Raw genomic sequence first — 55,840 nt, forward strand, 5'->3', positions numbered from 1 at the left:
GTCATGAAGCGGGCGGAACTTCGACTTTGCCATTTTTTCTTCCTCGATGAGAACGGTGAGAACAGTTCCTCCGTCCGGCGACGCCGGACACATGGTTAGCACTCACCAATGGCGAGTGCTAACGTGGCGCTGAAATAGGCCGCCGGCCTGCCAGAGTCAAGGCGCGACACGCTGTCGAAACACGCGAAATTCGCATGAGGCGGTGGCTAGAGAAAGAGCCGCAACTGAGTATGGATGATCGACCGGTAATCCTCGATGGTTTGTCGACTTTCCGCTTCGCCCTCGGCAAGCGCCAGGCGCACCACACCACCGGCTAGCTGGAAGATCAGCAGAACGATGCGTTCGAACTGCACCCGCTTCTCGGGTTCGAGCAGGCCGATCACGTGGTCGCAGAACATCTTGGCTTGATGCCGGGTTTCGGCGATGTCGAGATTCTTGAGCGCCTTGTCGGCCTGGATGGCGTTCTGCAGATCCTGGATGGCCGGATCGCCTGCGACACGGCTGTGATAGTCGTCAAGCAGCCGGTCGGCGGCCACGATCACGTCCTTGGCTTCGCGGATGTCGCCGATGATCGCTGTCAGCCGCGTGCGGCTGACCTCGGAAAACCGCTCGTAGAGCATCGCCAGGATCGCCGACTTGTTGGGGAAGTAATGATAGACGGTGGCGATCGGTCCGCCCGCCAGCATGCCGACTTCCTTCATGGTGACGGCGTCGATGCCCTTTTCGCCGATCAGCCGCATGGTCGTCGACAGGATCGCGTCGATGCGCTCGCGGCTGCGCTCCTGCTTGGGTTTGCGCCTGGGTTCGGTGGCTGTTCGCGTCGCTTCCATCACGCACTGGTCTTTCGCACGAGTTTCCAAATTCTTATTGACAAAAAATATGATCAAGTATCAGTTTCTGAAATGCTGACAGATTGTCAGTTTTTTGGCCGCACGGCAAGGACGTTGGGAGGCGCCTTTGACTTCGACAGATACCGGGCACACCGGAAGCGGCGACTGGCTGGTCGGCAATCCGACCGGCAGGCAGCTTGCCTCGGCCTTGTGGATCGGTTCGGTCGGCCTGCTCATCCTCGGACTGCAACCGGTGCTGCTCGGCGCCCTTTTCACCGAGGGCCATGTCAGCGGCGATGAGCTGGCGCTGGTCGCCACCGCCGAGATGATCGCCATTGCCATCGGCTCGGCAATCGTGGCGATGCTGCTTTCGGCCCACAACATGCGCTGGAAAAGTGCGGCCCTTCTGCTCCTGCTGGCGATGGCGAATGTTTGGACGGCCTATGCCGCCGGCGCCAACATGCTGATTGCGGCTCGCGCCCTGGCAGGCCTGGCCGAGGGCGGCCTGGTGGCGGTCGCCACCGAACTCATTGCCCGCTCGCGGCGGGCCGAGCGCATCGGCGGTTATTTCGTCACCATGCAGACGCTGGCGCAATGTGCGCTTGCCCTGCTGCTGGCGCTCTATGTCATCCCGGCGGCCGGGTCGGCGGGCGGCTTCATCGTTCTCGCCGTCGTCTGCGTTGCCTCGGTGGCGATCGCCTTCACCGTTCCCAGTGACTATGCCGATCTGCCCAAGGAAGAGAATCTGGCCAATGTGCTGACGGTCCCTTCGATGACTGCGCTGCTGTCGGTCTTCTGCTACTTCATGTTCTTCGGCGCGGTGTGGGCCTTTCTGGAGCCGCTTGGCGCACAATACGGCATCGATGGCCGCACCGTCGGCCTGATCGTCTCGGCCAGCCTCGCGGTTCAGGTCCTGGGTGCGATGACAGCGACCGTGTTCGAGGCACGCATCGATTACCGCCTTGCCATCGCCGCGATCGGCGCCGTCGCGTCTGTCAGTTCCCTGGTCCTCGCCAGCGGACCTGACCTCATCACATTCTGGGTTGCCGCCTTGGTCATGGGTTTCATCCTCTTGTTCATCGTGCCCTACCAGATACGGCTGGCGATCACCGCCGATGAGACGCGCACCGCCGTGCTGCTGGTGCCGGCGGCGCAGCTTTTTGGCCTGGCGATCGGGCCGGTCGCGGCGTCGCTGCTCATCGACGGCAAGGATTTTCGCCCCGTGCCGGAATTCGCCGCCACCAGCGCCATTGCCAGCGCGGCGCTGCTTGGCCTGTTCATCCTTGTGTCCCGGCGTCGCCGCGCCGTTGCCTAAGGAGGCAACATGTCGAACACCTGGAGCAACTGGTCCGGCCACGTCAGCGCTGAACCGCAGCTGATTGCCACCCCAACTGACGCCGGCGAACTTGGTGATCTCGTTCTCACCGCACCCGGTCCGGTCCGCGTCGTCGGAGCCGGCCATTCCTTTACGCCGCTGGTGAAATCCGAGGGCACGATCCTGTCCTTGGAGAGACTGGAAGGGCTGGTCTCGCACGACGTCGAAAAACATCAGGCAAGCGTGCGGGCAGGGACCCGGCTCGGCCCGCTCATGCACATCCTGCAAGGCATCGGCCAGGGCCTGCCAAATATGGGCGACATCGACCGCCAGGCGATCGGTGGCGCGCTCGGCACCGCCACGCATGGCTCTGGACCGACGCTCGGTGCCTACCACACGCAGCTTGAAACGGTGCAGATCGTCGACGGGCTTGGCAAACTCCGCGACTTCAAGCGGGCAGGGGATCAGGAGATGATCCATGCCGTCGGCGTCGCACTTGGTGCCTTCGGCGTGATGACCGAGGTGACGCTGAACAACATTGCGACCTACCGGCTGCGCCGCCGCAAATGGGTGCTGCCGATCGCCGACATGCTGCGCGATTTCGAAACGATGATGGCCGCGCATCGTTCGGCCGAATTCTACTACATTCCGTTTTCCGGCTACGCGCAGTTCATCGCAAGCGATTTTAGCACTGCGGCGACCACCACGCGCCCGACCGAGGATGACGAGGGCGGGTTGAGGACGCTGCGCCGGCTGCGCGCCGGGCTCGCCTGGCTGCCGTCGCTCCGCCGCCGGCTGATCCGCGGCGCCGTCGCGAAAGTGCCCGCCGAGGATTATGTGCAGGACTGGCTCAACGTCTATGCCAGCGACCGGCAGACCAAGTTCAACGAGATGGAATATCATCTGCCGTTCGAGGAGGGGCCGAAGGCGCTGGCCGAGATCATCGAACTGACGGAACAGCGTTTTCCCGAGGTCTATTTCCCGATGGAGGCGCGCTCGGTCGCACCGGATCAGTTCTGGCTTTCGCCATTCCACAACAGGCTGACCTGCTCGATCGCCATCCACCATGACGCGGCAAGCGATCCACTGCCGTTCATGCGGGCGGCCGAGCCGATCTTCCGCAAATATGGCGGCAGGCCGCATTGGGGCAAGATGCACAGCCTGAAGGCGGCGGACCTGAAGAGGCTGTATCCGCGCTGGGACGATGCGATGGCGGTGCGCCGCGACATCGACCCGCAAAACCGATTTATATCGCCCTACATGGCCGGCCTGTTCGGCATCGACCAATGAGCGCCTATTTCGTCGCTCTTTCGGATGCGTTGAAGGAAGCCGGTATCTTCCAGCCCTGCCTGCTGCTCGATCGCGATCGGCTGGACCGCGACATTGACCTGGTGAAAGAGAGGCTTGACGCCGGCCTTGCCGTGCGGCTGGTCGACAAGTCGCTCGCTTGCCTGCCGCTGCTGTCGCACATCGGCAAGGCTCTAGGCACCAATCGATTCATGACTTTCCATCCGCCGATCAGCGGAGCGGTGTTGAAGGCATTTCCAGATGCCGATCTGCTTTATGGCAAGCCGATGCCGGTCGAAGCGGCAAGGGCGGCACTGGTGAAAGGGGACGCCGACTGGTCGCGTGTCTGCTGGCTGATCGATACCCAGGAGAGGCTGGCCGAGTATGGCGCACTCGCGGACGAACTCGGCGTCGAGCTGCGCGTCGCCTTCGAGATCGATGTCGGGCTGCATCGCGGCGGCTTTGCCAGCCCGGAGGCCTTGTCGAAAGCATTAGGCGCGCTGCCGGCTCATCAACGGCTGCATTGCGAAGGCGTCATGGCTTACGAGGCGCATGCGCCGCTCATCCCCGGCCTGTTCGGCGGGCCGGCCAAGGCGCTGGCTCAAGCCTCGGAACGGGCCGCCGCCTTCGCTGCGTGTCTGGGCGCAGGCCAGCGCCTTATCCTGAACATCGGCGGCAGCAAGACCGCGCTGCTACACCATCGCAGCGCCGCCAACGAGGTATCGATGGGCTCGGCCTTTGTGCTGCCGAGCGATTTCGATACGCCCGGCCTCGAAGGCTTCCAGCCGGCGGCCTTTATCGCGACGCCGATCCTGAAAGTGGTAGAGCCGAGGCTGCCCGGCCCGCCGGCCGTCACCCGCCTGCTGCAGGCGCTCGGCCGCTTTCCGCGCAAGGGCTGCTATCTCTATGGCGGCAAGTGGATGGCCGAGCCGGTCTTTCCCGAAGGCATGAAGACGAACGGCCTGCTCGGCCTCTCCTCGAACCAGCAATTCATGGGTCTGCCGGCTGACGCGACCGCAAGGCCCGGTGACTACGCATTCCTGCGCCCGACGCAGAGCGAAGCCGTGCTGCAGCAGTTCGGATCGATCGCGGTGTTTTCCGGCGGCAGGATCGCCGAGCGATGGCCCGCTCTGCCGATGGGATGAACGACTACGCCTTGACCGGTATCCAGATCTCCAGCCCGCCATTGCCGCTGCGCGGATCGAATTCGGGGCCGTAGCGCTCGAATTCGGGAGCATCCGCGATCTCGTGGCCAGAGGCCGGCAGCCATTTGTTCCAGATCGTGTTGACGGTCCGGCGGATGGTCGAGATGTGCTCGCGATGGGCAAAGACGGCATATTTCTGCGCTGGCACGCGCACCCGGCTGAGCTCCTTCGGCAGGTCGGAAAAATCCGACACTTCGACGCCGGCGATGTAGTCGAAATTGCCGGCATCGTCGCCGTTGACGCAGACGCCATAGGCGACGTTGCCGGTCTCGCCCGGAATGTTGCCGATATAGGGAACGAAGCGCTGCCACTGCATGGGAATGGCGGCGCTCGATTCGCAGCTGTAGCGTTCGCCGAGGCCGGCGATCAAGAACGGCCGGCTGGTTTCGAAGCGCGGCGGTTCGAGGTTGGCAAGGAAGGACTGGTCCATCAGGATCGGCTCCACGAGATCGAGGTTGTCGAGCGTGCCTTGCGCGCGCACCAGTTCCGGCGTGGTGCCGAACTGGTCACGGAAGGCGCGGGTGAACGCCTCATGCGAGTTGTAGCCGGCGTCGAGCGCGAGCGAGAGGATGTCGGGCGCCCCGCCGGCCAGCTTGCGCGCCGCTTCGGTCAGCCGGCGTGCGCGCATGTAGCCCATCACCGAGCGGCCGGTGGCGGCCCCGAAAGCCCGCGTCACATGAAAGCGCGACACGCCACTGCTTTGGGCGATATCGTCGAGCGAGACCGCTTCGGGCAGATGGCTCTCGACGAACCACAGCGCTTTTTCCGTCGGATTCATCGAGTTCCTTCCCGCGTTGGCCAGATCATCTTGCTGTCTCTCCAAGCGGCCAGTTTGATTGAAATTGCGCACTGGGCAATAATGCACCAAATCCCGTGCCGCGTGATGTGGGTTCGACGCGGCATGATGTGCAGTGTCCGGGGAGGGGTCCCAATGACGACGGCGACTGCCGGTCAGCTTTTCCGGTTCGGCGGATACACTCTCGACCTCGACAAGGGAACGTTGCGTGGCGTCAACGAGCCGCTGTTCCTGCGCCCGAAGGCCTACGCGCTGCTTTCGCACCTTGCCCGCAACATGGGCCGCGTCGTTCCGAAATCGGAACTGATGGATGTCGTATGGCCGGGTGTCTACGTCACCGAGATTCGCTGACCCAGTCGATCCGCGAAATCCGCAAGGTGCTCGGCGATGACATGGTGCGCACAGTATCCAAGCGCGGCTATGCTCGCCGCCGAAGCCGAGACTGCGCCGGAGATCGGGGCGCAGCCGGTTGTGGCCGTGATACGCTTTCGAAACGACAGCGGTGATCCGGCCGACGAGGCGGTGGTCGACGGCTTTGCCGAGGATATCATCAACGGCCTGGCGCGCTTTGGGACGGTCACGGTGCTCGCCCGCAATTCGAGTTTTTCGTTCGCCTCCTTCGGGCGCGACGAGTGGCCTCAAATCCGCGCCCGCATCGGCGCCGACTATCTTGTCGAAGGATCGCTGCGACGCCAAGGCGAACAAGTCATAACAGCCGTGAACCTGATCGACATCGCGACTGCGAGCCAACTCTGGGGCGACCGCTACCAGTCGCAGGGCACAGGCCTGTTTGCGATCGAGCATGAGGTTGTCGAGCAGATCGTCGGCAGGCTGGTTACGCGGGTCACCAATGCAGGGCTGCAACAGGCATCGCGCAAGCCGGTCACCAGCCTGGCGGCTTATGAACTGGCGTTGCGTGGCTTTGCGCTGTTGCGCGATCCAGCCCAGACCGACCAGAAAGGTGCGGAGGCAATGTTCGAGGCGGCAATCGCAAAGGATCCGAACTATGGACTGGCCTACACTTATCTCGCTCTGACTCGGGCGCTGGATGGAGAATTCGGGCGCGCCAGCGACGCAGTGCTGGAAAATGCGCGCGATCTCGCCGACAAGGGCCTGGCATTGTCGCCGGACCAGCCGACCGGCCACCGTGTGCAGTCATTGATCAGGCTGTATATGCGCGACCATGAAGCGGCCGAGCATCATATGCGTATCGCGCTGCAGCTCAATCCCTACGATGCCGACTGCATCGAGCAGATGGGCATGCTGCTCACCATGCGCGGGCGCCCCTTGATGCACTCACATGGCTGGCGCGAGGCATACGCATCGACCCCTTGCACCCGCACTGGTACCAGTTCGATCGCGCCTTGGCGCTCTACATGATGGGCGACTACCGGCAGGCGGCGGAGGCGCTGGAGCTAGCCACGCGTCCGGCACCCTGGATACGCACCAGGCTGGCAGCCTGCTATGCCCAGATAGGCGACATGGAACGGGCGCGGCGGCAGATCGCCCTCATCGAGCAGGGCGATCCGTTTTCGCCGATCGACTATGCTCTCGTTCGAGAACAAGGTCGACGCCGAGCATCTCGCCGAAGGCGTCAGACTCGCCCTCGGCGAGACCACGTCCGAGGCCGGTCAATCGACGACCACCACGCTGATAGGCACGGTAGTAGGTGCCGCCGCAACGCCAGACGTCGGTAGTGGGTCAGTTTGAAATTAATACGGATAGGCCCCGTAAGTTCATTCCAGCTTCTGGATGCGCCCCTTTTCGAGTTGGAACACCCCGCTGATTCCGCCTTGGCTCTCGAAATCAGTCTGGATTTCATCCCATGTGCCAAGATACTTGCCGCAATCGGCGCAGGTGATCGGCGTGTAAGTTTGGGCGTCTTTTGGAATCTGCAGTCGGATCGTGCCGCAATAGGGGCACTCCAAGAGATGGTCCAAATACTTGCCGGCCATGATCACTTTCACGCACCCCTGACCGGGGACTATTGGGCGAGCAGGCTGCAAACGCAAGCGGATTATATGGCTCTCGCTACGTGCTTTTTGTAGGTGCCGCGCACCATTGGCTTCTCGGCTTCCTTCGCCTCAATCAGCGCAACGATGTCACCGATCTCCCAAAGCTTGTCAGTCACGCCAGCGGCATCGCCGGGGTCACGCGCAACGTCGCATGGATGCACACGAAATTGTAGTACATGAAATGCAGCGCCACCGCGTTGGCGTGGGCCTCTACCTTTTTGGAGAAGCCATTGGTCAGGCGAGTGAAGCGGCGCATGTGCATCCGCATGGTGAGGTTCTGGCGTTGGGCAAAAGACGTGCTGACATGCTTAATGTCGGGGTTTCCTTCGATCCGCTCTTTCCGTGCGCCAGTGCATTCGGCTGGGCTGTAGGGCCCTTGGCGCTGTCAGGCGAAGCGCCATAGAGCTTGATCAGCATGGCGTAGTTTCAAACTGACCCACTACCCAGACGTCGAAGCCGTTGACCTTGGTGCGGACGCAGCCTGCCGGCAGTGTGGCGACCCAAGCCGTGGTGTGTCTCAGCACGCGCCATGCTGTGGTCCGCCGCGCAACGCCTGCGGCACTGCGGGGCGTCCAGGGCTGACCGATACGCGCTTCGGCCTGGCTGACGAATGACAGCGCCGGCAGGGTGCTGCCGATGATCTCTACTGCGAGGCCAATTGCGGCCGCCGTGGCGATCAGGCTGATTTTATTCACGGATTCGATAGGCATTTTCTCTCTCCTGATTTTGGTCATGATGAAACGTCTTTTCAGTACGCGCGAATGCGCACGCCGTTGCGTTGGCGCATTCAAGCCAGGCTGTGCATGGTGCCCGAGATGCGATAGGGCGCGCGCTCGGCGATCCGAGGCCTGATGGCGAGGCCTGCGATGTACCGCTGGAAGGAGGCTGCTTCCTGGACGGGTGAGGCCAGCGCGACATGGCCGTCCGGCCTCACCAGATAGGCGCCGTCGCGTTGCAGGCCAGCGGCCTTGGCCATGTCCGACCAAGCGAAGGCATGGATTGGGATGCCCGCGGGCGCAAGCATCGCCCGGAACTCGGCATTGAGTTCTCCATAAACATGCACCTGCCAATCCAGCGATCGCAGCGGCTCGAAATTGTCGTCCCTCGTGCCGGCGATATAGGGTAGGCGGTCGCCACCCTCGATCTTACCGGCCTTGCCGCTGCTGATCGGACTTTCGCGGTAGCGGATGCGGGTCTGCGAAATCAGCCCGAAAAACGCGCGCGATCCCACCGTCGTCCCGAGCGCTATGCGCAGGATCTTCGGCATCAGGTAGCGGCGGAACAGCCCGACCAGCCGCGAGCGGCTGGTGGCGACCCGAAACGCCTGGTCAGTGCTGTCGATCAGCTTGCGGGCGAAGGCGATGCGCTCCGGCTCGTAGCTGTCGAGCAGGCGCTGGTCGGCGCGCCCCTGAACCACGGCGGCCAGTTTCCAGGCGAGGTTAACCGCATCGCCCATGCCGGTATTCATGCCCTGGCCGCCGGCCGGGCTGTGGATGTGGCCGGCATCGCCGGCGAGGAACACCCGGCCGATGCGGAAATTCCCGGCGACTCGATGATGCACGCGGTAGGTCGAGAACCAGTTGAACTGATGAACCTTGACGCCGGTGTCACGCTCGACATCGGCGCGGATCGTCTCGAAGGTGATCGACTCGTCGGCCTCATGCGCTTTCGGCACGATGCCGATCAGGCGCAGGGAGCCCGATTGCCGGACCGGCATGACGATGGCGAAGCCATAGGCGCTGATGACAGTGTCCATGCCATTGCGTGTGACGTCGCCGCGACCGTCGACGTCGGCGACGTAGAAGGACTGTTCGTAGGTGCCGCCGGGAAAGCCGATGTTCAGCCCGTGGCGCACGGCGCTGCGGGCGCCATCGCAACCGGCCAGGTAGGCGGCACTGACCGTTTCAGTGCGGCCGCCCCTATTCAAGGTAACGACGATAGCATCGCCCTTGTCCTCCAAGGCGACCAGCTCCGTGTCGCGCTCGACCTCGACGCCGGCACGTTCCAGGTGCGTGATCAGCACGCGCTCATGGATGTCCTGCGGCAACGCGAAAGCGAACGGGTAGGGGCTGATGCCGCGGCCGAAGTCGGCGAGCGGCAACCTGGCTGCTATGCCGGCCGGCGTGTGCACGGTGAGTTGTTCGATCCGCACGCCGGCGGCGAGCACGTCTTCGACGATGCCGATCTGCCGATGGAACTCCAGCGTACGTGCCTGGACGGCCAGCGCACGCGAGGTTTCGCCCGGGCCGGACGCCTTGTCGAAGATGCGGACCGGCACGCCGAGCCGCGTCAACCAGAGCGCAAGCGTCAGCCCGGTCGGCCCGGCGCCGGCAATGAGGACCTTGGTCTTTGACATGCTCATTTTTCTTCTCCTTGAACGGTGCGGACTTTTTCGCCAGCCGCATGGTCTTGCGATTTCGGGGCCGAAAAATCCCGATTCGTTTCTGAAAATTTTCCGATGTTTGGTTGAGTTGGTCGTCTGCTTGTGCAGGCATCGCCACCGCCTCGAGCTATCGGCGCGGCAAGGATCGCGGCACGGCGGGCCGGGAATGTTGCCTTGAGTGGACAAGCCTCGGCAGAGCGTCGCTTGACAGCGCCAAGGGATACCCCGGTCAGTTTCATCGAATGCGCATCGAGCAAAATCGAAACGAAGGTGATCGGCCGATCCTGCAAGACGCCCATCTTTTGGGGGCGACGAGAATTGGGCCGGAAAAGGCTATCGAAGCGATTGCGCAAACGTTTCGATGGTCCTATGGTTTCCCAAAATCCGCCAAGACCAATGAGAGCGGACTGGAACGCATCATCAGGGAGGAGCGCTTGCCAGCACTCCGTTTGAGTCACCATGCCGACAATGGCTGAGGTCGCGCGCCGCGCCGGCGTGTCGGTTTCGACCGTTTCGCATGTTATCAACCGCACCCGCTTTGTCTCGCCGCAGAAGGCGCAGCTCATCAATGATGCGATCGCCGCCATGGGTTATCAGCCCAACGAGCTGGCGCGATCGTTGAAAGTAGCCTCGACCAACAGCGTGGGCCTGGCGATCTCGGCGATTTCCAACCCCTATTTCACCGACATCATCTGCGCGGTGGAGGCCGAATGCGCACGCCTTGGCCTCATGGTCTTCCTCTCTGATACGCAGGAGGATCCCGACCGCGAGCTTTCGGTGGTGCGCGCCTTCCACCAGCGGCGGGTCGACGGCGTCATCCTGGCGCCGTCGGGCGCGCCGCAGCGGGCGATCGACTATCTGGCGGAGAAGAAGCTGCCCTGCGTGCTCATCGACCGCTTCGCCGACGACCGCTTCGACCAGATCGGCGTCGAGAACCAGTCGTCGATGCGCGCGCTCATCGATCATGTCGCCTCCTTTGGCCACAAACGCATCGGCTACATCGCCGGCCAGCCGGATCTCGCGACGACTCGCGAACGCATCGACGCTTTTCGCGTGTCGCTGGCCGCCAATGGACTCGAGTGCCTGCCGCACTATGTCTCGCAGGAGAACGTCGACACGGCGAGCGCAACGGCATCGACCCACGCCATCCTGTCATTGCCTTCGCCGCCCACGGCATTGGTCACCGGCAACAACATGACGACGATCGGAGCGGTGCGGGCGATCCGCGAACGAGGCCTCTCGATACCGGCGGACCTTTCGCTTGCCGGCTTCGACGATTTCGAATGGGCAGACTGCTTCGAGCCGCGCCTGACGCTTGTCGCGCAGCCCTGTACCGAGATCGGACGCCAGGCGGCTGCCTTGCTCTGCGCCCGCATCGCATCCACCGGTTTGGAGCCGCAGGCGGTGCGGCTGCAGGCCGCGCTGCAGGTCCGTCAATCCTGCGCGAGGCCGGCATGAGTGCGCCGCTGCTGTCGGTCACCGGCGCGGTCAAGCGCTTTGGCGGTGTCCAGGCGCTGCGTGGCGTCAATTTCGATCTCAAACCCGGCGAGATCCACGCGCTGCTCGGCGAAAACGGCGCCGGCAAGTCGACCCTCATGAACCTGTTGTCGGGTGTCTATGCGCCGGACGAGGGCGCCATCCAGATCGACGGCAAGCCAGTGCGCTTCAACAACCCGCGTGAAGCGCAGGCGGCCGGCATCGCCACCATTTTCCAGGAGCTCGACCTGGTGCCAACGCTCGACGTGGCGGCCAACCTCTTCCTCGGCCGCGAACTGATGCGGCCGGGCGGCTTCCTCGACGTGCCAGCGATGCGCAGCGAGGCCCGCAAGCGGCTCGAAGCCATAGAGCTTGCCATCGATCCCGCCAGCATGGTGGCGAACCTGTCGATCGGCCAGCGCCAGGTGGTGGCAATCGTCAAGGCACTGTCCTACGCCTCGCGCGTGCTGATCATGGACGAGCCGACGGCAGCACTGACGGTGGGCGAGGTCGAAAGGCTGTTCGACATCATGCGCAAGCTCGCCGCCAGCGGCGTCGGCATCGTCTATATCTCGCATCGCCTGGAAGAGGTGCCGCAGATCGCCGACCGGGTTACGGTGATGCGCGACGGTCGCGTCGCCGGCGTCACCGAGCCGCATGCGCCGCAGGCCGAGCTGGTGCGCCTTCTGGTCGGGCGACCGCTGGATGAGCTTTATCCCGAACGCGCAAGGGAGGCTGGCAAGACGCTGCTCAGCCTGCGCAATGCGAGCTTCAGGCTCGCCCATGAAAGCGCTGGATGGCAGCCGCCGACAGGCATCTCGCTCGACGTCAAGGCGGGTGAGATCGTCGGGCTCGCCGGCATCATGGGGGCAGGGCGTACCGAGCTCCTGAGCGCGCTCTACGGCACCGGCCTTGCCGGCCGCTGGGAGGGTGATGTCGCGGTCGACGGCCGCCCGGTGAAGCTCGATTCCATCAAGGCCGCACGCGACGCCGGCATCGCCTTCGTCACCGACGATCGGCGCGGCAGCGGTCTGATGCTGAGGATGGCGGTGGGCCTCAACCTGGTCATGTCGGTGATCCGGCGCATCTCACCCTTCGGGCTGATGTCGGCGCGCCGGCAGGCGGACGCGGTGAAGCAGTCCTTCGGCCAGTTCGATATCAGGCCGAAGAATCCTGACATCGCCGTCGGCGCGCTGTCGGGCGGCAATCAGCAGAAGGTGGTGCTCGCCAAGGAGATCCTCGGCAATCCCCGGCTGCTGCTGCTCGACGAACCGACGCGCGGCGTCGATGTCGGCGCCAAGGGTGAGATCTACACGCGGCTGCGGCAACTGGCAGCACAGGGCCTCGGTATTCTGGTCGCTTCCAGCGAGATGCCGGAGCTGATCGGCCTGTGCGACCGCATCGTGGTGTTGCGCCAAGGGCGCAACGTGGCGGAATTCATCGGCGGCGTCGATGAGCACACAGTGCTTGACGCGGCAAATGGCAGGGAGGCCTGATGTCTGAGCAGAAGATTTCGACGGCAAGCGGCCCGGTGGCCGCAGCACCGGTGCATCGCGATCCGCTAGCCTTGGTGGTGCGCTTCCAGAGCCTGATCGGCCTCGTCGTTGTGGCGATCGGCGGCGTCATCTTCTCGCCGCGCCGTCATGGCGAAGTCCTGTTCCTCAACCCCGACAACATCGCCAACATCGTTCGCGCCGTGTCTGAGACCGGCATCATCGCCATTGGCATGACCTTCGTCATCATCACCGCCGGCATCGACCTTTCTGTCGGCGCGGTGCTCGGGCTCTCCAGCGTCGTCACCGCATCGATGATGATCTCGGGCGGCTTCGGGCTCATCCCCACCATCCTCGCGGTGCTCGTCATGGGCATCGCCTTCGGCGTCATCCAGGGCACCATCTCCAGCCGCTTCCGGCTCGAGCCGTTCATCGTGACACTCGCCGGCCTGCAGGCGGCGCGCGGACTGGCGCTGGTCGTGTCGGGCAATCAGTACATCAACATTTCCTATGGCGACGGGCCTGGGCTGGCGCCACCGGTGTTCGCGGTGCTGGGTGAACGGCTGTTCGACAACACCGTGCCTGTGGCGACGATCGTGTTCATCGTCTTTGCCGCGATCGCCACGATCGTGCTCAACACCACACGTTTCGGCCGCTATGTCTTTGCCGTTGGCGGCAACGAGCGCGCGGCGCGTATTTCCGGCGTGCCGGTGTCGATGGTCAAGATATCGGTCTACGCCATCACCGGCTTTGCCGCCGCACTTGCCGGCATCGTGCATGCTGGCCAGTTCAATTTTGGCAGTGCCAATGACGGCATGGGCTACGAGCTTACCGCGATTGCCGCCGTGGTCATCGGCGGCACCAGCCTGTTCGGCGGCGCCGGCTCGATGGTCGGCACCGTCGCCGGCACCATTATGCTCGGCGCGCTCGCCAACATCCTTCAGCTCAACAACATCACCCCCGCCATGCAGCTGCTCGCGACCGCCGCGATCATCGTGCTGGCGGCAGTGCTTCAATCCCTCGTTCGCCGCCGCGAGGGTTTGGGTCGTTAGGAGGTTGGTGGCAGCAAGTCGAAGTCAACCAAGGTCTGGCCCCGGCCCGACGAGGAGGAGAGTGAGTATGAAAACCACAAGACAAAGGCGTGCCCTCAAGACCGTGCTTCTGGCAGGCGCTGGCCTGTGCATCGCGGGAGCCGCCCAGGCTGCCGATCCCATGGTCAAGGCCTGCGCCAAGGACGGCCAGTTCATCATCGGCTTTTCGCAAGCCAACAATGCCGAACCCTATCGTCAGCACGTCAATGACGAGCTGACCGCGGCGGCCAAGGAAGTGCCGGGCTTCACGCTGCAGATCGCCGACGGCGCCGGCAACGTCAACACGCAGACCTCGCAGGTCGACAATTTCATCACCCAGAAGGTCGATCTTCTGCTGATCTCGCCCTTCGAGGCGGCACCGCTGACGCCGGCGGTCAAACGCGCCATGGATGCCGGCATCCCGGTCATCGAACTCGATCGCAAGACGGTCGGCGATCCCGGCAAGGACTACACCGCCTTCATCGGCGGCGACAATTACAAGATCGCGCTCGAGGCGGGCAAGTATACTGCCAAGACCTTGCTGCCCGATGGTGGCGAAGCAGCCGTGCTCGAAGGACTGCCAAGCTCTACGCCCGCGGTCGAACGGCTGAACGGTTTCAAGGATGGCGTCAAGGAGAATGCCAAGATCCAGGTCGTCGCCGAGCAAGCGGCCGACTGGGTGCCGGACAAAGCCCAGACCGCCTTCTCGGCCATGCTGCAGGCGCACCCCGACATCAAGGTGCTTTATGCCTCGAATGACATGATGGCGGCCGGCGCGCTGCTCGCCGCCAAGGGCGCCGGCAAGGACGTCAAGATCATCGGCACCGATGGCTTGCCGGGACCTGCCGGCGGCATCGAGGCGGTGGCGAAAGGCGACTGGGCCGCGACCTTCACCTATCCGACCGGTGCCAAGGAAGCGATCGAGATGTCGAAGAAGATCCTGCTCGATTGTGCCTCATCGGTGGATTCGACCGTCACCGTCGACACCACCGCGATCACGCCCGAGAACGCCAAGCAGCTCGCCGGCAAGTAAGCTCTTGTAGACTGTCCAGGGCGGGGTCCAGACCCCGCCCTGCGCGCGTTCGCAACCCACACCGGCAAGTCGACCGGCTCTGATCGCGGTGGGTAAGAGTTCGCTGGATCACACGGGGCGCGTGACGTCACGGACGAAGATAGCGATATCGCTACGACGACTATCCGGAGGAAGGGTGTGTCACCCCTTCTGCCTCGTCAGCTGCTCCAGCGCATCCACGATCAAATCGCAGAATTTTTGATGGTCGAGCTTCATCGCAACGGTGTGGCGGAAGTCGACCTGCTCGCTCGCCGTGCCGCCGAAATGGTGCATGCCACCCATCCTCTCGAAATTGCAGACCGTCATGCCCTTGGTCCATCGGCCGGCAAGCTCGACGCGGATGTCGGCCTTCTCGGTGGTGAAGACGGTCGGGTCGATCATCGCCGCGACGCAGCATGCGTCATGGATGGCAGGATACTCGATCTGCAGGAGGCCCCCATGCGTGGTCGCTATGAACTCCCAGATATCGAGGATGAACTTGGCCATTGGGCCGCCGAGGGCGCGCACCCTGTCCTGAAGTCCCTTGGTGGCCAGGACAGGGTGCGTGAGATCGAGCCCCACCATGGTGACGTCCCAGTTGGCCCGGAACACCACGTCGGCGGCTTCCGGGTCGGCATAGACGTTGAACTCCGCCGCGGGCGTGATGTTGCCTCTGGTATAACTTCCCCCCATCGCGATGACCCCTTTCACCCGCTCGACGATGCGGGGGTCCTTGCGCACGGCAAGTGCAATATTGGTGTAGGGACCGACCGGCACCAGCGTGACCGTCTTCGGCTCATGCGCCATGACCGTGTCGATGATGAAGTCGACGGCATGCCGCTTGTCGAGCTCGAACGAGGCGGGCGGCAGAACAGGGCCATCGAGCCCGGTTTCGCCGTGGATCTCGATGGCCAGCACCTGATCGATGAGGAGCGGGCCGGGAGAGCCCTTCGCCACCGGCACCTTGATGCCATAGGCGGTGCATACCGAAAGGGCATTGCGCGTGGTGTTTTCGACATTGTGGTTGCCCGACACCGTGGTGATACCGAGGAGATCGATCCGTGGATTGCCTGCCGCCAGCAGGATGGCGATAGCGTCATCATGCCCAGGGTCGCAGTCCAGTATGATCTTTTCCATGTGGCACCTCTTTTGCCGGCCGAGCCTGTCGGGACAAGAGACTGCCGCATCTACGCCGTCAAGCATCTGGCGCTCAGCCGACCCAGCGTAGAGTTTCCAAACAGGCGCTCACACCGTCCAGAAATAGCGCACGATGTGAAAGAAGACCGGGGCAGCGAAGACCAGGCTGTCGGTGCGGTCCATCATGCCGCCATGACCTTCGATCAGATGGCCCCAGTCCTTGACGCCCTGATCGCGCTTGATGGCAGAGGCGACCAGTCCACCCAGAAAACCCATCGAGCAGGCGACGAAGGCCACGGCTGCCGCCTGCAGCTGCGAGAACGGCGTCACGAACGACAACAGCGCGCCGAGCAGGCTCGCCGACACCAGCCCGCCAATCAGGCCCTCCCAGGTTTTCGAAGGCGAGACGTTCGGTGAGAAGCGGTGTTTCCCGAACAGCTTGCCGAAGATGTATTGCAGCACGTCGCTGCCTTGCACGACGATGATCAGGAAGGCGATCAGCAACAGGTTGCGGCCCTCGAAGCCTGGCACATTGAGGGTCAGCAGCGCCGGAACGTGGCTGACGCAATAGACCGAGATCATCACCGCCCATTGCTGGGCGGCGATCCGCTCGAGAAAGCGTTCGGTGTCGCCATGCAGCGCGGTGATGGCCGGCATCAGCAGGAAGCAGTAGACCGGAATGAAGATGACGAAGAGCCCGTACCAGGCGGTCCACACCAGCCAGTATTGAAACGGTATGATGATGCCGAACATGCCGAGCAGCACCCAATGGTCGCTGCGGCTTGTATGCGTCAACGTCACGAATTCGCGCAGTGCCGCAAACGAAATCAGCGCGAACAGGATGGTCATGCCGTCGCGGCCGAAGAAGAAGGCGACCGTTATCAGCACCACCATCACCCACCAGGCGTTGATGCGCTGGGTGAGGTTGACCAGGGTTGAACTGAGCGGCTTCGGCGCCCGCGCCGAAAGTATGGCGGCGACGATGCTGGCGGTGGTCAGCACCGCCAGCAGGCCGACGATCAGAATGGAGATTTCGTGGCGCATCAATCGTCTCGCTCGGGGCGCGGGTTGAGCGCCAGAAGCGTGGCGTGGGCGCGCTCGAGAAAGGCGCGGCGTTCTTCGCCCGGAGCCACCGCCACCGGCGCGCCGAAGACGACGCGGCACAGCAGCGGCACCGGCAGGAACTGGCCCTTGGGCAGCACGCGCGACATGTTCTCGATCCAACAGGGGATCAGCTCGACCTCAGGCCGTGCCATCGACAGATTGTAGAGCCCGGAGCGGAAGGCCAGCAGCGGCTCTTCGGTCATGTTGCGCGTGCCCTCGGGAAACAGGATCAGCGAATGGCCCTGGTCGAGAACGGACAACATGATTTCGATCGGGTTTTCTTCAGGTCTCGTCCATTGCCGGTTGATGAGCACCGACGACAGCATGTCCTCGGCGATGAAGCGTCGCAGCCGCGACTTTCCCCAGTACTCTCCGGCGGCAACCGCATGGGTGACCGCGCGCTCCTTCTCGCTCAGGCAGGCCGACAGCAGGATGAAGTCGCCGTGGCTGGTGTGATTGGCGAAATAGATGCGCTGCCGGTCGGACGGCAGGCTGCCGTTCCAGATCGGACGCACCCCGGTCACCACCCAGGCCAGCGCCGACAGGCCGACGGAGGTTACCGTCTGCAGCAAGGTGAAGGTCGTGAGCGAAAGCTTGTTCATCGCGGCGCCCAAAACCCCGCCGCCAGAAGCGCTGCGGCAAACAGGGCGAGCGCGGCGCGCTGTTTGAACAGCAAGCGGCGGGTGCCGGCCATGCGGTCATCGAGCGGGCGTGTCGTGGATGGGGAGGGTTTCAGGCGCATGCGCGCCAGTATGTCATCCACCGCGGCGCCACCGGAAGCCTCGTCGTGGCTGGCCATCAGCCGGAACAACAGCGCGTCGAACACCAGAAGCGCCGACAGCGCCAGCACGGCAACCGCGCTCACGGCTGTGACCGACAGCGCAATGGCCGCAGGCAAGGTCTCGAAGGCGCCTCGCGCCGAAGCAGCCAAAGGCGCGAGGATATTTGCGGCCACCACAATCGCAGCCGGCCATGCGGCTTGCCGCATCAGCATACGGGCGAAGCGACCGGCGCGTTCCTGATCGGCATTGCCCGTCATGCCGCCCGTTCCTCGGCCTCGGCAAGATGAACCGGCCGGCCGGTCGCCATCAGCATCTCGCGGGCAAGCTTCGGCGTCCTGGCCCTGCCGGTTGTCAACAGCCATTGGGCGACAACGCCGGCGCTGCGCTGGAAGCCGAGCGCGCAGCAGACCAGCACGGTGCCGTCGCGGCGCGCGCTCTCCAGCGCGCTGGCTGCCTGCTCAAGCATCGTCACGGGTGGCGGCAACAGGTCGATCATCGGAAAGCTGATCCAGTGGCAATCCGTTCCCGCTGGTCTTTCAAGTTCGGCGGCGAGATCGATCACTGTGCCGAAGCCGCTGGCCTCGCTTGCCGTCGGAAAGCGGCCGAGAAAGACACCGTCACTGACGGCCACGAACGGCGGGAGATTACGCGTCCAAATCGCGGCATTCACCCCAGCGCCCAGCCGGTAGGGCCAAAGCAGGACGCGGCTTGCCAGGGACACATGACTTTCCGCAGTTTTCTGGAATACCTTTGCGCCGGCCCCGGCATAGCCGAAGGCGACGATGGCCAGTGCAAGTGCCGGCCAAAGCAGGATGAGTGCGGTGGCGAAAAAGAAGGCGCTAAGCGCGGCTCCGGCCAGCGCAAGGACGGCGCCCAGCGCATAGAACAGCGCCAACCGGCGCGCCTTGGCATCACTGGTCAGCCGGGCGCCTGAAAACGGCAACTCGCCGGCGCGCGGAAACAGCCACAGGGCGAAGAACCCCAGCAGCGCGCCGGTCGGGATGTCGATGAAATGATGTTGCCAGGTCGTCAGCACCGAAGCACCGATCAGGAAGCACCAGCCATGCCAGAGCGGCAGGAGGAGGCCGCCGAGCCGGTGGCGCCAGTGATCCCAGATGATCACCAGCAGGGCGATGTGCAGCGAGGGCGCCTGGTTGAACGGTTTGTCGAAACCGCCAAGCACGGCAAACAGGAAGCCCGGCAGGCCGCTCGTTGCAGGCCGCACGAACGTCAGCGTTAGCGGGAACAGGATGAAACAGGCAACGGCGACGATCTGCGCGGTGAGATAGCGCCCGGCCAGGCGGTCGACCCCTTGCCTGCTGTCGTTGAGCAGCAGCGACAGGCCGTAGAACAGGTTGATCGACCAGTAGGGCACGATGGTCCAGGCGAGGAAGGGAATGCTGTGTTCCCAGGCGAACATGATGCTGCCGACGTCGTCGCGCCGCGACGCCAGCCAATTGGCGAAGCCGTAGCTGAGGTAGAAGAACGGCGCCAGGAAGGCCAGCCAAAGGGCTGCCCTGACGACCACCCGGCCATAAGGTTCTGCGCGCACCGTGGATGCAAGCGATGACGCCATCCTGTTCAGCGGCGCCGTGCGACCGAGACGGTGAAGATTCCCCATTGGTCGATGCGCTGCTCGAGCTTGTCGAAACCGGCGGCTTCGACGAGCTGGTCCATCTCGCCTTGCGTGCGCCGGCGCATCACCCAGGCCTGGCCGCCGCGATGCGAGGTCAGGCTGCGGGCGATCATCTCAAGCTGCGGATGCCAGGGCTGGTTGGTGTAGAGCAACAGGCTCCCCGGCTGCATGGCGCTGGCCAATCCACCGAGCGAGCGGGCGATCATCGCGTTGTCCGAGAACAGTTCGTAGAGGCCGGAAACGATGGCAAGGTCGGGCGCCGGATCGATCGAGGCGAGCATGTCGGCATCGAAAGCGTCCGCGCGCTGGAACGAGACGCTCGCCGGCAATTGCCGCTCGGCAATCAACTTGCGGCCAAGCTGGACATTGAGGTCGGAGTAATCCTGCAGGCGCACGCTCGCCGGCTGTTCGGGGCTCTTCACGATGGCGTCGAGAACATAGCGGCCATGGCCGGCGGCGATGTCGAGAATGTGGGCTGGCCGTCCAACGGCCTTGAGCGCCGCCAGGCAAGAGCCGATCAGCTCTTCGAGATGCAGCTTGCGCTGGCGGATGCCGCGCCAGCCGATGGCTTCCAGGAAGATGCGGTCGACGAAGCGGCCAAGCGGTGTGAGACCCCGCGCGTCGTTCTCGTAGACATAATCCAGCGTCGAGCCGGAATCGAAGCCGGTGGTGACGCCCGCCTTCATGCCCGACGAGACCCACGCGCCCATGCGGATGGAGGCGCGGCTGAATGCCCAATAAAGGCCCTTGGGCGACAAAAGATCGAGCGGCGACGCAAGCCTGTCGGCCTCGTCGCGCGTGTAGCCGGCGATATCAGCCTGCTTCAGGTCGACAGGCGCATCCGGCGAGGCGAACTGCTTTTCCAGGAACGGCCGGATCAGATCGAGCGCCTGCGCCCGGTCGCGCTCGCCCAGTGTATCGTGGAAGAAACCCGGCAACACATGGCGTTCCTTTGTGCGGCTGCCGAGATTGACGAAAAACTCGTGCTGCGGGCCGTGGCGCACCACCCAGTCGCTGCCGGAAAGCAGAAGCTGCGTCGGCACGGTTATGGCGCGGGCGTCCACAACGATGCGCGCCGCGTGCTGGTAGAGTTCAACCAGGATGTTGGAGGCGATCGGCCGCGTGATCAGCGGATCGCTCTCGAAGGAGGCGATGCGCACGGGATCGTGGGTCAGGAACTTCGCCTTGACGTAGGAATTGACGAAGAAGCGGCCCTTGATGTTCTGCCAGAACGCGATGCCTTCCTTGGCGAAGGGCACGTAGAGCTTGACCGAAAAGGCTGGTGAAGCCAGCACCATGGCACGCAGTTTCGGTGCATAGTCGTGCACCCAGGCCGCAGTGAGCACGGCGCCGAAGGATTGCGCTATCAGCGCAATATCCTGCGTGGCGAAGCCATCCCGGGCGGCGATCTCGCGCATGAAACAGTCGATGTCGCGCACCAGGGCCGAGAAGGAAGGGGCATAGCCGCGCTCGCCGGACGAGCGGCCATTGCCGCGGGCATCCCAGGCATAGAAGGCGTGGTCCGGCATCTGCAATTCGTCGACGAGATGGGCCATGCGACCGCCATGCTCGTGGCCGCGGTGGAAGAGCACCACCGCGCCCTTGGCATTGGTGGAAGTTGCCGGCCAGAAGCGGTAGAAGATCTCCGTCCCGTCATGGCTGCGGAAGACACGCTCTTGCGCTTGCCGCTCAAGGCTTTCCGCGGCGATCGGTTCGTGCATCATGGTCTCTCCCTCGGGCGGCATGGCGAAGCCTCGATGCTTAGCTGGCGCTGCCAATAAGGCCAGCGCGTATCCGGTTTATGGCGGTCAACAGTGAAAGCGTTGCCATGGCCGGAAACACAAGCGGCGCGATGGAAGCCGGCCAGAGCCCGGCGGCGCACAACACTGCGACCACGCCCAGCGCCAGCGCCCTGTCGCTCTTGCCGAACGGCCCGGCATAATTTCGCCCGATCCCGGCGGCGATGCCGAGCACGCCGGCGAATTCGGTTAGCACAGCGGTGAGGGCGAAGGCGGCGACGCCCCATGGGCTGAATTGTGGGAAGGCGGCGAAAGGCAGGATCAATGCGAGGTCCGAAACGATGTCGCAAAACTCGTTCAGATACATGCCGAGCGTCGAGGCCTGCCCGTGTTCCCGCGCCAGCATACCATCGACGGCGTTCAGCGCCATTCGCACGAACATCACGACGGGAACGAGCAGCAGCAGCGAGCGCCATTCATGCCAGATCGCGATGGACGTCCCGGCCGCGATCGACATCAGGGCCGCCAGGATGGTTATGCTGTTTGCTGTGACTCCGATCGCCGCCAGCCGATTGACCAGCGGCCGCAGCCTTCCCTGGAAAGCTGGCTTGAGAGCGTAGAGCGTCGGCATTTCGTTGATCCCCCGATCCTGACAGCGGCTGTACATCAATCTGTCACACTCGACCAGCGGCACGAAGCGGCGCCTTTCTAGCGCGCACATCCTGATGTGGTGGATGCGGTCATGCCGACTGCCATGGCCACCGAGCAGACGTTCACCACCCGCTAACCATGATTGCGAAGCACGGCCGTCATGCACATTTGCCGGTTTCTGGTGCAACCCGGCATCTTGAATAATAAGCACGCTTATTATATATGCCGCTCATGGTTTCTGATGGCATAGACAGATTGGGCTTCTTGATCCACGACGTGCAGCGCCTGATGCGCAAGCGCTTCGAGGCGAGGGCCAGTGGCTTGGGGCTTTCTTCGGCGCAATGGCGGCTTCTGGTCCGCGTTGCCAAGGAAGATGGTGTCGCGCAGGCGCGGCTGGCCGAACTTCTTGAAATCGAGCCGATCAGCGTTTCGCGCCTGGTCGACCGCATGGAGGAGGGTGGCTGGATCGAGCGTCGTTCCGACGCAGCCGATCGCCGCGTCCGCATGATCTTCCTGACGCCCAAGGCGAGCGACGCCTACGCCGTGATCAAGAGCATTGCGGGAGAAGTCTATGAAGAATCGCTGGTCGGCGTGAAACCGGAAGCCCGTCGCGTCCTGATCGAGGGACTTGAGGCGATGGTCCGCAACCTGACTGACGACGAGACGCCGTCCGTTGAAAAAGTGAAGAGTACAGAAGGCGCAGCAGCATGAACGCGGTAGCCAAGATAGACGAGAAGGTGACCGAGCTGGAAGTGGACGCGCCGGCGCAGCCGGCCGCGGCCCCGGTGGCGGTTGCTCCTCCGATGCAGCCGGCCCCGGCGCCGGTGAAGAAGAAGCGCCGGCTGGGCCGCTCCCTGCTGATGGTTGCGCTGCCTGCGGTGCTGGCTATCGGCGGCGGTTACGTCTGGGTCACCGGCGGCCGCTACCAGGAGACGGAAAACGCCAATCTGCAGCAGGCCAAGGTGTCGATCGCTTCCGACACGGCCGGTCGCATCGTTCAGGTCGACATCGCCGATAACCAGCTGGTCAAGCAGGGCGATGTGCTGTTTGCCATTGACCCGGAGCCCTACCGGATCGCGCTGGCCCAGGCCGACGCGGCGGTGGCGGGCGCGCGTCTCAATGTCGAGCAGCTGCGCGCGGCCTATGGCCAGTCGATGGCACAGCAAAGGTCCGATGCCAGTGAGGTCGACTTCGCCCAGTCCCAGTTCGACCGTGCCGCCGACCTTGCCCAGAAGGGCATCAACGCCAAGTCGTCGCTCGACCAAGCCAAGAACGATCTCGACAAGGCAAAGCAGCAGCTTGCCGTTGCCGAGCAAGGTATCATCAGCGCCAAGGCGGCCCTTGGTGGCAATCCCGACATCGAGACCGACAAGCATCCGACCGTGATGGCCGCGCTCGCCGCGCGCGACAAGGCGGCCTACGATCTGGCGCAGACCACAGTCAAGGCGCCGGCCGACGGCGTCGTCAGCCAGGCCTCGTCGTTCAAGGTCGGTCAGTATGTCGGCTCCGGCACACCGCTGTTTTCGCTGGTCGAGACCGGCGACACCTGGATCGAAGCCAATTTCAAGGAAACCCAGTTGACCCACATGAAGCCCGGCCAGAAGGCCGAGATCATGGTCGACACCTATCCGGGCAAAACCTTCGAGGCGACGGTCAAGGCGATCGGCGCCGGCACGGGAGCCGAATTCTCCCTGCTGCCGGCCCAGAATGCCACAGGCAACTGGGTCAAGGTCACGCAGCGCATTCCGGTGCGCCTGGAACTGACCGATGCCGACGCCAAGATGGCGTTGCGCACCGGCATGAGCGCGACCGTTACCGTCGACACCGGCGTTGCCCGTGGGTTTCCCGCCATATTCAGCCACGCTACGGCGGGCTAGGCGGCGGAGTAAAATCGGCGCAAGCCCGTGGGGAACCAAGCGGGTGCAAGCCAGGTGCAGGATTGGTCTGATGGGAGGAGTGGGAAGAATCAGCGTTTGGTTGGAGCCGCGTCGCGGATCGACCAGAATCTGAAATCTTCGACACGGACCCCTCGGTCCTCATGTTTCCGGGCGGCAGGCATCCGCTCATCAGAGACTTTCGGTCGATGTAACCCCCACATCGACCATCGCGTCCCACCACGAATGAGGTCTCTCAACGGAAGGCCTTGCCGCCCGGAAACCTGTTCTACACGATTTTGTTACCTGCCGGAAGTTCCGCATCATGAGCACGCCTGAACCCTTCAAAGAAGTGCCGCATCGTGGCCTGATCACGGTCGCGCTCATGCTGGCGACGATCATGCAGGCGCTTGACACGACGATCGCCAACGTCGCGCTGCCGACCATGACCGGCGATCTCGGCGCCTCGCCGGACAACATCAACTGGGTGCTGACGTCCTACATCGTTGCAGCAGCCATCATGACGCCGGTCACCGGCTGGCTGGCCGACCGCTTCGGCCGCAAGGAACTGTTCCTGACGGCGGTGGTCGGCTTCACGGTGTTCTCGATGCTGTGCGGCATCGCCTGGAGCCTGGAGAGCATAGTGTTCTTCCGGCTGATGCAAGGCGTGTTCGGCGCCGCGATCGTGCCGTTGTCGCAGACCTTCCTGCTCGACATCAACCCGAGGGAACGCCACGGCCAGGCGATGGCCATCTGGGGCGCCGGCATCATGCTCGGGCCAATTCTGGGCCCGACGCTCGGTGGCTGGCTGACCGAGAATTTCAACTGGCGCTGGGTGTTCTTCATCAACCTGCCGGTCGGCATTGTCGCCTTCCTCGGCATGGCCGCCTATTTGCCGGCTGTTGCCCGGCGGGTACGCGGTTTCGATTTCTTCGGCTTCGCCATGATATCGCTTGGGGTCGGCGCGCTGCAGCTGCTGCTCGATCGGGGCGGCGAGGTCGACTGGTTTTCCTCGAATGAGATCTGGATCGAGCTTGGTCTTTCGCTGACCGGCTTCTGGGTGTTCATCATCCACACGGTGACGGCCGAACATCCCTTCATCGATCCCAAGATTTTCCTCGACCGTAATTTCGTGACCGGCCTGGCGTTCATCTTCGTCATTGGTGTGCTCATCCTGGCGAGCATGTCGCTGCTGCCGCCAATGCTGTCGACCATCTTCGGCTATCCGACCATCACCATTGGCGTTGTCCTTGGGCCACGTGGTATCGGCACCATGATTTCGATGCTCGTCGTCGGGCGGCTCATGAGCAAGATCGACGCCAGGATCCTCGTCGTCATCGGCTTTCTGCTGACCGCGCAATCACTCTACACCATGTCCAGCTTCACGCCGCAGATGGACAACTGGCTGATCATCAGCTCCGGCGTCATCCAGGGCCTGGGAATGGGAATGGTGTTCGTGCCGCTGTCGACCGTGGCCTTCGCCACGCTTGACGTGCGCTTCCGCACCGATGCCACGGCCTTGTTCAGCCTGGTGCGCAATCTTGGCTCGTCCATCGGCGTTTCTGTCGTGACTGTTCTGATGGTGCGCAACACGCAGGTCAATCACACCGAGCTTTCGGCGTTCATCAATCCGTTCAACCCCAATCTGTGGGCGGTATCGCCGGCGGCCGCAAGCGGCGATCCAATGGCGCTTTCGGAGGTGGATCGCATGGTCAATCTGCAGGCGATGATGATCTCCTACGTCAATGACTTCAAAATACTCATGGTGATGACGCTGATTTCCATTCCGTTTGTTTTCCTACTGCGCAAGCCAAAACAGGCGCCGTCCGGTGGCGCACCAACCGCACACATGGACTAGATGTCGTCGCCCTCGAAATTCAAGGCGACGACCAGCTAGAGGAATCCCCTTACCTTCCCAGCACAAGGCTCCAGTAGCGCAGCGCGCCATCGCGGCCGTCGCGCACATAGGCGAGGCCAAAGCGGGTGAAGCGTGGGTCGAGCATGTTGCGCCGGTGGCCGGGCGAATGCGCCCATATGTCGAACAGCTTCTGCAGGTCGAAACGGCCCTCGGCAATATTCTCTGCGGCGGCGCCGGCAATGCGATTGTCCTTGACGCGCGAGGCGAAATCCTTGCCCCAGCCAGTGGTGTGGCTCATGCGGCCACGCCGCGCCATGTAGCCGGCTTGCTGCAGGGCGGCTTGCTCGAGCTGTGAGTCGGCGACCAGCGGCGGAAGCCCGGTCGAGGCGCGGATGCTGGCCAGCGTGCCGGTGGCGGACGAGGAGACGCCGGCGCCTTCGCCGGTCGGCAGCGAAACGGTGCTGCAGGCGGCAAGCCCGGCCAGGGCGGCAAGGCCCACTGCCTTGAGCCATTTGCGCCTGTTCAAGTTCGCGATCTGGTCGTGTTCGATTCCCGAAGTGGTCATGCCTGCCTGAGATAGTCGCGATCATGGCTTTTGCCGGGCAGGGCGGTGGAAATCTGGAATCGGGACGGCAGTTGCCCGCTCATTTCACCAGGGTGATGAGGCGGCTTGCATACATCTCGCGATTTCCAAACACGGCTGTGCAGTCGGTCTTGATGGATGAGTTGCCGGTCATCAGTACGGTCAGGCCAACAAGCCTCAGGCAGTCGCCCTGACCGCTCATATCTGAGTTGCCGGCAAAGGAAATGGGCGCGTCAGGCGCATAGACGAACCCGCTGATCACGGAATTGGCGCCGCCATTCAGCGTCAAGGCCGAAGTGTTGCCATGGCTCTCGAAAATGGTAATGCCAGCGTATGGACCGCTGGTGGGAGGGGAAAGGTTCACCACTTCATTTGCATTTATGTAGATCTGCGCGTCCTCCATGAGGAATATGGTCACGCCTTGGCCGTTCAGGCTGCCGTTGCCGCCCGGCTTTATGGTGGTGCCGCGCAGGATGTAGACGCCTGGATTGAGCGTGATGTTTCCTGACAAGGTCTTGTCGCAATATGTGCCTGGCGACAGCGTGTAAGTTTTGCCGTTCGGCACGGGCAGGCACAATGTGTAGGTGGGTGGGACGACGTCTGCCAGTGGATCGAAAGATGCATATTGATGTTCGAGCGGCGCACCGCAGGTAAGATTGGCGTTGGGCGGCGAAAGCCCGGAAGTGCCACCGGCGGTCGAGACGCAGCCCGCCGACACCTGCGCCGAACCGCCTCTGCTGACAGCATCGGACGCATCCGAGTTTGCCGCGATCACGCAACTGCTCATAGAGACATCGGTCGAGCCCTGCAGGCTCACGGCGGCCGACGCATGTGAATCGAGCGCCAGCACACAGGCCTGCGCGCCGGGGTCCATCTTGACCGTGGCCGAGCGGTGGGCTGGCCAGGGGGCCGCGCCATTGATGAAGCTCGGACGGCTGATGCTGGACGAAACCGAGATGTAATAGGCACTCGGGTCGCCGCTGGCGCTTGCCGAAAAGGCGGAGACGCTGCCCGCATACTCCTGCTGGTCGGCGACGCTCATATTGGCCGTAAAGAATGCCAGCCCAAGCTCCTGCACATCACTCGCGGTCATGCTGGGTAGGTACTTTGTGCCGACGGCAAGCCCAGCCGCGTCCAGCGAATTCTGCAATTGCGCGGCGTCGTCGCTCGTGCCTGTCAGATCGATGGTACCGGCCACGACAAGCATTATCGGCAGCATTGCTATGGCGGTCGCCATTGCAAAGTTGCCGCGCTCCGAAGACCAGAAGCCCTTCAATGCGAACATCGCCCCTCGCCAAAACCTGTAAAGCCCAAGTCATACTCCAGGGGCCTCTACGCGCTATTTCAGTAATTACTAAAATTTGTAATGCTTAAATGCAGCAAGATGGCCGACCAAAACGAAAGCCTGCCAACGCACGGCCATATGAGAGGTGACAGCGAGAGATGAGCACGAGGAGCAGCTTCAACCTATTGACGCGGCGACAACCCCTGGCAAATCGGCTATGGTGCTACATCTACTAGTGGCAGCTGCGGGCGGCCATCCGGGCGGTGACCGTCCCCGACACACGGGAGGAAGGTTATGGCCGGCTTTCATGTCATGGCGGACGCACACGGGGCGCACGTACAGCCCACGGTGCGCAGCATCACCACGGCGGATCTCAGGGATGCGCTGCGCCTCGGCGCCGAGGATTTCTGGGCAAAACCATCGCACTACGTGTTCCTGTGCCTGATCTACCCCGTTGTCGGCCTGATCCTGACGCGATGGACGTCCGGCGCCAATGCCATCCAGCTCATCTATCCCCTGATGTCGGGTTTCGCGCTGGTCGGCCCGTTTGCCGCCATCGGTCTTTACGAGATCAGCCGCCGCCGCGAACTCGGCATGAACACCTCCTGGCGGCATGCCCTCGATGTGCGCCACTCGTCGGCGATTCCGTCGATCGCGGCGATCGGTATCATGCTGGTGGCGCTGTTCCTGCTGTGGCTCTACACCGCGCAGTCGATCTACACCGGTCTGTTCGGCGACCAGCCGCCGGCATCGATCGGCGACTTTGTCCGCGAGGTGCTGACGACCGGCAAGGGCTGGACCCTGATCCTCGCCGGCAATGCCGCCGGTTTTGTCTTCGCCGTTGTCGTGCTCGCCACCACTGTGGTTGCCTTCCCGCTGTTGCTCGACCGAGATGTCGGCGCTGTTTCGGCCATCGAGACCTCGGCGCGAGCGGTGATGGCAAACCCGCTGCAGATGGCGCGGTGGGGGTTGATGGTCGCCGTGCTGCTGGTGATCGGCTCGATCCCGCTGTTTGCCGGGCTCGCAGTGGTCATGCCGGTGCTCGGCCACGCCACCTGGCATCTCTACCGCAAGGTGGTCGAGCCGGAACGGGCGCAGCAGATCCGGCGGCCGATGTGACGACGCCAGAACGCCGAACAAAGAGCACCTGACAAAGCCTGATGTGCTTGGCTTGTGGGCGCCCCCTGTGGCCAGGTGACGGAGACTGACCCATGGCGTGGAAACTGTCGGGAGTGCTCAAGAAGATCGTCTGGCTGATGTGCTTTGGCATTGCTGGCAATGTCAATATTGCGCTGGCAAGCGCCGACCAGCCGGTGCAACTCGAAAGCGCGGCTGTCACGCCGACGCCGTTTCAGCAACGAATTGCGCGAGAAAGCGGCAAAGTCCTGAAAGATGTTCCCGGCACGCCACTGAACGGGTATCTGACGCGACCGCCGGGTGAGGGGCCGTTCCCGGCTATCGTCGTTCTCCACGGATGCACGGGTCTGTTTCCAAGTGTTAGGAAAGCCTGGTCCGAGCGGCTGTCTTCCTGGGGTTACGTCGTCCTCTTTGTCGACAGCTTCAGCACGAGGGGCATAAAGGAGACCTGTGACGGCCTCCACTCTGTCGATCGCGTCTATGACGCCTACGGCGCTTTGGAATTCCTGTCGAAATACAGTTTTGTCGACCCGCAGCGCATTGCGTTGATGGGGTTCTCCGCTGGCGGGATCGCAACGCTCGAGGCCGTGCAATCTGGTGGCGCGGAGCGGCTTATGGCGCACAAATTCAAGGCAGCGATCGCCTACTATCCGGATTGTTCGGCGACGAATGGCGACATGGCAGCCCCAACCTTGGTCCTCATCGGTGACCTTGACGATTGGACCCCCGCCAAGAAATGCCAGGAGATGATGGCGCAGCGCAGCGGCAAGGGAAGCGCCGTGCAGCTTGACGTCTTCAAGGGCGCTCGTCACGCATTTGCCGCCCCAGGATACAAGACCGGCACCGAGGCCTATGGTCACCGGATGGAGTATGATGCGGCTGCCGCCGATCAATCCATCCGCGATTCTCAGGCTTTTCTGAAGGAAGTCTTCGGCGGCTGACGGCGGCGATCGCCGCATTGCACTCTCAATCTCAGCGCTGTGCGTCGGTCGCCATCTTCAGCGCGAGTGCCATCAGCACGGTGCCCATCATCCAGCGCTGGATGACCAGCCATAGCGGCCGGCCGGCGAGGAAGGTGGCTATCGAGCCCGCTGTCACCGCGATGATGGCATTGACGCTGAGGCTGATCGATATCTGTGTCGCACCTAGCACCAGCAGCTGCGACAGGACATGGCCTTTGTCCAGGCTGATGAACTGCGGCAGCAGCGACAGATAGAGCACGGCCACCTTCGGATTGAGCAGGTTGGTCATCAGGCCCATGGCGAACAGCTTGCGCGGCCGGTCCCGCGGCAGCTCGCGCACCTGGAACGGCGAGCGTCCCCCCGGCTTCACCGCTTGCCAGGCCAGCCACAGGAGATAGAGCACGCCGGCAAAGCGCAGCGCGTCATAGGCATAGGGCACGGCAAGCAGCAGCGCGGTGATGCCGAATGCCGCCGCCAGCACATAGAAGACAAAGCCGAGCGCGACGCCGCCAAGTGAGATCAGCCCCGCCTTTGGCCCTTGCGACAGGGAACGAGAGATCAGGTAGATCATGTTGGGGCCCGGCGTCAGCACCATGCCGAGGCAGACCAGCGCGAAGGCGAGATGGTTGGCGGTTTCGGGCATCTATTCGTTCCCCTGCGCACCCCGGTGCGGAAGCGAGCGGCCAATATCTGCCCGCACCGGCAGGCGTCCGCAAGGGCATGGCGCCGCCAGCCGCTGCGCCAGATGGCTGCCAGTGCCTCCGGATCAGCTGACGACGCGCAGGTTCGACAATTCGTTGCCGATTTCCTTGAAATCGTTCGACAAGGTGGCGCCGGTGGCATTCCAGAACAGCTTGGCCGGCTTGCTCGGATCCGTCGGGTCCTTGCGGAAGCGCGAGTTCGATGAGCAAGATTTCAGCGCCGCGATCGCCGCCTGGTCGCTGGTTTTGGTCGTGGACAGGTCGAGCGCCACCGTCATCACCATGATGTTAGCTGCCTTGGCGTTGTTGCAAAGCGTCGCCATCTGCTCGTTGAGCGCGCTCGTGTAATTGCCGTTCGAATAGTCGAACTGGCCAATGGCGCTCGATGTGCCCAGAAACATGCGGCCGACCGAAGTGCCGTTGTAGCCGGGGTTGAGATAGCCGTAGGACGCGTAGGTCGACTTCGAATCGGCGGGATCGGAATAGCCGAGCGACGCAGGCGTGTAGTAGGTGTTGGCGCCGTCGGTCAGCACGATCACGACCTTGTCGTTGCCTCTTTCTGTTTCCGGGCGTCCTTGCGTGAACGGCTCGCCGCTTGAGACCACCCGCCAGCCCCAGGCCATGCCCTCGGGAACGCTGGTGCCGCCATTCGGCTGCATCAGGTCGATCGCGGCCTTGATCGAGGTGAGTCCGTCGGTGACGCTGACATCGGTCAGCGGTGTGATCGGGTTGGTGGTGCAGCTGTAGTTCGGGCCGTTTCCGGCCGGCAGCGCCGGCGCATCGATCGGCCGCGGCTGGAAATATTTGGCCATGTTGCGCAGCCGGGATTGGCCGGTGCTGCTCGTCGGGTCGTCATTCCACCAGCTGTTCACGGCGCCATAGGTCGTCGGCATGGCCTCATCGGGATCCTGGGTGAGCTTCCAATGATTGCCGGGTTCGTCCGGGGCGAACATCGGCACGAACATCGTCGCCGGATCGCCGACCCCTATGCCGGTGTTCGACGAGCCGCCGGACGGCGGCGCGTCGTTGACATTGTAGGGGTAGGGCCGGGCTTCGACGCAGCCTTGCCAACTGGCGAACGGGCCATAGGAATCGATGTAGTCATACTCGTCGTGGCTTCGTTTGCAGGTGTTGTTCGAGTTGTACTCGTCGCACACCACGCGTTTGCTGTTGGTGACGCGCTCGTGGTTGGTGACGACCTTCATGTCGCGGTAGAGCGAAAACCGGGTCAGCATCTGGCCTTCGTCGGCACCCCATCCGGAGCCGCGCTTGTACCAGATGCCGTTGGTCTGCTGGGCGTATTTGTTGGCCGTGTTCAGCGTCGACCAGTCGAAGTTCTCGTTCGATACCGGCGACAGGCCTTCGGTGTCCATCCACGATGCGTTGCCGTTGCTGGCACCGACATTGACCGAGGCAGCAAAGGGCACGAGGCCGAATTGCACCGGCCTGTCCACCTGCTTGATCATTGCCGCTTGCAGGGCCAGCGTGTCGACCAGCTGCTTGGCCGCAGTTTTGAGAAGATCGATGCGCCTTTGCCCCGAGCCGGTTCCTGTCGTGGTCATCGATCCGGAATTGTCGAGCGCTAGGGCAACTTCCAGCGTGTTCTTCAGACGCACTTCCGAGGAGACGTCGAAGCTGATTTTCTGGTTCGCGTCGGTTTGGGATTTGCCGATGAGCTGGCCGAAGGCAGGAAAGAAATAGGGCTGGTAGTCAAGACGCGCGCTCATCTTGAGCAAGCCGCCGCCGCTGGTGTTGCTCGGCAAGGTGACGTTGAGCGTCGCGTTGGCGGGATCGACGCTGTTGAGGTTGGCGTTGAAGAAGTCGAGCGCATAGGCTCTCAACTGGTCGTCGGTCGCACCTTCCGTCAGCCGTCGCGCCGTGGCGAAGTTGGCGGCATCGAGCGCATTCAACACCGTCTGCTTTTCACGGTTCATCTCGGTGTAGTCGACCGCCATCGCCAGGCCGCCCATCAGCGGGACCAGCGCAACGACCGTCATAAGAGCATAGTTGCCGCGTTTGTCGCGGCAGAACCGACGCCAGAGTTCATGCATGTCTTGCTGCGGCCCCCGCCGGCGGATTCTTGATCAGGCGCCAACTTTCCACAAAACGCTGAAGGACGGGTTTGGGAAACCGCTCGATTGCTTGGTCCGCGCTTCACCAACCGCTAACCAATCCGGCATCGGGGCGAAAGCTGGTGACAGGCCGGGGCGGTTCGGTTAATCGGAACCGGCTGCGGCGAACCGTCGGCCGCGGCGCTCGCAATGATCATGACTGAAGGAAACGGCATGGCGGATTCGCCTGAAATCATCGGCTCGCTCGAAGACGTGTCGAAGCCCTATTCGGCAATCCTGTGCGATGTCTGGGGCGTGGTGCACAATGGCGAGACGCACTTTCCTGTCGCGGCCTCGGCGCTGGCGAGGGCTCGCGAGGCGGAAATCCCCATCGTTCTGATCACGAATTCGCCGCGCAGAAGCGCCGATGTCGTGGCGCAGATGAACGCGATCGGCGTCCCGCCATCAGCCTACGACCGCGTCGTCACGTCAGGCGACGTGACCCGCGACCTGATCGCCGAGGGCCCCCGAAAGATCTTCCATATCGGCGCCGACCGCGATTTCACCCTCTATGACGGTCTCGACGTCGAACTTGTCGAGGAATTCGAGGCGTCCGGCGTCGTCTGCACCGGCCTGTTCGATGACGAGGTCGAGAAGCCCGAGGACTACACCGAGCTTCTGCGGCGGTTGCGCGCCAGGAACCTGCCCTTCATCTGTGCAAATCCCGATATCGTGGTCGAGCGCGGCGAACGCATCATCTGGTGTGCCGGTGCGCTGGCACGCGACTATGCCCAGCTCGGCGGCCGCACCTTGATCGCCGGAAAACCTTACGCGCCGATCTATAACGTCGCGATGAAGGAGGTTGCCGAGATTCTTGGCCGGCCGATCGAGCGTTCGCAGGTGCTGGCCATCGGCGACGGCATGATGACCGACGTGAAGGGCGCGGTCGACAATGGTTTCGACGTTCTCTATGTGTCCGGCGGCATCCATGCGCGCGACTATGGCGATGCATTACAACCCGATCCAGCAAGGCTGGCGACCTTCCTGGAAAAGCATGGGTATCGTCCGGTGGCTGTCATTCCCAGACTACGGTAGGTGACGATGGCGGCCTTCCAGCACATTTTGTCAACCGCGCCGCTGCCCGCCGATTTGCGTGGCGGCGTGGTGGCGATCGGCAATTTCGACGGTGTCCACCGCGGCCATCAGACGGTGCTCGAGCGAGCCCTGGCCGAGGCCGGGCGGCGCCAGGTGCCGGCCCTGGTGCTGACTTTCGAGCCGCATCCGCGCAAGGTCTTCAAGCCTGACATGCCGTTGTTCGTGCTGACGCCGCCGCCGATGAAGGCGAAGCTCCTGTCGTTGCTGGGTTTTGCCGCGCTTGTCGAGCAGCCGTTCACGCGCGACTTCGCCTCGCTGTCGGCGGAAGCATTCGTGACCGATGTGCTGGAAGGGAACCTTGGCATTACCCACGCCGTAACCGGGTTCGATTTCCATTTCGGCAAGGACCGTCAAGGCGGCCCGGCCTACCTGATGGCGGCCGGCGAGCGTCATGGCTTCGGCGTCACGCTCGTCGACGCCTTTCGTGACGAGGGCCACGAGGTGGTGTCGTCGAGCCGCATCCGCGGCTTGCTAAGCGAAGGCGCGGTGGCCGAGGCGGCCGGACTGCTCGGCTATCGCTTCACCGTCGAAAGCGAGGTTGTGGGCGGCCAGCGGCTCGGCCGCACGCTTGGCTTTCCAACCGCGAACATGAGGCTTTCCGAGGAAGCCGCGCTCAAGGAGGGCATCTACGCCGTCCGCTTTCGTCGCGCCGATGGCACGCTTCACGACGGTGTCGCCAGCTTCGGCCGCCGCCCGACCGTCGACGACAATGGCGCGCCGCTGCTGGAAACCTTCGTCTTTGATTTCTCAGGCGACCTCTACGGCGAGGTCTGCCAGGTTTCCTTCTTCGGTTTCCTGCGCCCGGAGGTGAAGTTCGAAGGGCTCGACGCGCTGGTCGCGCAGATGAAGCGCGATGAAGCCGAAGCGCGCACGCTGCTTGCCGGCGCCAGGCCGCTCTCCGAACTCGACGCGGCCATGGCCTTCTAGGCATGGTCCCGAAAAGTGGGAACCGGTTTTCAGACAAGATCATGCCCAGGCAAGAAGCATGATCCCGAAAAGTGGGAACCGGTTTTCGGGCAAGATCATGCCCAGGCAAAATTTACTTTTTCAGTGCCAGGCCGACGGCGATGAAGGTCCAGCCCTGGAAGATCAGGTCGATCGCCAGAAACAGCCCGAGCACCCACAGGCTGTTGACGGGCCAGCCCATGGCGATGATCAGGCCGGCAAGCGCGCTGATGATGCCGGCCGCGACGATCCAGCCCCAGCCGGGTTCCGGCCTGTGGCTGTAGCCGACCCAGGCCCGGAGCACCCCGGAAGCGATCAGCGCGATCGCCAGCAGGAACGTCAATACCGCTGAAGCGAGCAGCGGATTGTCGAAGGCGAAAAATCCGGCGATGGCATAGAGCAGTCCGCTGAGCAGCCAGTAGAAGAAGCGGCTCCAGGTCTTGACGCCGAAGGCATGCACGATCTCGATGACGCCGGCCATCAGCATCAGCCAACCCACGACATAGACCGAAGCCACGGTGGCGATGAACAGATTGCCAAAGGCAATGCCGCCGAAGATGAGCAGCAGCACGCCAAGCGCGACGAACCACCCCCATTTTGTCCGTGTCTGTTCCATCGCGGTTCTCAAGGCGTCGCCATGCAGGGTCATTGTCGCGGTCTCCATCTGGGGCTGCGGGATACTGCCAGGCGGAGGTTAATCCCAGCGCTTGCCAACGTCCAGTCGATGGCCAATAGCTGCAGCGCCGCAATCCGTGATCGGACGTCTCGGATTTAAATCAAATTTTACCAAACGGCCTTCAAAGCTGTCATCGGTAAACAGTGCGCGTTGTGTTAGTGGAGTGGCCATGAGTCCGGTCGGAAGAATCTCTGTGGTGTTGGCCGCTGCGCTGCTGGGTGGCGCGGGCGCCGCCAATGCGGGCGAGGGCAGCTGGCTGTCTGGCGACTGGTATCTGACCGTTGGCGCAACCGGCATGATCGCGCCGAACTTCGAGGGCGGCAAGAAATACCTGCTCAGCGCCTCACCGATCATCTCGCTGGGCAAGGCCGGACCGGCGGCCCGCTTCACGTCGCGCAACGACAACATCTCGCTGGCCTTGATCGACGATGGCGGCGTTCGCGCCGGCCTGACCGGCAAGTTCCTGTTTTCCCGTGATGACGACAATGCCGATGAACTGAAGGGCCTCGATCCGGTGCGCTGGGGCGGCGAGGTCGGCGGCTTCTTCGAATTCTATCCGACCGACTGGCTGCGCGCACGCGCCGAGCTGCGCCACGGCATCCGCGCCCATAACGGCTTTGTCGCCGATATCGCCGCCGACGCTTTTTATGATGTCACCCCAACTGTCCGGATTTCTGGGGGACCGCGTGTGTCCTTTGCCTCGGAAAAATATTTCGATGCCTATTATGGCGTCGACGCACAGGAGGCCGTGGCCTCCGGGCTCAGCGAATATCATCCCGGCGGTGGCCTGAAGTCGACCGGCCTCGGTGGCGCGATAACCTGGAAGGTGACGGAGCCGATGACCGCCAGCCTGTTCGGCGAATATTCGCGCCTGATGGGACCGGCGGCCGATTCCAGCCTGGTCAGGGAACGCGGCGACCGCAATCAGTTCATGATCGGCGTGTCGACCAGCTACCGCTTGGACTTTACGATGTAACGGAATCGAGCGAGAGACACTTTATTCCTGCGCCTATCTCCGCTAAAAGCCCACCGATGACGAGCTTTTCGCGCCTTCACGCGCTGACCATACGAATTACCGGCCCGGTGTTCCGGGCGGCCTGAGGGGTCGCCGGAGCCGCCGGGAATTTTGCGCGCGGCCTCTCGCGCTTTTTCCAGATCATCAACGCATATCGCCCAAAAGTGGCTTCGGTTTTGGGAAAACGATATGCGCCAAAGCAACGACCTCACGCCCGAGCCCTTTGCGGCCGGGTAATGTAGATGGCAGACCAATGACCGACAAAACGTCCAATAATTCAACAATCGACTATTCCAAGACGCTCTATTTGCCGCAGACGGATTTCCCGATGCGCGCCGGCTTGCCCGAAAAGGAGCCGCTGCTGGTCCAGCGCTGGCAGGACATGGACCTCTACCGCAAGCTGCGTGAGAGCGCGGCCGGCCGGACCAAATACGTGCTGCATGACGGTCCGCCCTACGCCAACGGCAACATCCATATCGGTCACGCGCTGAACAAGATCCTCAAGGACGTCATCACCCGCTCGTTCCAGATGCGTGGCTATGACTCGAACTACGTGCCGGGCTGGGACTGCCATGGCCTGCCGATCGAATGGAAGATCGAGGAGCAGTATCGCGCCAAGGGCAAGAACAAGGACGAGGTTCCGGTCAACGAGTTCCGCCGGGAGTGCCGCGAGTTCGCCGCGCACTGGATCACGGTGCAGGGCGGCGAGTTCCAGCGGCTCGGCGTTATCGGCGACTTCAAGAACCCCTATACGACGATGGCCTTCCATGCCGAGTCACGCATCGCCGGCGAGCTGCTGAAGTTCGCCATGTCGGGCCAACTCTATCGCGGCTCCAAGCCGGTGATGTGGAGTGTGGTCGAACGCACGGCACTTGCCGAGGCCGAGGTCGAGTACCAGGATTACGAGTCCGACACGATCTGGGTGAAGTTCCCAGTCGTCAGCCTGGTCCAGCCGGTCGATGACGGCGTGACCAAACTGACGGAAGGGGCGCTGGATCTGTTGCAGGCCCACGTCGTCATCTGGACGACGACGCCATGGACGATCCCGGGCAACCGCGCCGTTAACTACTCGCCTCGCATCAGCTATGGCCTCTACGAGGTAACAGCGGCCGAGAATGCGTTCGGTCCGCAACCGGGCGAAAAGCTGATCTTCGCCGACGCGCTGGCCGACGAGTCCGCTGCCAAGGCCAAGGTCACCTTGAATCGGCTTCGCAGTGTTTCGCCGCAAGAGTTTGGAAGGCTTACGCTTTCCCATCCGTTCAAGGGTTTTGGCGGCGGCTATGAGTTTCCCGTGCCGATGCTCGCCGGCGACCATGTCACCGACGATGCCGGCACCGGCTTCGTCCACACCGCGCCCGGCCATGGCCGCGAGGACTTTGACGCCTGGATGGATGCCGCGGCGGATTTGCGCGCGCGCGGCATCGACAGCGCCATTCCGTTCACCGTCGACGATGGCGGCTTCTTCACCAAGGACGCGCCGGGTTTTGGCCCGGACCGCGAGGGCGGAGCCGCGCGCGTCATCGACGACAATGGCAAGAAGGGCAACGCCAACCAGGCAGTCATCGATGAGCTGATCAAGCGCAACGCGCTGTTCGCACGCGGCCGGTTGAAGCACTCCTATCCGCATTCCTGGCGGTCCAAGAAACCGATCATCTTCCGCAACACGCCGCAGTGGTTTGTCTATATGGACAAGGATCTCGGCGATGGCTCGACGTTGCGCAGCCGCGCGCTGAAGGCGATCGACGACACCCGTTTCGTGCCCGCCGCCGGCCAGAACCGCATCCGCGCCATGATCGAGGAGCGCCCTGACTGGGTGCTGTCGCGCCAGCGCGCCTGGGGCGTACCGATCGCCGTCTTCGCCGATGCCGACGGCAATGTGCTGAAGGACGAGGCGGTCAACCAGCGCATCATGGACGCCTTCGAGCAGGAAGGTGCCGACGCCTGGTTCGCCGCCGACGCCAAGGAGCGTTTCCTTGGCAATCACGATGCATCCAAGTGGAAGCAGGTGATGGACATCCTCGACGTCTGGTTCGATTCGGGCTCGACGCACGCTTTCACGCTGGAGGATCGCCCGGATTTGAAATGGCCGGCCGATGTCTATCTCGAAGGGTCCGACCAGCATCGCGGCTGGTTCCACTCGTCGCTGCTGGAAAGCTGCGGCACCAGGGGCAGGGCACCTTACGACACCGTCGTCACCCACGGCTTCACCATGGATGAAGACGGCCGCAAGATGTCGAAGTCGCTCGGCAACACCGTCGTGCCACAGGACGTCATCAAGCAGTCGGGCGCCGACATCCTTCGCCTGTGGGTGGTGACGACCGACTATTGGGAAGACCAGCGTCTCGGCAAGAATGTGCTGCAGACCAACATCGACGCCTATCGCAAGCTGCGCAACACCATCCGCTGGATGCTGGGCACGCTTGCTCATGACGATGGCGAGGAGGTGCCGCTCGACAAGATGCCGGAGCTGGAACGGCTGATGCTGCATCGGCTGGCCGAGCTGGATGAGGTGGTGCGATCGGGCTACGACGCCTTCGAATTCAAGCGCATCACGCGCATGCTGCTTGATTTCATGGTGGTGGAACTGTCGGCCTTCTATTTCGACATCCGCAAGGACGCGCTGTACTGCGACGCGCCGTCGAGCGTTAAGCGCAAGGCCTCGGTGCAAGTGGTGCGTCATCTCTTCGATTGTCTGGTCAAATGGCTGGCGCCGATGCTGCCTTTCACCATGGAAGAAGCTTGGCTCGACCGTCATGCGGACGCCGTCTCGGTGCATCTCGACCAGTTTCCTCAAATCCCGGCGGACTGGAAGAACGAGGCGCTGGCGGAAAAGTGGCGCAAGGTGCGGCAGGTGCGACGCGTCGTCACCGGCGCGCTGGAGATCGCGCGCGCACAAAAGGTGATCGGTTCGTCGCTGGAAGCGGTGCCGGTCGTCACCATCGACGATGCAGCGCTCGAAGCGGCGATATCCGATGTCGACATGGCCGAGATGGCGATCACCAGCGATCTGGTCATCGCGCATGGCGACGTGCCGGCTGGCGCCTTCACGCTCGACGACGTCAGGGGTGTCGCCGTCGTGGTCGAGAAGGCCGAGGACCGCGGCCTGGTGAAGTGCGCGCGTTCCTGGCGCTATACCGCCGATGTCGGGCAGGACGTTGCGTTTCCCGACGTTTCGGCTAGGGATGCGGCGGTGCTGCACGAGTTGAAAGCGCTTGGCCGGCTTTGACAGGCCGGCCGGTCAGAATGACTCTATCGGTGCACAAATGCCACGCCGAGCGCGCGAAAACCGCCCGCGCGTTGCCCTTAACGAGTGGTTGAGGTAAACACGCGAAACTCCGGAAGACAAATTGTCGCCGGATTTCCGTCGCAAGTGCTTGGACGATGGGGAACCGGACACAGGGCCGGTGGCAATCGAGAGGCTGTCTAGAGTGGGACTTTTTGGCATGACCGAGAGATATAACGCGCGCCTGGCGCTGCTCGCGCCGCTTGTCGCATCGGGCCTCGCTCTGTCCGGCTGCATGAGCTCTCCGACCTATGGCACCGACAAGACCGCCGGCGAACAGCTGGCCGGCGATATTTCCGGCGCCTTTTCGTTCGCGCCGAAACAAAAGGAACGGATCGACTACAAGCCGCGTCCGACTCTGGTCAAGCCGGCGCCAGGCCAGAAGGAAGCGCTGCCGGCGCCGCAGGACAGCATCGAGACGGCGAGCGCCGAATGGCCCGAATCGCCGGAGCAGCGCCGCGCCCGCCTGCGCGCCGACGCGACCGCCCATCAGAACGATCCCGCTTATCAGTCGGAGATCGTCGACGATGTGCAGACCGATCCAGCATCGATCAAGAAGGCAATGGCGGATTCAGGCTCGAGCCACCCGCCGGCGTGGAGCCCTGCGGATTCGGACAAGGGTCGTGCCGCCGAGATCCAGCGCCGCCTTGCCGAAAGCAAGCAGGGCGATCCGAACACCCGTAAATATTTGAGCGAGCCGCCGGTGCAATATCGCGTCGCCTCCGACGCCGCGCCGCAGAACGATCTCGGCGAAGACGAGTACAAGAAGGAACGCCGCCTGAAGAAAGAGGCGGAAGGCAAGAAGGGCAGCGGCTGGTTCGACTGGCTGCCGTCGCTGTAAAGACGGGCCACGCTTCGCTGCCGTTGCGTTGCCGGGCGCTGTGCCCGGGTCAGTCGCGCCGCTCCCGGAAAAATCCTTTGAGCAGCAGGGCCGCTTCGGTCTCGCCCATGCCCGAATAGATGTCGGGCGCGTGGTGGCAGGTCGTCGAGGCGAAGAAGCGCGCGCCATTGATCACCGCGCCGCCCTTGTCGTCAGCGGCGCCGAAATAGAGCCGGCGCAGCCGGGCGAAGGAAATGGCGCCGGCGCACATGGCGCAAGGCTCCAGCGTCACATAGAGATCATGGCCGGTGAGCCGCTCGCTCGAGAGCTTGCGGCAGGCCTCGCGGATGACCAGCATCTCGGCGTGCGCCGTTGGGTCGGCAAGCTCGCGGGTGCGGTTGCCGGCGCTGGCAATGACTATGCCGCCGCTGGCGATCACGGCGCCGACCGGCACTTCGCCGCGCAAGCCGGCGGCTTCAGCCTCTTTCAGCGCCAGCGCCATGAAATCCGGCCGCTTCACGCGATCTCCATTCCGATTATCTCCTCGCCACTCGCTGGAGCAAGTCCGTTTCCGAATGAACCGCTCTTGCTCCAGGCTTTTGATTTTCGTTTGTCTTTTCGGGAAAACCGGTCTCCACTTTTCCCTGACAAACTCTGGTGATCCTGTTATTGAGCGCATAACCTCGAAAATCGGACTCGGTTTTCGGAAATGATCATGCGCCAAATCAAAAGTGCTACAGCGTTCGTTGCGCGCCCAAAAGGATGCGCCACGCTGTAGCAGCGCAAACGGACAAAGGCCACATGGACGACAACAACAAGAAATTCCGACCCAAAAAGGGTCCGGTCAGGAGCGGCTCGAAAGCTGCCGGACCGCGCAGCCGTGATGGCGCCGCCGACAAAGGCGGCAAGCCGTCCTTTGGCACCAAGAAACCTTACGCCCCACGCGGAGATCGGCCGATGGCTGCTGAGGGCGAGCGGCCGAAGCGCGACTTCAAAGGTGGTGACAAGCCATTCGGCAAGGGTCCGCGTCCCGAAGGCAAGCCCTTCGAGAAGCGCGAGGGACCACGCAAGCCCTACGCACCGCGCGGCGACCGCCCGATGGCCGCCGAAGGCGAGCGCAAGCCTTATGAAAAGCGCGAAGGACCGCGCAAGCCCTACGCGCCGCGCGGCGACCGCCCGATGGCGGCCGAAGGCGAGCGCAAGCCGTATGAAAAGCGCGAAGGACCGCGCAAGCCTTACGCGCCGCGCGGCGACCGCCCGATGGCGGCCGAAGGCGAGCGCAAGCCGTATGAAAAGCGCGAAGGACCTCGCAAGCCTTATGCACCACGCGGCGATCGTCCTGCTGCGGCGGCGGAGGGCGGCGAAAGGCGCTTCGATCGTCCCAAACGCGATTTTAGCGATCGTGCGCCGCGCGACGCCGGCGATCGTCCGAAGCGCGACTTCGCTGACCGCCCCAAGCGTGACTTCGGTGGCGACCGTCCCAAGCGCGACTTCAGTGATCGGCCGCAAGGGGCATCGGGTGCTGGCTTCAAACCGCGTCCGCGTTCGGCGGAAGTGACGGAAGAGGCAGGCGAGCGCATCGCCAAGCGGCTGGCGCGCGCCGGCCTTGCTTCGCGCCGCGATGCCGAGGAACTGATCGCCGCCGGCCGCGTCAAGGTCAATGGCCGGGCGCTGACCTCGCCGGCCTTCAACGTCATGCCCGACGACATCATCCACCTGGACGGCATGGAAATCCCGCCGATCGAGCGCACGCGCTTGTTTCTGTTCCACAAGCCTGCCGGTGTCGTCACCACCAACCGCGATCCCGAGGGCCGCAAGACCGTCTTCGACGTGCTGCCGGCCGAATTGCCGCGGCTGATGACCATCGGCCGCCTCGACATCAACACCGAAGGCCTGCTGCTGCTCACCAATGATGGCGGCCTGTCGCGCGTGCTCGAACTGCCGGCCACCGGCTGGCTGCGCCGCTACCGCGTGCGCGTCCACGGCAAAGTCGAGGAAAGCGCGCTCGCCGGCCTGCGTGAAGGCATTGCCGTCGATGGCGTCTTTTACGGCGCTATCGAAGCGACGCTCGACCGCGAGCAAGGCACCAACGCCTGGCTGACGATCGGCCTGCGCGAGGGCAAGAACCGCGAAGTCAGGAACATCCTCGGTTCGCTTGGCCTGGATGTGACGCGCCTGATCCGCATTTCCTACGGACCGTTCCAGCTCGATGACCTCGCCGAGGGCCATGTGCTGGAGATCAAGGGCCGGGTGCTGCGCGACCAGCTTGGCGAGCGTCTGGTCGAGGAATCCGGCGCCAATTTCGATGCCGAGATTTCAAAGCCGTTTTCCAACAAGCCGGTGCGGCGCACCGAGATCCGCGAGCCGGAGCCGGAGCGGCCGAAGTTCACCAGAGATGGCGAGCGCCGGCCGATCGGCGAGGGCGGGCTGATCAAGAACCGCAAGCGCCGCGAAGGCAGCCGCGACGAGGCACTGGGCAAGCTGTCGACAAGTCCCGACAGAAGCGCCGGGCCGGAAAAGGGCTATGGCGAGCGCGGTCCGCGACCCGAACGCAGCTTTGGCGACAAGCCCCGTGGCGGCTTTGGTGACAAGCCGCGCGGTGGTTTTGGCGGCAAGCCGGGCGGTGGCAAGAAATCCGAGCGCGAGCAGCGGCCGATCGAGCCGCCCGGCCAGCGCAAGGCCAATGTCTGGATGGCACCGGGCGCGCGGCCCATTGGCAAGGGCAGGGCTGAGGCCGACGCCGCCAAGGCGGCCGACGCCAAGGCGCGCAAGGCATCGTTCAAGCCGTCCTATGGCAAACCGGGCGGCGCCAAGCCGTTCGGCAAGCCGCGTGGCGAGCGTCCGGGCGGCGCCGGTGGCGGCGAACGGCCGCGCAGCGGCCCCAAGGGTCCCAGGACGAAATGAGGCCCGGATTGGAATGAGGCCCAGCGCAAGATGAGAATCGTCGGCGGTGAGTTTCGCGGGCGTCCCCTGGCGACGCCCCGCAGCAGCGCTATCCGCCCGACGACCGATCGCACCCGCGAGGCCGTCTTCAACGTGTTGGCGCATCGTTTTGCGGAGCAATTGGGCGGGGCGCGCGTGCTCGACCTGTTCGCCGGCACCGGCGCTCTCGGCCTCGAAGCGCTGTCGCGCGGTGCCTCCTACGGCGTCTTCATCGAGGAATCGGCGGAAGGCCGTGGCCTGATCCGCGACAATGTCGAGGCCTTCGGCCTGACGGGCCGCACCAAGATCTTTCGCCGCGATGCCACCGGCCTTGGCGAAGCTGGCACGCTCGCTCCATTCGGCCTCGTCTTCGCCGATCCACCCTACGGCAAGGGCCTCGGCGAGCGCGCCTTGCAGTCGGCCAGGGCCGGCGGCTGGCTTCGTCCCGGCGCACTATGCGTGGTCGAGGAGGCGGCTGTGGCGCCCTTCGAGCCGGGTCCCGGCTTTTCCGTGCTGGATGAGCGCAACTACGGCGAGACGGTGATCCGGTTTATCGAGGTTGCGTGATGCGCCTTGCATCGATGCCGGCCTCTTTGCCGCCGCCTTTGCCGGCAACATGACCAACAATTCACTATGCTGTCGCCAGCGCCTTGCCTATCGTCCTGCCTGGAAATCGGAGCCATTAATGACATCTAGGATTGAATGGCTGCGCGCAACACTGCTGGCGACATCGCTGGCTATCACCATGACCGGCCCGGTCCTGGCCGACAGCACAGTGTTGGCCAAAGCGACGCCGGACGCATTCAAGGTGACGGATTTCCTGCTCGACAACGGCATGGAGGTCGTCGTCATCCCCGATCACCGCGCGCCGATCGTCACCCACATGGTATGGTACAAGATCGGCAGCGCCGACGAGCCGCCCGGAAAATCCGGCATCGCCCATTTCTTCGAGCATCTGATGTTCAAGGCGACGACCCATCATGTGGCCGGCGAGTTCGACCGCGCCATCTCCGACATTGGCGGCTCCAACAACGCCTTCACCTCCTACGACTACACTGCCTTCCACGAGACGGTGGCGCCGTCGGCGCTCGAGCTGATGATGAGTTTCGAGGCCGACCGCATGCGCAACCTCATCCTCACCGACGACGTCATCAAGACCGAGCGCGACGTCATCCTCGAGGAGCGCCGCTCGCGCATCGACAACAATCCCGAGGCGGTGCTGGACGAGGAAGTCGACGCCACGCTGTGGCAGAACCAGCCCTACCGCATCCCGGTCATCGGCTGGATGCAGGAAATGGAGCAGCTGAACCGCACCGACGCCACCGCCTTCTATGACAAATATTACCGGCCCAACAACGCCGTGCTGATCGTGGCGGGCGATGTCGAACCGGACACTGTGCGGGCACTGGCCGAGAAAACCTACGGCAAGGTGGCGCGCGGACCCGATCTGCCGCCGCGCATCCGTCCGGTTGAACCCGAGCAGAACACCAAGCGCACGGTCACGCTCTCCGACGCCCGCGTCAGCGTGCCGAGTTTTTCCACGCAGTGGGTGGTGCCGTCCTATCATTCCGGCAAGCCGGGCGAGGCGGAAGCGCTCGATCTGCTGGCCGAGATCCTCGGCGGCGGCAACCGCAGCCGGCTCTACCAGGCACTCGTCGTCCAGCAAGGCATCGCGTCCAACGCAGGCGCCTATTTCCAGGGCACGATGCTGGACGACACCAATTTCACCGTCTATGGCGCCCCGCGCGGCGACGCCAAACTCGCCGATGTCGAAGCGGCGGTCGATGCCGAGGTGGCGCGCATCGCCAGGGACGGCGTCACGTCGTCGGAGCTGGAAAAGGCCAAAGACCGCTATGTGCGCTCGATGATCTTTGCCCGCGACAAGCAGGAGTCCATGGCCAACATCTACGGCTCGACACTGGCCACCGGCGGTAACGTGCAAGACGTCCAGCAATGGCCGGAGCGCATCCGCAAGGTCACAGCAGACGAGGTCAAGGCCGTCGCCGCGCGTTATCTGGTGCTCGACCGGTCGACGACCGGCTATTTGCTGCCGCAAGTCAAGGCGGAGAACTGATTTGATGACGAACCAGCACCGCCACGCTTTCCCTTCTCCCCTTGTGGGGTCCGAAGGACGGGGCGAGACCCGTGGCTCGCCCCAGGGCGGTGTGCGAGCGCAGCTCGGTCGGATGAGGGGTGCTCCCGCTTGGCACCGTCCGTACTCCGTCCAACGCCCCTCAACCGTCTCGGCGCTACGCGCCGATCCACCTTCTCCCGCAAGGGGAGAAGGAAAAGCCCGGCGCGCTGCCGCAGCGCTTGCAACCCTTTTCCTCTCCATCCTCTTCCTGATCCTGCCGGCACTCACCGCTCGCGCCATGGACATCCAGTCCGTCACCTCGCCAAAGGGCATCACCGCCTGGCTGGTCGAGGATTATTCGGTGCCGGTCGTCGCCATCCGCTTCGTCTTCGGCGGCGGCTCGACGCAGGATCCGGTTGGCAAAGAGGGCCTGGCCAATCTGATGACCGGCCTGTTCGACGAAGGCGCCGGCACGCTCGACTCAGAAGCCTTCCAGATCAAGCTCGACGACGCCGGCGCCGAGATGAGCTTCGACGAAAGCCGCGACGGCATCTACGGCTCGATGCGCATGCTGGCCGAGCAGCGCGACGAGGCGTTCGACCTGTTGCGGCTGGCGGTCAACCAGCCGCGCTTCGACCAGCTGCCGATCGACCGTATCCGCGCCCAGATCCTGTCCGGCATCATCGCCGGCGAGAACGATCCCGATACGGTCGCGCAGGACAAATGGGCGCGCGCACTCTATGGCGATCATCCCTATTCCCGCTCCGACCAAGGCACCAGGCAGAGCATCGCCACCATCACGCCGGATGATTTGAAAGCCTTGCACAAGGCGGTGTTCGCGCGCGGCGGCCTGCATGTCGCCGTGGTCGGCGCCATCGACCCCGAGACGCTGAAGAAGAAGCTCGACATGGTGTTCGGCGACCTGCCGCAGAACCAGGCGCTGAGGCCGGTGGCCGATATCGACCCGAAGCTGGCGCAGCATGTCGAGGTCGACTACGACCTGCCACAGACCTCGCTGCAGCTCGCCTATCCCGGCGTGAAGCGCAAGGCGCCGGATTTCTTTGCCGCCGTGCTGATGAACGAGATCCTCGGCGGTGGCACCTTCACCTCGCGCCTGTTCCAGGAGGTGCGCGAAAAGCGCGGGCTGGCCTACAGCGTCAACTCCTCGCTGATCAACCAGGATCACGCCGACGCACTGGTCGTCAGCACCGGGACCCGGTCGGACCGGGCGGCCGAGACGCTGGGCATCGTCCGCGACGTGGTCAAGCAACTGGCCGAGGAAGGCCCGACCGAGGCTGAGCTGGCGGCGACCAAGAAATACATGATCGGCGCTTACGCCATCAACAATCTGGACTCTTCGAGTTCCATTGCCTCGACGCTGGTCGAACTGCAGCTCGACGATCTCGGGATCGACTACATGCAGCGCCGCGCTGGCTATATCAACGCGGTGACGCTTGATCAGGTCAAGGCGGCGGCGAAAAAGCTGCTGTCGGCCGAACCGACCATCATGGTCATCGGACCGAAACTGGCAGGGGCCGACAAGGGATGAGCCCAATGACGAGCCCGACCTTCGGCATCGCCTTCGGCGGCGGCGGCGCGCGCGGGCTGGCGCATATCCACGTCATCGAGGCGCTGGACGAACTGGGCATCAGGCCGGTGGCCATTGCCGGCTCGTCGATCGGCGCTATCATGGGCGCCGGCATGGCCGCCGGCATGACCGGCAAGGACATCCACGACTACGCCCGCTTGATCCTCGGCCGCCGCGCCGAAGTGGCGAGCCGCATGTGGCGGGCGCGGCCGGGCACCATCGCCGAAGCCATGCAGAATGGCATCCGCGTCAGCCAGTTCAACGTCGAGCGCATCCTGAAGGCCTTTTTGCCCGAGGCTATCCCCGAGACCTTCGCCGAGCTCAAGATCCCGCTCAAGGTGACCGCGACCGACTATTTCGGCCACAAGCTCGCCGTGTTCGACGATGGCGACCTGCACTCGGCACTGGCCGCCTCGGCGGCCATACCCGCCGTGTTCCGCCCGGTGACGCGCGACGGAAGGCTGCTGATCGACGGCGGCATCTACAACCCCGTGCCGTTCGACCTGATCGAGAACGATGCCGACATCATCATCGGCGTCGACGTGGTCGGCGCGCCGGAAGAAGCCGACCGCAAGCACCCGACCTCCGTCGACCTGATGTTCGGCGCCACGCAATTGATGATGCAGTCGATCATCGCCAACAAGCTGAAGCAGTGCAGCCCCGACATCCTGGTCCGCCCGGCAGTATCAAAATACCGCGTGCTCGATTTCCTGAAGATCGACGCTTTGATGAACGAGACGGCGGATATCAAGGACGAGTTGAAGCGGCAGGTGGAGAAGGCGGTGGAGGCTAGAAATGGCGCTGCCGTCAAGGGGAAGCGGCGGAAGAAGGCCGGGTGAGGGGCGGCGCGACGTCGGCAATTGGTCGTCTAATGCAGGTTGCGCAAAAGTGGCTCCGTCTTGGGACAACAACATGCATGAACACAAAGACTTAAAGCACGTCGCTTGAAACCGGTCCCACGCGACGCTCTTTGTGGTCGAGCGCTGTTGTCATCCACGAAGCCAACTACGACTTCGCCACCGGCACATATTCCAGCGCCACCACGCCGTTGCTGAACGGCGTCGCCGAAATCAGCTCGAGCGCCACTGGCTCGCCGACGGGGAACAGCGGCTTGCCTTGGCCGACGGCGCCGGGGTAGCTGAGCAGCCTGATGCGATCGACCAGGCCGTGGCGCAGCAATTCCTGCGCGACGCTGAGGCTGCCATGCACATAGATGTTGCCGCCGCGGCCTTGCTTCAGCGCCCTTACCGCTTCCGGCAGGGCTCCCTTCAGCAATTCGGCCGGCTTCCAGTCGAGCGCCTTCAGGCTGGTCGATGCGACATATTTCGGCAGCGCATTGAACCGGTCGGCAAAATCTCCCGTTTCCTTGGGCCACGAGCCGGCAAAAATCTCATAGGTCGTGCGCCCCAAAAGCATGGCGCCGCTGTCGGCAAGCTCATCCTCCTTGAACCTGTTCATCTCGTCGTTCCAGGTCACGCCGGGCAGCTTCTCGACTTCGGCAATGCCATCGACGCTGATGAATTCGGTGACGATAAGTTTTCGCATGGCGCGCTCCTTCTTCCGTCAGAGGACGAACCGCACGGGCCTTCTGCGACACGCCCCGTGAAAATAGTGTAGCGCTTTATTAGAGGGTTAGCGCGAGCTTACGAAAGACCGATACCATGGGAAAGGTGCGACCGGCCTGGACAAAACCCCCAGATCGCGGATTGATCGGTCTGTCCGATGCTCTGGAAATCCTGATCTCTCGACAGGTCAATGACGCGATAACGTGCAGGAAACAAGACTCGCCGCGCGCTTCCGCCTCGCCGACAAACTCGAACGCCCGCGTCCTCATTTCTTGCAATGGCACTGCGGGCACTGTTTCAAGCAGTGATGCGGAATCCACGCTTCGCCAGCGCGCCGAACGCCGGTGCCTGACGATAGCTCAAAGGGGGCTTATGAGCGAAGGCGCTCGTCTCAGTCCTTCGCCCGCTCCACATACGCCCCATCGGCCGTCATCACCACCACGCGGGTGCCGGGGGCTATGTGCGGTGGCACCAGCGTGCGCACGCCGTTGGAAAGCACGGCCGGCTTGTAGGACGACGAGGCCGTCTGTCCCTTGGTCGTCGGCTCGGTGTCCACCACTTCGAAGGTAGCGCGCTGCGGCAGCACCAGTGAAATGGCAATGCCATTGAACTGTGATACCTGCACGGCCATGCCTTCCAGGAGGTACGGCGCCATGTCGCCAACCACGGCTTCCGACACCGCCACCTGGTCGTAGCTTTCCGGGTTCATGAAATGGAAACCTTCGCCGTCGCGATAGAGGAAGGTGTGCTCGCGCTCCTCCACATAGGCGCGCTCCACCTGCTCGGTAGTGCGGTAGCGCTCCGAAACCTTCACCCCGTCGCCGATGCGGCGCATGTCGAGCTGCGTCACTGGCGTGCCCTTGCCTGGGTGGATGTTTTCGGCAAAGAGGATCACATAAAGCTTGCCGTCCTTGTCGACGACATTGCCTTTGCGGAGCGAACTGGCGATGACTTTCACCACGGTTTTAAATCCTGCAAGAGTTGACTGGCGTTTGCCGGCTGGTGCGGCGCTGGATGGGGGCCTAGCGCATCTTGGCCGCAACCGCCAGCCCCCAGCGCTAACTGACTTCGCCGCAACCCGGCCATGACCGCGGCTTCGCCCTGGTGGACGCCGCATGTCCACGCCGACCGCCGCCCGCGGCTGATGCTGCGCAACGCCATTGCCGCCGGCCTGCGCGATTGGTTCGCCCGCCACGACTTCATCGAAGTGGAGACGGCGGCCCTGCAGGTCTCGCCCGGCAACGAGGCGCATCTGGCGGCTTTCGCCACGCAAGCGATCGGACCTGACGGCACACGGTCGCCGCTTTATCTCCACACCTCGCCGGAATTCGCCTGCAAGAAGCTGCTCGCCGCTGGCGAAGTCAGGATTTTCAGCTTTGGTCCGGTCTACCGCAACCGCGAGCGCGGCCCCTTGCACCATCCCGAATTCACCATGCTCGAATGGTACCGGGTGGGCGAGCCCTATGAGAGCCTGATGCAGGACTGCGCGGCCCTGCTGGCGCTGGTCGCGACAAGGGCAGGGGCAGCGCACTTTTCCTTCCGGGGCCGCGACTGCGACCCGCTCAGCGAGCCGGAACGGCTGACGGTGGCGGATGCCTTCACCCGCCATGCCGGCATCGATCTGCTGGCCACGGTCGCCGCCGACGGCGCCACCGACCGCGACGCGCTGCACGCCGCCCTGGTCCGGGCCGGCCTGCGCACCGCGCCGGACGACAGCTGGGCCGATCTGTTCAGCCGGGTGATGGTGGAAAAGGTCGAGCCGTTGCTCGGGCAGGGGCGCGCGACCATCCTGTGCGAATATCCGGTGGCCGAGGCGGCATTGGCGCGGCCGAGCCCCAGGGATGCGCGCGTCGCCGAGCGTTTCGAGCTCTATTGCTGTGGCGTCGAGCTCGCCAACGGCTTTGGCGAGCTGACCGATGCCGATGAGCAGCGCCGGCGTTTCATCATCGAGATGGACGAGAAACAGCGCGTCTACGGCGAGCGCTATCCGCTGGACGAGGATTTTCTCGCCGCCCTTGCCATCATGCCGCCGGCCAGCGGCATCGCGCTCGGCTTCGACCGGCTGGTGATGCTGGTGACCGGCGCGCAGAAAATCGAGGATGTCATCTGGACGCCCGTCGGCTGAGGGGCGGCCTCGGACCAAGCACTAGCCTTTCGTAACAGGCCGGCGCTGGCTGCGCCGCGCCAGGAGATTGGCGACGACCAGGAGCACGATGGAAAGCCCCATCATCAAGGTCGCCGCGGCTGTGATTGCCGGGGAAAGTTTCTCGCGCAGGCCAATGAACATTTCGAGCGGCATGGTGCGCTGGTTGGCGCTGGCCAGGAACTGCACGACGACCACCTCGTCGAACGAGGTGACGAAGGCGAATGCGGCTCCCGACAACACGCCGGGCAGGATCAGCGGCAGCATCACCCGGAAGAACGAGGTCACCGGTTTCGCTCCGGAGATGGCGGCGGCGCGCATCAGATTGCGGTCGAAGCCGGTCAGGCTCGCGCCCACGGTCACGACGACGAACGGGCTGGCAAGAGCGGTATGCGCCAGGATGATGCCGGCATAGGTGCTGGCGAGGCCGACGCGGGCGTAGAACAGATACGAGCCGACAGCGGTGATCACCACCGGCACGATCAGCGGCGACAAAAGCAGCGGCATGACGATGCGGCGGCCGGGAAATTTTTCGTCGGACAGCGCGATTGCGGTGAGCGTGCCCAGCGCCGTTGCGATCAGCGTCGTGCCGAAAGCGACGATCAGGCTGTTGCCGATCGCCGCCTGCCAACGCTGGGTGCCAAGCACGACCTCGTACCAGCGCGTCGAAATCCCCTCGAGCGGAAAGATGAAGAAGGTGCCGCTGTTGAACGACAGCGGCACGGGAATCAGGATCGGCACCAGCAAGAACAGGATGACCAGGCCGCACCACAGCCACAGCAGCGTGATGCGGATGCGTTCTCCAAGCGTTGGGTAGGGAGACAGGAGCATGGCTACACCAGCTTGAGGCGGTCGAGGCCGAGGATACGGGCGAAGATGCCGAACAACGCCAGCGTGAAGACGAGCAGGATGAAGCTAAGCGCCGCCGCCATCTCCCAGTTCAGCTCGACATTGACGTAGTTGGCGATGAAGTTGCTGATCAGCTGGTCGCTGGCGCCGCCGATCAGCGCCGGCGTGATGTAGTAGCCGAGGCAAAGGATGAAGGTGAGCAGGCAGCCGGCCATGACGCCGGGAAAGACCTGCGGCAGGTAGACGCGGCGGAACGCGGTGAAAGGTTTTGCGCCGAGCGAATAGGCGGCCTTCATCTGCGAGGGCTGGATGGTGCGCATGACACTGTAGATCGGCAGCAGCGTGAACGGCAGCTGGATGTGGGTCATGGCGATGATCAGGCCGATGCGGCTGTACATCAGGTCAAGCCGGACCTCGGCGACGCCGAGCCATAACAAAAGGTCGTTGACCAGGCCGAACTTCTGCAAGAGCACCGTCCAGGCTGCGGTGCGCACCAGGATCGATGTCCAGAATGGCAGCAGCACCGCGACGATGAGGATGGCGGCGAGGCCCTTCGGCACGCTGGCGATGAGATAGGCCAGCGGAAAGCCCAGGATCAGCGTCGCCAGCGTCACCGCGGCGGCGACGAAGAACGTCCGCATGAACACCTGCAGGAAGATCGCCTGTTCGGGCGGCACGCGTTCGATACCGCCGTCACTGTTCCAACGCAGGTCGAGGGCACTCAGCAAATAGAACGAGGTGACGCTGTGGGTGCCGTTGGCAATAGCCGGCCACGTGCCGGGCTGTGACCAGAACGGCACGGATTTCATCACCTCGAGCGGCGGCTTGTCGCCGGCGCCTTCCAGCTGGCGCACGGTCTTCAGCACCTGGCTGCGCGCGCCGGGCAGGCGGGCGTTGAGGCTCTTGGCAAGTTCATAGGCCGTACCCTTGGCCTGGCTGCCCCTGAGGTCCGCCGCGAGCGCCACGAAGGCGGCATCGTCGGGCAGGCCCTGGCCGTTCCAGCCGCCGAGCGCCTGGGTGGTCCGCGGCAAGGCATTGGCAATCGTCGGGTCGTAGACGGCCCGCGACAGCAAAAGCACGATCGGGATGCCGAAGCTCAGCGCCAGAAGCACCAGCAGCGGCGCGGCCAGCGCCAGCGAGCGAAACCGGTCGCCGAATTCGGCGCGCCGAAGGGCCGCCGCCACCGACTTGCCGGGGTCGGTGGCTGACCGGTCGCGGACTGCCCGCGACTGGTCGAGTTGCGTTGGCTCCAGCGCCGACATTTCTTGCTTACTGCGCCAGCCAGGCGTTGAAGCGCTTGACCAGGTCCTCGCCATAGTCGCCCCAGAACTCGGTGTCGGCGACGAGATAGGCGCCGGCCAGGTGGTCGGGCGCGTTCGGCAATTTTGGCAAGGCATCGGCCGCGACGAAGGACGCCGCATCGGTGCGCACCGGCCCATAGGTGATGTAGCTGGCGAGCTTGGCGTTGTTTTCCGGCTGGCTGATATAGGCCAGATATTTGTACGCCAGATCGGAACTCTTGGCGCCCTTCGGAATGGCGATCATGTCATATTCGAGGATCTGGTTGTTCCAGACGATCTTGAACGGCTTCTTGTCGGTGTCGATGGCGTTCTGGATGCGGCCGTTCCAGGCCGTCGTCATCACCACTTCCTGGGAGGCGAGAAGCTGCGCCGGTTGCGCGCCGGCATCCCACCAGACGATATCCTTCTTGATGGTGTCGAGCTTCTTGAAGGCACGGTCGACGCCTTCCGGTGTTCCCAGCACCTTGTAGACATCGGCGGGTGCGACGCCGTCGGCCATCAGTGCCCATTCGAGGTTCTGCGCCGGGAATTTGCGCATGGCGCGCTTGCCCGGAAACTTCTTGGTGTCGAACAGGTCGAGCACCGAGGTCGGGGCTTCCTTCAGCACGGTCGGGTCGTAGGCCAGGATATCGCCATAGGCGTCGAGGCCGACACCGCAGTCGAGCGCCGACCCTTCGATGAACTTGTCGCGCGGCCCGATCTTGGAATAGTCGAGACGCTCGAGAATGCCGGCGTCGCAGCCCTGCAGCACGGTCGCCGTCTCCACCGTCACCAGGTCGATCGGCACGTTGCCGGTGTCGACCATGGCTTTGACCTTGCCGAGATCGCCGAGATATTCCTGCTCGACGATCTTGGTTCCGGTTTCCTTGCTGAACGGCTCGAACCATGCCTTGCGTTGCGCGTCCTGCCAGGCGCCGCCGCTGGCCATGATCGACAGCTCGTCGGCGACCGCGGCATGTCCTATCGCCATCCAGGCGGTGGCGGCCGCGAGCGCGAGCAGCCCGGTCTTTGTGGTTTTCATCTGATCTTACTCCCCTGTTGTTTTTGACTTCGATCCGCCCGTTCCGGCATCGGCTGGAAAGGCGCGGCAATCACCGAGCGCACACGAAACCATCACCGGCTCCCCATTCGCCATGGTCGCTTCCGGGCCGACTTTGACGGTCAGCACCTGTCCATTTTCGAGCCTGGCCAGCAGCCGCTGGTGGTCGCCGAGATAGATGCGGCCATCGACCGTCGCCGCCAGTCTGTTTTCTGCGTGTCCGCCAGCCGCGAGGCTGAGCCGCTCTGGGCGGATGGCGACATGGCAGGCAGCACCGTCCGCGACGCCGATGGCTTGCGCGGTGATTGCTCCGCCACCTTCCAGCGCGATGCGGCATTCCTTGCCGATCACGCGCTCAACCTTGCCCGCCAGCGTGTTGTTCTCGCCGATGAAGCTCGCCACGAACGAGCTCCGAGGCGTGTTGTAGAGATCGTCGGGTGAGCCGAGCTGGGCGATGCCGCCATTGTTGAAGACGGCGACGCGGTCCGACATCGTCAACGCCTCGCTCTGGTCGTGCGTGACATAGACGATGGTGACGCCGAGCATGGTGTGCAGCTGCTTGATCTCGAGCTGCATATGTTCGCGCAGCTTCTTGTCGAGCGCGCCGAGCGGCTCGTCCATTAGCACCAGGCTCGGCTCGAACACCAGCGCACGCGCCAGCGCCACGCGCTGCTGCTGGCCGCCGGAAAGCTGCGCCGGCCGCCGGTCGCCGAACTGCTTGAGCCGCACCATGTCGAGTGCGCGGCTGACGCGGGCAGCGATGTCCGGCTTGTCGATCTTGCGCACCGAGAGCGGGAAGGCGACGTTCTCTTCCACGCTCATGTGCGGGAACAGCGCGTAGTTCTGGAACACCATGCCGATGTTGCGCTCATAGGGCGGCAACCGGTCGACCGAGCGGCCTTCCAGCGTGATGACGCCGTTGGTCGGCCGCTCGAAACCGGCAAGCATGTTGAGCGTCGTCGTCTTGCCGGAGCCGGAGGGGCCGAGAAGGGTGAGGAATTCGCCGCGTGCGACACTGAGGTTCAACCGCGTCACCGCGAAGGTGCGGCCATCATAGGATTTCTCGACGTCGACGAACTCAACGAATCTCTGCAGGCCGGCATCGGCGCTAGGCCACGCGCTTTCGACCGACAAGGGTGCCGCCTTGGTCATCACCGGCAGGTTTCCCCTATACGGCTACAGGGGCTGTGAGTCGAAAGGAGCTGTTGCTTGTCGTGCATGTCGGGTCTCGCATCGCGCTGGCCGCGCAAAGGCGGCTATCCGAACTTGTATGCTCACACAATCTATGTCTGACTGACCATAGATGCAGACAAGTTTGCCCGTCAAGCGGCATTTTACGTGATTGTGTGAGTTTTAAGCAGTCATGTTTTGAAACTGAGGCCAGACAAGTGCTATTGTCCGGAGCATTGTCTTATGCTAGATGCGCCGGTAGCTAGATCGTATCAACCCACCGAAAGCCGCATGATCCAAGACCTCCAGCTCGCCTCGGATGAAGGTCCGGTCTATCGCCGCCTTGCCGATGCGATTGCCGAACGCATTGCTGCCGGCACGCTCGCGGTCGGCGACCGGCTGCCGCCGCAGCGCGAGATCGCACGGGCGCTGGGCATCAACGTCACCACGGTGACGCGCGCGCTGTCGACGCTGCAGCAGCGCGGCCTGCTCGAAGCGCGGCCGGGGCGCGGCACCACGGTCGCCGCCCGCGACGCCGGCGAGAGGCCGGGCTTCGTCTCGGCGCCGAGCGACGACACTGGCGTCATCGACCTTTCCGTCAACCGGCCGGCAACCTCCGCCTATCTCGACGCGTTGGCGCTGCTTCTGCCGCGCCTGTCGAAGGATCGCCATTACCCGACACTGCAGGACTACCATCCGCCCGAGGGACCGCTGTGGGCGAGGGCGGCGATTGCCGAATGGATGCGTCCGGTGGCCGGTGACGGCGATCCCGGCCGCGTGGTGCTGGCGGCGGGCGCCCAGCATGGGCTGGACTGCGTGCTTGGGGCGGTGACAAGGCAGGGCGAGGTCGTGCTCGCCGACGAGGTGACTTATC

General features: G+C 63.7%; 52 protein-coding genes and 1 pseudogene (1 of these 53 cut by a window edge). 27 read left to right on the forward strand and 26 right to left on the reverse strand.

The features are described 5' to 3' along the window. Positions 1-206 precede the first annotated feature (206 nt). Positions 207-833 (reverse strand): TetR/AcrR family transcriptional regulator, encoded by a 627-nt coding sequence (locus AC07FD_RS10740; RefSeq protein WP_478349820.1) that lies wholly within the window; start codon positions 831-833, stop codon positions 207-209. Between the two features lie 124 nt (positions 834-957). Here AC07FD_RS10740 and AC07FD_RS10745 point away from each other — a divergent pair, with 124 nt between their 5' ends. From AC07FD_RS10745 to AC07FD_RS10755, 3 genes are read left to right on the forward strand one after another with little or no spacing between them, the layout of a single operon-like run. Further along, positions 958-2,145 (forward strand): MFS transporter, encoded by a 1,188-nt coding sequence (locus AC07FD_RS10745; protein WP_478349821.1) that lies wholly within the window; start codon positions 958-960, stop codon positions 2,143-2,145. A gap of 9 nt (positions 2,146-2,154) precedes the next feature. Continuing rightward, entirely contained in the window at positions 2,155-3,435 is a 1,281-nt protein-coding gene (locus tag AC07FD_RS10750) for a D-arabinono-1,4-lactone oxidase (RefSeq protein ID WP_478349822.1), read from the forward strand. After that, positions 3,432-4,577 (forward strand): alanine racemase, encoded by a 1,146-nt coding sequence (locus AC07FD_RS10755; RefSeq protein WP_478349823.1) that lies wholly within the window; start codon positions 3,432-3,434, stop codon positions 4,575-4,577. The genes AC07FD_RS10750 and AC07FD_RS10755 overlap by 4 nt, the downstream gene beginning before the upstream one ends. Positions 4,578-4,581: 4 nt before the next feature. Here the strand turns inward: AC07FD_RS10755 and AC07FD_RS10760 are convergent, their stop codons facing one another. After that, the gene (locus AC07FD_RS10760; RefSeq protein WP_478349824.1) at positions 4,582-5,415 is read right to left on the reverse strand and encodes a GyrI-like domain-containing protein; all 834 of its coding nucleotides are present in this window, start codon (positions 5,413-5,415) and stop codon (positions 4,582-4,584) included. Positions 5,416-5,568: 153 nt separating this feature from the next. Here AC07FD_RS10760 and AC07FD_RS10765 point away from each other — a divergent pair, with 153 nt between their 5' ends. Genes AC07FD_RS10765 through AC07FD_RS10775 form a run of 3 tightly spaced genes read left to right on the forward strand, consistent with a single transcriptional unit; the run spans position 5,569 to position 7,130 of the window. Continuing rightward, positions 5,569-5,784: a winged helix-turn-helix domain-containing protein gene (locus tag AC07FD_RS10765; RefSeq protein ID WP_478349825.1), complete on the forward strand. Its 216-nt coding sequence runs from the start codon at positions 5,569-5,571 to the stop codon at positions 5,782-5,784. A 36-nt stretch (positions 5,785-5,820) separates the two neighbouring features. Further along, a complete protein-coding gene (locus tag AC07FD_RS10770) occupies positions 5,821-6,813 on the forward strand; it encodes a tetratricopeptide repeat protein (RefSeq protein ID WP_478349826.1) in 993 nt (330 codons plus the stop codon). Further along, the gene (locus AC07FD_RS10775; RefSeq protein ID WP_478349909.1) at positions 6,813-7,130 is read left to right on the forward strand and encodes a tetratricopeptide repeat protein; all 318 of its coding nucleotides are present in this window, start codon (positions 6,813-6,815) and stop codon (positions 7,128-7,130) included. Before AC07FD_RS10770 ends, AC07FD_RS10775 begins: the two co-directional genes overlap by 1 nt. Positions 7,131-7,169: 39 nt before the next feature. Here the strand turns inward: AC07FD_RS10775 and AC07FD_RS10780 are convergent, their stop codons facing one another. The 5 genes and pseudogenes from AC07FD_RS10780 to AC07FD_RS10800 all read right to left on the reverse strand — a co-directional run bounded on the left by AC07FD_RS10780 (position 7,170) and on the right by AC07FD_RS10800 (position 10,292). Next, on the reverse strand, positions 7,170-7,388 hold the full coding sequence (locus AC07FD_RS10780; RefSeq protein ID WP_478349827.1) for a hypothetical protein: 219 nt from the start codon (positions 7,386-7,388) through the stop codon (positions 7,170-7,172). Positions 7,389-7,450: 62 nt separating this feature from the next. After that, a pseudogene (locus tag AC07FD_RS10785) lies at positions 7,451-7,874 on the reverse strand (IS1 family transposase); the annotation flags it as partial. After that, positions 7,859-8,158: a hypothetical protein gene (locus tag AC07FD_RS10790; RefSeq protein WP_478349828.1), complete on the reverse strand. Its 300-nt coding sequence runs from the start codon at positions 8,156-8,158 to the stop codon at positions 7,859-7,861. The pseudogene AC07FD_RS10785 and the gene AC07FD_RS10790, both read right to left, overlap by 16 nt. 77 nt (positions 8,159-8,235) lie before the next feature. Next, a complete protein-coding gene (locus tag AC07FD_RS10795) occupies positions 8,236-9,810 on the reverse strand; it encodes an FAD-dependent monooxygenase (RefSeq protein WP_478349829.1) in 1,575 nt (524 codons plus the stop codon). Continuing rightward, on the reverse strand, positions 9,807-10,292 hold the full coding sequence (locus AC07FD_RS10800) for a hypothetical protein (protein WP_478349830.1): 486 nt from the start codon (positions 10,290-10,292) through the stop codon (positions 9,807-9,809). Before AC07FD_RS10800 ends, AC07FD_RS10795 begins: the two co-directional genes overlap by 4 nt. Here AC07FD_RS10800 and AC07FD_RS10805 point away from each other — a divergent pair. The 4 genes from AC07FD_RS10805 to AC07FD_RS10820 all read left to right on the forward strand — a co-directional run bounded on the left by AC07FD_RS10805 (position 10,291) and on the right by AC07FD_RS10820 (position 14,903). Beyond that, positions 10,291-11,289 (forward strand): LacI family DNA-binding transcriptional regulator, encoded by a 999-nt coding sequence (locus AC07FD_RS10805; protein WP_478349831.1) that lies wholly within the window; start codon positions 10,291-10,293, stop codon positions 11,287-11,289. The two genes, AC07FD_RS10800 and AC07FD_RS10805, sit on opposite strands and share 2 nt — an antisense overlap. Beyond that, positions 11,286-12,803 (forward strand): sugar ABC transporter ATP-binding protein, encoded by a 1,518-nt coding sequence (locus tag AC07FD_RS10810; RefSeq protein WP_478349832.1) that lies wholly within the window; start codon positions 11,286-11,288, stop codon positions 12,801-12,803. Before AC07FD_RS10805 ends, AC07FD_RS10810 begins: the two co-directional genes overlap by 4 nt. Continuing rightward, the gene (locus AC07FD_RS10815; RefSeq protein ID WP_478349833.1) at positions 12,803-13,852 is read left to right on the forward strand and encodes an ABC transporter permease; all 1,050 of its coding nucleotides are present in this window, start codon (positions 12,803-12,805) and stop codon (positions 13,850-13,852) included. The genes AC07FD_RS10810 and AC07FD_RS10815 overlap by 1 nt, the downstream gene beginning before the upstream one ends. Before the next feature lie 67 nt (positions 13,853-13,919). Next, the gene (locus tag AC07FD_RS10820; RefSeq protein WP_477290851.1) at positions 13,920-14,903 is read left to right on the forward strand and encodes a substrate-binding domain-containing protein; all 984 of its coding nucleotides are present in this window, start codon (positions 13,920-13,922) and stop codon (positions 14,901-14,903) included. A 180-nt stretch (positions 14,904-15,083) separates the two neighbouring features. Here the strand turns inward: AC07FD_RS10820 and AC07FD_RS10825 are convergent, their stop codons facing one another. The 7 genes from AC07FD_RS10825 to AC07FD_RS10855 form a co-directional block, all read right to left on the reverse strand. Next, entirely contained in the window at positions 15,084-16,058 is a 975-nt protein-coding gene (locus tag AC07FD_RS10825; RefSeq protein ID WP_478349834.1) for a nucleoside hydrolase, read from the reverse strand. Positions 16,059-16,166: 108 nt separating this feature from the next. Further along, positions 16,167-17,102, reverse strand: coding sequence for a phosphatidate cytidylyltransferase (locus AC07FD_RS10830; protein WP_478349835.1), 936 nt, complete (start codon positions 17,100-17,102; stop codon positions 16,167-16,169). After that, a complete protein-coding gene (locus AC07FD_RS10835; RefSeq protein WP_477226370.1) occupies positions 17,102-17,764 on the reverse strand; it encodes a lysophospholipid acyltransferase family protein in 663 nt (220 codons plus the stop codon). Before AC07FD_RS10835 ends, AC07FD_RS10830 begins: the two co-directional genes overlap by 1 nt. Continuing rightward, a complete protein-coding gene (locus AC07FD_RS10840) occupies positions 17,761-18,201 on the reverse strand; it encodes a hypothetical protein (protein WP_478349836.1) in 441 nt (146 codons plus the stop codon). Before AC07FD_RS10840 ends, AC07FD_RS10835 begins: the two co-directional genes overlap by 4 nt. Beyond that, the gene (locus AC07FD_RS10845; RefSeq protein WP_478349837.1) at positions 18,198-19,520 is read right to left on the reverse strand and encodes a phosphatase PAP2/dual specificity phosphatase family protein; all 1,323 of its coding nucleotides are present in this window, start codon (positions 19,518-19,520) and stop codon (positions 18,198-18,200) included. Before AC07FD_RS10845 ends, AC07FD_RS10840 begins: the two co-directional genes overlap by 4 nt. A gap of 5 nt (positions 19,521-19,525) precedes the next feature. Then, a complete protein-coding gene (locus AC07FD_RS10850; protein ID WP_478349838.1) occupies positions 19,526-21,304 on the reverse strand; it encodes a bifunctional alpha/beta hydrolase/class I SAM-dependent methyltransferase in 1,779 nt (592 codons plus the stop codon). A gap of 37 nt (positions 21,305-21,341) precedes the next feature. Beyond that, positions 21,342-21,950, reverse strand: a complete 609-nt coding sequence (locus tag AC07FD_RS10855; protein ID WP_478349839.1) for a CDP-alcohol phosphatidyltransferase family protein — start codon at positions 21,948-21,950, stop codon at positions 21,342-21,344. 251 nt (positions 21,951-22,201) lie between these two features. Between AC07FD_RS10855 and AC07FD_RS10860 the strand changes: the two genes are divergently transcribed. From AC07FD_RS10860 to AC07FD_RS10870, 3 genes are all read left to right on the forward strand, one after another. Beyond that, positions 22,202-22,681, forward strand: coding sequence for a MarR family winged helix-turn-helix transcriptional regulator (locus tag AC07FD_RS10860; protein WP_478349910.1), 480 nt, complete (start codon positions 22,202-22,204; stop codon positions 22,679-22,681). Then, the gene (locus AC07FD_RS10865) at positions 22,678-23,847 is read left to right on the forward strand and encodes an HlyD family secretion protein (RefSeq protein WP_478349840.1); all 1,170 of its coding nucleotides are present in this window, start codon (positions 22,678-22,680) and stop codon (positions 23,845-23,847) included. Before AC07FD_RS10860 ends, AC07FD_RS10865 begins: the two co-directional genes overlap by 4 nt. Before the next feature lie 322 nt (positions 23,848-24,169). Further along, complete coding sequence (locus tag AC07FD_RS10870; protein ID WP_478349841.1) at positions 24,170-25,702, forward strand: DHA2 family efflux MFS transporter permease subunit; 1,533 nt, start codon at positions 24,170-24,172, stop codon at positions 25,700-25,702. Positions 25,703-25,751: 49 nt separating this feature from the next. Here the strand turns inward: AC07FD_RS10870 and AC07FD_RS10875 are convergent, their stop codons facing one another. Next, positions 25,752-26,267: a CAP domain-containing protein gene (locus tag AC07FD_RS10875; protein ID WP_478349842.1), complete on the reverse strand. Its 516-nt coding sequence runs from the start codon at positions 26,265-26,267 to the stop codon at positions 25,752-25,754. A 79-nt stretch (positions 26,268-26,346) separates the two neighbouring features. Next, complete coding sequence (locus AC07FD_RS10880; RefSeq protein ID WP_478349843.1) at positions 26,347-27,570, reverse strand: TadE/TadG family type IV pilus assembly protein; 1,224 nt, start codon at positions 27,568-27,570, stop codon at positions 26,347-26,349. A gap of 294 nt (positions 27,571-27,864) precedes the next feature. On the opposite strand from AC07FD_RS10880, the gene AC07FD_RS10885 reads away from it, so the two are divergent. Beyond that, on the forward strand, positions 27,865-28,689 hold the full coding sequence (locus AC07FD_RS10885) for a DUF2189 domain-containing protein (protein WP_478349844.1): 825 nt from the start codon (positions 27,865-27,867) through the stop codon (positions 28,687-28,689). A 113-nt stretch (positions 28,690-28,802) separates the two neighbouring features. Continuing rightward, a complete protein-coding gene (locus AC07FD_RS10890) occupies positions 28,803-29,648 on the forward strand; it encodes a dienelactone hydrolase family protein (protein ID WP_478349845.1) in 846 nt (281 codons plus the stop codon). Positions 29,649-29,679: 31 nt separating this feature from the next. Here AC07FD_RS10890 and AC07FD_RS10895 read toward each other — a convergent pair whose 3' ends face one another. Both AC07FD_RS10895 and AC07FD_RS10900 read right to left on the reverse strand, forming a co-directional pair. Next, positions 29,680-30,312: a LysE family translocator gene (locus AC07FD_RS10895; protein ID WP_095086701.1), complete on the reverse strand. Its 633-nt coding sequence runs from the start codon at positions 30,310-30,312 to the stop codon at positions 29,680-29,682. Positions 30,313-30,435: 123 nt separating this feature from the next. Further along, a complete protein-coding gene (locus AC07FD_RS10900; protein ID WP_478349846.1) occupies positions 30,436-32,421 on the reverse strand; it encodes a TadE/TadG family type IV pilus assembly protein in 1,986 nt (661 codons plus the stop codon). Positions 32,422-32,655: 234 nt separating this feature from the next. Between AC07FD_RS10900 and AC07FD_RS10905 the strand changes: the two genes are divergently transcribed. Together AC07FD_RS10905 and AC07FD_RS10910 are read left to right on the forward strand one after the other, a co-directional pair. Continuing rightward, on the forward strand, positions 32,656-33,516 hold the full coding sequence (locus AC07FD_RS10905) for a TIGR01459 family HAD-type hydrolase (protein WP_167392152.1): 861 nt from the start codon (positions 32,656-32,658) through the stop codon (positions 33,514-33,516). A gap of 6 nt (positions 33,517-33,522) precedes the next feature. After that, the gene (locus AC07FD_RS10910; protein WP_478349847.1) at positions 33,523-34,503 is read left to right on the forward strand and encodes a bifunctional riboflavin kinase/FAD synthetase; all 981 of its coding nucleotides are present in this window, start codon (positions 33,523-33,525) and stop codon (positions 34,501-34,503) included. A gap of 112 nt (positions 34,504-34,615) precedes the next feature. Here AC07FD_RS10910 and AC07FD_RS10915 read toward each other — a convergent pair whose 3' ends face one another. Beyond that, positions 34,616-35,170, reverse strand: a complete 555-nt coding sequence (locus AC07FD_RS10915) for an HdeD family acid-resistance protein (protein ID WP_477397062.1) — start codon at positions 35,168-35,170, stop codon at positions 34,616-34,618. 196 nt (positions 35,171-35,366) lie between these two features. On the opposite strand from AC07FD_RS10915, the gene AC07FD_RS10920 reads away from it, so the two are divergent. From AC07FD_RS10920 to AC07FD_RS10930, 3 genes are all read left to right on the forward strand, one after another. Further along, positions 35,367-36,173, forward strand: a complete 807-nt coding sequence (locus AC07FD_RS10920; RefSeq protein WP_478349848.1) for a MipA/OmpV family protein — start codon at positions 35,367-35,369, stop codon at positions 36,171-36,173. Positions 36,174-36,465: 292 nt separating this feature from the next. Next, positions 36,466-39,438, forward strand: a complete 2,973-nt coding sequence (ileS, locus tag AC07FD_RS10925; protein ID WP_478349849.1) for an isoleucine--tRNA ligase — start codon at positions 36,466-36,468, stop codon at positions 39,436-39,438. A 217-nt stretch (positions 39,439-39,655) separates the two neighbouring features. After that, complete coding sequence (locus tag AC07FD_RS10930; RefSeq protein ID WP_478349850.1) at positions 39,656-40,336, forward strand: hypothetical protein; 681 nt, start codon at positions 39,656-39,658, stop codon at positions 40,334-40,336. A gap of 49 nt (positions 40,337-40,385) precedes the next feature. On the opposite strand, the gene AC07FD_RS10935 is transcribed toward AC07FD_RS10930, so the two are convergent. Beyond that, positions 40,386-40,835: a nucleoside deaminase gene (locus tag AC07FD_RS10935; protein ID WP_478349851.1), complete on the reverse strand. Its 450-nt coding sequence runs from the start codon at positions 40,833-40,835 to the stop codon at positions 40,386-40,388. 281 nt (positions 40,836-41,116) lie between these two features. Between AC07FD_RS10935 and AC07FD_RS10940 the strand changes: the two genes are divergently transcribed. The 5 genes from AC07FD_RS10940 to AC07FD_RS10960 all read left to right on the forward strand — a co-directional run bounded on the left by AC07FD_RS10940 (position 41,117) and on the right by AC07FD_RS10960 (position 47,738). Then, positions 41,117-43,219 (forward strand): pseudouridine synthase, encoded by a 2,103-nt coding sequence (locus tag AC07FD_RS10940; RefSeq protein ID WP_478349852.1) that lies wholly within the window; start codon positions 41,117-41,119, stop codon positions 43,217-43,219. A 30-nt stretch (positions 43,220-43,249) separates the two neighbouring features. Continuing rightward, a complete protein-coding gene (gene rsmD / locus AC07FD_RS10945) occupies positions 43,250-43,804 on the forward strand; it encodes a 16S rRNA (guanine(966)-N(2))-methyltransferase RsmD (RefSeq protein ID WP_478349853.1) in 555 nt (184 codons plus the stop codon). 118 nt (positions 43,805-43,922) lie between these two features. Continuing rightward, entirely contained in the window at positions 43,923-45,311 is a 1,389-nt protein-coding gene (locus tag AC07FD_RS10950; protein WP_478349854.1) for a M16 family metallopeptidase, read from the forward strand. A 298-nt stretch (positions 45,312-45,609) separates the two neighbouring features. Beyond that, entirely contained in the window at positions 45,610-46,860 is a 1,251-nt protein-coding gene (locus AC07FD_RS10955; protein ID WP_478349855.1) for a M16 family metallopeptidase, read from the forward strand. Between the two features lie 5 nt (positions 46,861-46,865). Further along, a complete protein-coding gene (locus tag AC07FD_RS10960) occupies positions 46,866-47,738 on the forward strand; it encodes a patatin-like phospholipase family protein (protein WP_478349856.1) in 873 nt (290 codons plus the stop codon). A 166-nt stretch (positions 47,739-47,904) separates the two neighbouring features. Here the strand turns inward: AC07FD_RS10960 and AC07FD_RS10965 are convergent, their stop codons facing one another. Further along, positions 47,905-48,444 (reverse strand): dihydrofolate reductase family protein, encoded by a 540-nt coding sequence (locus AC07FD_RS10965; protein ID WP_478349857.1) that lies wholly within the window; start codon positions 48,442-48,444, stop codon positions 47,905-47,907. A 411-nt stretch (positions 48,445-48,855) separates the two neighbouring features. Beyond that, positions 48,856-49,425 (reverse strand): elongation factor P, encoded by a 570-nt coding sequence (efp, locus tag AC07FD_RS10970; protein ID WP_478349858.1) that lies wholly within the window; start codon positions 49,423-49,425, stop codon positions 48,856-48,858. Between the two features lie 123 nt (positions 49,426-49,548). On the opposite strand from efp, the gene epmA reads away from it, so the two are divergent. Beyond that, positions 49,549-50,589 carry an EF-P lysine aminoacylase EpmA gene (gene epmA / locus AC07FD_RS10975; RefSeq protein ID WP_478349859.1) on the forward strand — a complete coding sequence of 347 codons (1,041 nt, stop codon included), beginning with the start codon at positions 49,549-49,551 and terminating at the stop codon, positions 50,587-50,589. A gap of 21 nt (positions 50,590-50,610) precedes the next feature. Here the strand turns inward: epmA and AC07FD_RS10980 are convergent, their stop codons facing one another. The 4 genes from AC07FD_RS10980 to AC07FD_RS10995 are packed head-to-tail and all read right to left on the reverse strand — an operon-like array spanning position 50,611 to position 54,948. Next, entirely contained in the window at positions 50,611-51,438 is an 828-nt protein-coding gene (locus tag AC07FD_RS10980) for an ABC transporter permease (RefSeq protein ID WP_478349860.1), read from the reverse strand. 2 nt (positions 51,439-51,440) lie between these two features. Further along, complete coding sequence (locus tag AC07FD_RS10985; RefSeq protein ID WP_478349861.1) at positions 51,441-52,718, reverse strand: ABC transporter permease; 1,278 nt, start codon at positions 52,716-52,718, stop codon at positions 51,441-51,443. 7 nt (positions 52,719-52,725) lie between these two features. Next, entirely contained in the window at positions 52,726-53,778 is a 1,053-nt protein-coding gene (locus tag AC07FD_RS10990) for an ABC transporter substrate-binding protein (RefSeq protein ID WP_478349862.1), read from the reverse strand. A gap of 6 nt (positions 53,779-53,784) precedes the next feature. After that, complete coding sequence (locus AC07FD_RS10995) at positions 53,785-54,948, reverse strand: ABC transporter ATP-binding protein (protein WP_478349863.1); 1,164 nt, start codon at positions 54,946-54,948, stop codon at positions 53,785-53,787. Positions 54,949-55,257: 309 nt separating this feature from the next. Here AC07FD_RS10995 and AC07FD_RS11000 point away from each other — a divergent pair, with 309 nt between their 5' ends. Next, positions 55,258-55,840: the beginning of an aminotransferase-like domain-containing protein gene (locus AC07FD_RS11000; RefSeq protein ID WP_478349864.1), read on the forward strand. 806 nt of this gene lie beyond the right edge of the window; only the first 583 of its 1,389 coding nucleotides appear in the window; its start codon is at positions 55,258-55,260; its stop codon lies off the right edge, out of view.

The sequence above is a fragment of the Mesorhizobium waitakense genome, from assembly GCF_056431085.1.

What these genes read in the sequence shown, in the direction of transcription:
- AC07FD_RS10750 (WP_478349822.1), top strand. Translation starts at nt 2,155, where the DNA reads ATGTCGAACACCTGGAGCAACTGGTCCGGCCACGTCAGCGCTGAACCG.
- AC07FD_RS10755 (WP_478349823.1), top strand. Translation starts at nt 3,432, where the DNA reads ATGAGCGCCTATTTCGTCGCTCTTTCGGATGCGTTGAAGGAAGCCGGT.
- AC07FD_RS10760 (WP_478349824.1), bottom strand. Translation starts at nt 5,415, where the DNA reads ATGAATCCGACGGAAAAAGCGCTGTGGTTCGTCGAGAGCCATCTGCCC.
- AC07FD_RS10765 (WP_478349825.1), top strand. Translation starts at nt 5,569, where the DNA reads ATGACGACGGCGACTGCCGGTCAGCTTTTCCGGTTCGGCGGATACACT.
- AC07FD_RS10770 (WP_478349826.1), top strand. Translation starts at nt 5,821, where the DNA reads ATGACATGGTGCGCACAGTATCCAAGCGCGGCTATGCTCGCCGCCGAA.
- AC07FD_RS10775 (WP_478349909.1), top strand. Translation starts at nt 6,813, where the DNA reads ATGGGCGACTACCGGCAGGCGGCGGAGGCGCTGGAGCTAGCCACGCGT.
- AC07FD_RS10780 (WP_478349827.1), bottom strand. Translation starts at nt 7,388, where the DNA reads ATGGCCGGCAAGTATTTGGACCATCTCTTGGAGTGCCCCTATTGCGGC.
- AC07FD_RS10790 (WP_478349828.1), bottom strand. Translation starts at nt 8,158, where the DNA reads ATGCCTATCGAATCCGTGAATAAAATCAGCCTGATCGCCACGGCGGCC.
- AC07FD_RS10795 (WP_478349829.1), bottom strand. Translation starts at nt 9,810, where the DNA reads ATGAGCATGTCAAAGACCAAGGTCCTCATTGCCGGCGCCGGGCCGACC.
- AC07FD_RS10805 (WP_478349831.1), top strand. Translation starts at nt 10,291, where the DNA reads ATGCCGACAATGGCTGAGGTCGCGCGCCGCGCCGGCGTGTCGGTTTCG.
- AC07FD_RS10800 (WP_478349830.1), bottom strand. Translation starts at nt 10,292, where the DNA reads ATGGTGACTCAAACGGAGTGCTGGCAAGCGCTCCTCCCTGATGATGCG.
- AC07FD_RS10810 (WP_478349832.1), top strand. Translation starts at nt 11,286, where the DNA reads ATGAGTGCGCCGCTGCTGTCGGTCACCGGCGCGGTCAAGCGCTTTGGC.
- AC07FD_RS10815 (WP_478349833.1), top strand. Translation starts at nt 12,803, where the DNA reads ATGTCTGAGCAGAAGATTTCGACGGCAAGCGGCCCGGTGGCCGCAGCA.
- AC07FD_RS10820 (WP_477290851.1), top strand. Translation starts at nt 13,920, where the DNA reads ATGAAAACCACAAGACAAAGGCGTGCCCTCAAGACCGTGCTTCTGGCA.
- AC07FD_RS10825 (WP_478349834.1), bottom strand. Translation starts at nt 16,058, where the DNA reads ATGGAAAAGATCATACTGGACTGCGACCCTGGGCATGATGACGCTATC.
- AC07FD_RS10830 (WP_478349835.1), bottom strand. Translation starts at nt 17,102, where the DNA reads ATGCGCCACGAAATCTCCATTCTGATCGTCGGCCTGCTGGCGGTGCTG.
- AC07FD_RS10835 (WP_477226370.1), bottom strand. Translation starts at nt 17,764, where the DNA reads ATGAACAAGCTTTCGCTCACGACCTTCACCTTGCTGCAGACGGTAACC.
- AC07FD_RS10840 (WP_478349836.1), bottom strand. Translation starts at nt 18,201, where the DNA reads ATGACGGGCAATGCCGATCAGGAACGCGCCGGTCGCTTCGCCCGTATG.
- AC07FD_RS10845 (WP_478349837.1), bottom strand. Translation starts at nt 19,520, where the DNA reads ATGGCGTCATCGCTTGCATCCACGGTGCGCGCAGAACCTTATGGCCGG.
- AC07FD_RS10850 (WP_478349838.1), bottom strand. Translation starts at nt 21,304, where the DNA reads ATGATGCACGAACCGATCGCCGCGGAAAGCCTTGAGCGGCAAGCGCAA.
- AC07FD_RS10855 (WP_478349839.1), bottom strand. Translation starts at nt 21,950, where the DNA reads ATGCCGACGCTCTACGCTCTCAAGCCAGCTTTCCAGGGAAGGCTGCGG.
- AC07FD_RS10860 (WP_478349910.1), top strand. Translation starts at nt 22,202, where the DNA reads ATGGTTTCTGATGGCATAGACAGATTGGGCTTCTTGATCCACGACGTG.
- AC07FD_RS10865 (WP_478349840.1), top strand. Translation starts at nt 22,678, where the DNA reads ATGAACGCGGTAGCCAAGATAGACGAGAAGGTGACCGAGCTGGAAGTG.
- AC07FD_RS10870 (WP_478349841.1), top strand. Translation starts at nt 24,170, where the DNA reads ATGAGCACGCCTGAACCCTTCAAAGAAGTGCCGCATCGTGGCCTGATC.
- AC07FD_RS10875 (WP_478349842.1), bottom strand. Translation starts at nt 26,267, where the DNA reads ATGACCACTTCGGGAATCGAACACGACCAGATCGCGAACTTGAACAGG.
- AC07FD_RS10880 (WP_478349843.1), bottom strand. Translation starts at nt 27,570, where the DNA reads ATGTTCGCATTGAAGGGCTTCTGGTCTTCGGAGCGCGGCAACTTTGCA.
- AC07FD_RS10885 (WP_478349844.1), top strand. Translation starts at nt 27,865, where the DNA reads ATGGCCGGCTTTCATGTCATGGCGGACGCACACGGGGCGCACGTACAG.
- AC07FD_RS10895 (WP_095086701.1), bottom strand. Translation starts at nt 30,312, where the DNA reads ATGCCCGAAACCGCCAACCATCTCGCCTTCGCGCTGGTCTGCCTCGGC.
- AC07FD_RS10900 (WP_478349846.1), bottom strand. Translation starts at nt 32,421, where the DNA reads ATGCATGAACTCTGGCGTCGGTTCTGCCGCGACAAACGCGGCAACTAT.
- AC07FD_RS10905 (WP_167392152.1), top strand. Translation starts at nt 32,656, where the DNA reads ATGGCGGATTCGCCTGAAATCATCGGCTCGCTCGAAGACGTGTCGAAG.
- AC07FD_RS10910 (WP_478349847.1), top strand. Translation starts at nt 33,523, where the DNA reads ATGGCGGCCTTCCAGCACATTTTGTCAACCGCGCCGCTGCCCGCCGAT.
- AC07FD_RS10915 (WP_477397062.1), bottom strand. Translation starts at nt 35,170, where the DNA reads ATGACCCTGCATGGCGACGCCTTGAGAACCGCGATGGAACAGACACGG.
- AC07FD_RS10920 (WP_478349848.1), top strand. Translation starts at nt 35,367, where the DNA reads ATGAGTCCGGTCGGAAGAATCTCTGTGGTGTTGGCCGCTGCGCTGCTG.
- ileS (WP_478349849.1), top strand. Translation starts at nt 36,466, where the DNA reads ATGACCGACAAAACGTCCAATAATTCAACAATCGACTATTCCAAGACG.
- AC07FD_RS10930 (WP_478349850.1), top strand. Translation starts at nt 39,656, where the DNA reads ATGACCGAGAGATATAACGCGCGCCTGGCGCTGCTCGCGCCGCTTGTC.
- AC07FD_RS10940 (WP_478349852.1), top strand. Translation starts at nt 41,117, where the DNA reads ATGGACGACAACAACAAGAAATTCCGACCCAAAAAGGGTCCGGTCAGG.
- rsmD (WP_478349853.1), top strand. Translation starts at nt 43,250, where the DNA reads ATGAGAATCGTCGGCGGTGAGTTTCGCGGGCGTCCCCTGGCGACGCCC.
- AC07FD_RS10950 (WP_478349854.1), top strand. Translation starts at nt 43,923, where the DNA reads ATGACATCTAGGATTGAATGGCTGCGCGCAACACTGCTGGCGACATCG.
- AC07FD_RS10955 (WP_478349855.1), top strand. Translation starts at nt 45,610, where the DNA reads ATGGACATCCAGTCCGTCACCTCGCCAAAGGGCATCACCGCCTGGCTG.
- AC07FD_RS10960 (WP_478349856.1), top strand. Translation starts at nt 46,866, where the DNA reads ATGACGAGCCCGACCTTCGGCATCGCCTTCGGCGGCGGCGGCGCGCGC.
- AC07FD_RS10965 (WP_478349857.1), bottom strand. Translation starts at nt 48,444, where the DNA reads ATGCGAAAACTTATCGTCACCGAATTCATCAGCGTCGATGGCATTGCC.
- epmA (WP_478349859.1), top strand. Translation starts at nt 49,549, where the DNA reads ATGACCGCGGCTTCGCCCTGGTGGACGCCGCATGTCCACGCCGACCGC.
- AC07FD_RS10980 (WP_478349860.1), bottom strand. Translation starts at nt 51,438, where the DNA reads ATGCTCCTGTCTCCCTACCCAACGCTTGGAGAACGCATCCGCATCACG.
- AC07FD_RS10985 (WP_478349861.1), bottom strand. Translation starts at nt 52,718, where the DNA reads ATGTCGGCGCTGGAGCCAACGCAACTCGACCAGTCGCGGGCAGTCCGC.
- AC07FD_RS10990 (WP_478349862.1), bottom strand. Translation starts at nt 53,778, where the DNA reads ATGAAAACCACAAAGACCGGGCTGCTCGCGCTCGCGGCCGCCACCGCC.
- AC07FD_RS10995 (WP_478349863.1), bottom strand. Translation starts at nt 54,948, where the DNA reads ATGACCAAGGCGGCACCCTTGTCGGTCGAAAGCGCGTGGCCTAGCGCC.